Below are 56,706 nucleotides of genomic sequence, written 5' to 3' on the forward strand. Positions count from 1 at the left end.
ACGACGAGGCGTCCGCCCGGCGCCAGCACGCGCTCGGCGGCGAGCAGTGCGGCGGCGAGCTCGCCGAGCTCGTCGTTGATCATCATGCGCAACGCCTGGAACGTGCGGGTCGCCGGATGGATGTCGCCGGGCCGGCTGCGCACCACGCGGGCGACGATGTCGGCGAGCGCGCGGGTGCTGGTGATCGGCGCCGCACTGCGCGCCTTGACGATGGCGCGGGCGACGGCGCGCGAGTGGCGCTCCTCGCCGAGCTGGAAGATCACATTGGCGAGGTCGCGCTCGCAGGCGTTCGCGACCAGATCGGCGGCCGACGGCCCGTCCTGGCCCATGCGCATGTCGAGCGGCCCGTCGAGTCGGAACGAGAAGCCGCGCCCGGGATCGTCGATCTGCATGGAGGAGACGCCGATGTCGAGCACGACGCCGGCGACCGTGCCGGGGGCGGCGACCTCGGCCAGGTCCGAGAAACGGGATTCGACGAGCGTCAGCCGGCCGCCGGCCGCCTCGACCAGTCCCCAGCCGGCCGTGACGGCGGTGCGGTCGCGGTCGAGCGCGATCACGCGCGCCTCCGGCGCGGCATCCAGGATGGCACGGGTGTATCCACCCGCGCCAAACGTGCCGTCGATGTAGAGACCGCCGTCGCGAACCGCCAGGAAATCGAGGGCGGGGCGGGCGAGCACGGGAATGTGGCGGGCCGGTCCGCCAGCGACACCCTCCGCGGCCTCGCGGCCCAGGGCATCGCGGCCCGCCGTCATTCCCGTGCTCCGGCGCCAGGCGCCCCGCGCTCGGAACCCAATCGCTTCGTCATCTCGCGCACGGTCGCAGTGGCCTTTGCTAGATGCGCGCGGAAGCCGTTTGGTTCCCAGATCTGAAATTTTTGCCCGAGCCCGACGAAGCCGACCGTGTCGCCGATCCCGGCATGCGCCTTGATCATCTCGGTCAGCACCACCCGACCCTCGCCGTCCAGCCGCAAGGTCTCGCTCGTGCCGTAGAGCGCGACCAGGAATTCCTCCCGCTCGTCCGAATAGGGCGGAAACCGCGCGATCAATTGCTCGATCTCGCCGAGCAGGGCATGTCCCCCCGCATCGACCGCCGGCCGGTCCAGACTCGGATAGCAGTACAGCCCCTCGAAGCCATCCCGGGCGAGCACCGCGCGGAAGGGGGCCGGTATCGACACCCGTCCCTTGGAATCGAGCCGCGCCGTGAACTGTCCCACGAAGCGGTCCATTCGACTGCGGGCTCCACGCCGGCCTGACGCTGGCCTCGTACGCGGTCCGCCGGGCGCCGGACGTGCCGGCCGGGGCGGACGAAAACATTAACGCTGGGTAATGCTGGGATACCATGGGATAGTATGGGCGTCAATGGATTCCGGGCTCGTCCACGGGCGGCGCATGGGTACGCGACACGTCGATTAGCAGCGGTTAAACTTAAGGAAACGTTGCCGGCAGCGGGGGGCGGCACTCGACCATGCGGACAGCCCTGATCAGTGACATTCACGCCAATCGCGAGGCGCTCGAGGCCTGCCTCGATCACGCCGAGCGCTCCGGCGTCGACGCCTATGTTTTCCTCGGCGATTACGTGGGTTACGGGGCCGATCCGGCCTGGGTGCTCGACACCGTGATGGGTTATGTCGGGCGCGGCGCCGCGGCGGTGCTGGGCAACCATGACGCGGCGGCGATCGGCGAGCGTGCCGACATGAACGACGACGCGGCCGCCGCGATCGCCTGGACCAAGACGGTGATCGGCGACGGCCACCGCGATTTTCTGGGCCGGCTGCCGTTGGTGGTCGAGAAGGGCAGCATCCTTTATGTCCACGCCAATCCGGTGGAGCCGGCCGGCTGGGGCTACATCACGGATCTCTACTCGGCCTCGCGCGCCCTGGTCGGCTCGCGCGCCCACATCACGTTCTGCGGCCATACCCACGTGCCGAGCCTGTTCCACATGTCGGTGACGGGAAAGTTCGCCAGCTTCGATCCGGTCGACCGGGTCGACATCCCGCTCACCTCGCGGCGGCGCTGGCTCGCCGTGATCGGTGCCGTCGGGCAGCCGCGCGACCGCAATCCGGCCGCCTGCTACGCCGTGCTCGACGACGCCACCGACGTCCTCACCTATGTGCGGGTGCCCTACGACATCGACGGCGCCGCGCGAAAGATCATCGAGGCGGGTCTGCCGGTCGGCCTCGCCTATCGGCTCTACCAGGGATACTGAGGTGGCGGTGCTTTTCCCATCGTCCGGATCACGTCGTCGCGCCTTGGCACAGCGGAGCGGCGCACTCCTCTTCACCTCTCCCCGGCGGGGGACCTTCGATGATCCGTCATTCCGGGGCGCGGACCACCGGTCCGCGAGCCTGGAATCCATACGCCCTGTATCGGTGGCTCACGAAAGACAGGGGTTATGGGTCCCGGGCTCGGCACTGCGTGCCGCCCCGGGACGACTGGAGAATCGATTCGAAGCGCTCGTTCGTCGGGACGACAGGACGCTGTTGCGCGCGACCGCTCGAAAAAAAGGCCACGCATCGTGATCAATGTGCGGTCCCTGGCGGCGGGGCAGGTGATCGACGGCTTCAAGCTCGAGCGCCAGCTCGAGCCGGGCGGCATGGCGGATTTCTGGCAGGTGTCGCGCGAGGGCGAGAGCCTGCCGCTGATCATGAAGATCCCGCTGCTGCGCCATGGCGAGGATCCGCTCACCATCGTCGGCTTCGAGCAGGAGCAGATGATCCTGGCGCGGCTGTCCGGGCCGCATGTGCCGCGCTTCGTCGCCGCCGGCGATTTCGAGCGGCCCTACATCGTCATGGAATACGTCGCCGGGCGCCCGCTCAAGGTGCTGCTCCAGGACACGCCGCTGCCGGCCGCCGAGGTGGCGCGGATCGGCGCCGCCATCGCCGAGGCGCTGCACAGCATCCACCGCCAGCACGTCACCCATCTCGACCTCAAGCCGAGCAACATCATCCTGCGCGACGACGGCACCGCCGTGCTGATCGATTTCGGCCTGTCGCGCCACGACCAGCTTCCCGACCTGATCGCCGAGGAGTTCGACGAGCCGGTCGGCACCGGCGGCTACGTGGCGCCCGAGCAGGTGCGGCGCTACCGCGGCGATCCGCGCAGCGACATCTTCTCGCTCGGCGTCACGCTGTATTTCCTGGCGACCGGGGAACGGCCCTATGGCGAGCCGGAGCGCGAGGCGGAATGGCGCCGAAGGCTGTGGCGCGACCCGTACCCGCCGTCGCGCTGGAATCCGCTGGTGCCGCCGTGGCTGCAGGAGATCATCCTGCGCTGCCTGGAGATCGACGCGGACGCCCGCTACTCCTCGGCCGCGCAACTGCGCTTCGACCTGCAGCATCCGGACGGCGTCGGCCTCACCGAGCGGGCGGCGCGGCGCGACCGCGACGGGCCCCTCGCGGTGCTGTCGCGCTGGCTCAAGCAACGCAACGCGCCACCGCTGCGCAAGCGCAGCATCGCCGGCGTGCTCGACCGCTCGCCCATCGTGATGGCGGCGATCGACCTGTCCGCCGCCGACGATCTCGGCGACACCATCGCGGCGGCGCTGAAGCGTGTGCTCGCCACCGTGCCGGACGCGCGGCTCGCCTGCGTCAATGTGCTCAAAATTTCCCGCATCGCGCTCGATCCGATGGAGGACGCACATGGGCGGAATCCGCATCTGCAGAGACTGGTGGAATTGAAGCACTGGGCGCGGCCGCTGCCGGTCGACCCCGATCGCGTCACCTATCACGTCTTCGAGTCGCCCGATCCGGCCTCGGCCATCGTCGAATACGCCCGCAACAACAATGTCGATCACATCGTCATGGGGGCGCGCGGCTCGTCGCCGCTGCGGCGGTATCTCGGCAGCGTCTCGGCCCAGGTGGTCGCCCAGGCGCCCTGCACCGTGACGGTGGTGCGGCGCTCTGTTGCGACCGGAGACGTGCCCCCCGCCGGCGCGTGAGTCGACGCCGCCGCGATCTGCGGAACGGGTGTCGAGGGCGGAGGTTGTCTCCACACAGGGCGAACGCACGGCCCTGATTCGTTCATCGATGGAGGCATTCCGAATGTTCCGCAACCTCGTAGCCGTCGCGGCCGTGACCGGGCTGATGATGACCACCGCTGTCGCTCAGTCCCCGGTGCCGTCTCAGATGGGCTCCGGCAGCACCACATCCAGCGCGGCAGCCGGCAGCGTCATCACGCAGCAGGGCCCGAACCAGTGGCTCGCGTCGAAGTTCATGGGCACCGACGTGCTCGGCACCGACGACGCCAAGATCGGCGACGTCAGAGACGTGCTGTTCGACAAGCAGGGCAAGGTCGATGCGCTGATCGTCGGCGTCGGCGGCTTCCTCGGCATCGGCGAGAAGGACGTGGCGCTGCCAGTCTCGACGTTCCACGTGATCGCCGCCAAAACCGGCAAGAACACCACGAGCTCCGACATGCTCCGGCTGTCGATGACCAAGGACCAGCTCCAGCAGATGGCAGAGTTCAAGTCGATGAGCTCGACCGCCACCACCACGGGCTCCGGCGCATCGAGCACCGGCGCCAGCACGACGCCGCGGACCAATATGGGCAGCGGCTCGGGCGCCGCGACCGGTACGCCGAACCGCTGATCCCGGTATTTCTTCTGACGGCGAACGGCCCGGAGCTTCTCCGGGCCGTTTTCGTGATCGACGTTTGTCGCGACGGCATCGCGCGGCATCGCTCCGGGCGGTTGCGCCCGGGTCGGTGAACGCGGCACAAAGGCGCGATGACGCTCCTCCGCCCCGATTCGTCCCTGGTCCGCGAGGTCCGGCCGTCGCCGAACCACGAAGCGCGGGTCGGTGCCGGCCGGCCCGATATTCTGCTTCTCCACTACACCGGCATGTCCAGCACGGCGGAGGCGCTCGACCGGCTGTGCGATCCTGCCGCCAAGGTGTCGTGCCATTATGTCGTGCGCGAGGATGGCACCGTCGTGCAGATGGTGGCCGAGGCGCGGCGCGCCTGGCACGCCGGCGCCTCGTGCTGGGGCGGCGACACCGACGTGAACTCCCGCTCGATCGGCATCGAGATCGCCAATCCGGGCCATGATTTCGGCGCGCCGCCGTTTCCGGACGTCCAGATTGCGGCCGTGATCGCGCTGGGTCGGGACATCGTGGTGCGACACGGGTTGCGGGCCGACCGCGTGCTCGCCCATTCGGACGTCGCGCCCGAGCGCAAGCGCGATCCCGGCGAGGTCTTTCCGTGGGACCGGCTGGCGCGCGCCGGGGTCGGCCTGTGGGTGCCGCCGGCGCCGCTCGATACGGCAGGGCCGGGGCTCGCCGCCGGCGACGGCGGACCGGCGGTCGCGGCCCTGCAGGCGGCGCTCGCCGACTACGGCTACGCGGCGCCGCGCGGCGGTGCGTACGATCCGGCGACCGCCGTCGTGGTCGCGGCCTTCCAGCGCCATTTCCGTCCGGCACGGGTCGATGGCCAAGCGGATGCCTCGACCCTGACGACGATCGGCGCCGTCATTGATAGGCGTGATTCACTTCTTGAGCCCCGTGTCGGTTGATCCGATTGCGCCGGCCGCATGGCCGATTACGTCCGTTCATTCAAATGTCGGTTGTTGCGCTGCGGTATTGTCCGCAGAGTGTTTTCTCTGTAGATTTACGTATCTGCTTCGATGGTTTGTCGATGAAGGAGTGAATCGATGTCTGAGAAAACCCCGCGTGCCGACGTCCTCAAGGCTGGCGAGACGGCCGGTCGGATCCAGAAGGGCAATGTGGTCTCCCGCGCCGTTCGGGCCGTGCTGGATTCGTCCTACAACACCTACTTCATGCCGCGCATGTGATCGTGCCGGTCGCTGTCGGTCGGGGGCGCACCAACGGTGCGACCCCGGAATCCAGCGACCGGTCCCGGACTTTGTCGGCTTGGCTGGAGTTCGGGGTCCGGCGCGTTGCGCCGGCCCGGAATGACCACCCCGACGCCACCGGTCGGTCAGGCCGACAATTCCGCCGTCCGTCCGTCCGGCCGCTTCGCCCGGGTGCTCCATGGCGCATCGGCGAACCGCTCCACCAGAAAATCGATGAACACCCGCACCTTGAGCATGCGGTGGCGGCCCTGCGGGTAGACGGCCGACACCGGCACGGGCTCGACCATATGGTGCTCGGTCAAGAGCGGCACCAGCTCGCCGCGGCGCACCGCATTGCCGACCAGGAGATCGCTGAGGTGCACGAGCCCGGCGCCCCCGATGGCGAGCCGCAGCGCCGCCTCGGCGTCGTCGACCACGAGCCGGCCGCGCGCCTCGAAGGTCTTGATCTCGTTGCCGTCCCGAAACGGCCAGTGATTGATCGAGGGCACCGAGCTGAGCACGATGCAGTCGAGGCCGTCGAGCTCGGCGGGACTTTGCGGCACGCCGCAGCGCTCGAGATAGCGCGGCGCCGCGAAGATGCCGCGCTCCGTGTAGGCGAAGCGGCGGGCGACCAGCGAGCGGTCGGCGATCGGCCCGATGCAGATCGCCACGTCGGCATTCTCGACCAGATTGTCGACCCGGTCCGTCACCGTGATGTCGATCTCGATCTCCGGATGGCGGGCCAGGAAGTCGGGCAGGGCGGAGGCGAGCTCGTGCAGCATGAAGGCGCTGCCGGTGTTGAGCCGCAGCTTTCCGCGTGGCGTCGTGCTGGCGCGGGCCACCTCGGTCTCGGCGTCGTCGATGGCGCCGAGGATGTCGCGGGCCCGCACCAGATAGGTCTCGCCCTCCGGCGTCAGCGCCAGCCGGCGCGTGGTGCGGTGCAGCAAACGAACGCCCAGCCGGTCCTCCAGACGCGACACCAGCTTGGAGACAGCCGACGGGGTGAGGCTGAGATCCTCGGCCGCCGCCGAGAAGCTGCCGCGCTGGACCACCTGCACGAAGGCCCGCATGTCGCTGATCTGGTCCATCACTCGGTCCTGGAATTCCAAGATCGTTTTCTCACGACCCTGATTATGTTTTCTGAATATTCCAATAGAGTGCGGGAGACAACAACGCTAGAGGGTGACCCCCATGTCGACCACTGAACGTCGTGCCAGCGCCTCCGCCTCGGAGAACCGCAGCCGGCCTGCCGCCGCCGAGCGCGGCCTGATTCATCGCCTGCTCGGCCTCTTCGCAGGTGCTCACTACGACACCGTCGCGGCGCGGAAGAACCCGCGTCCGATCCAGACCTGGACTCCCAACGGCTGGTGCTGAGGACGCGCTGCGCCATCGGTGCGGCCAGGCCGGACGACTGCCCCGCTCCGGTCGACAGGCCGGCCGATCGAAAAGCCCGGTGGTTCCCCCCACCGGGCTTTTTCGTATTGGGGGGCTGCGATTCGGCCCGGCATGCCGGCGCCCCGGGCGAAAAGTTCGAATCAGGATTCGCTGGTGAGTTGATGCTGCGATGCAACATTGCGGGATTAGCCCGTTGCACAGTTTTTCGTTTCGATAAAAGGCAATCGAACGAAATTCGATCCCTAGAATCCAAGATCGATTTCCATCCAAGCCGATTATCAACTCAGCGCGCGTGAATATCATACAAATCGTGGTCATTCGAGAAGGAGAACCACCATGCACCCCCGGTATCCTCTCTCTCACGCGGCGGCGCAGGGCCTGACTCAGGGCGCCCGGTTCGATCGACCGATCGGGCTCGCGAGCCTGGCGAAGGCCGGCTACTGCGCGGCCGGCGAGTTCTTCCGCGACTCCTATCGGGCCGCGCAGTTCACGCCGTCGCCCTTGCGGGTCCGCCAGAAGCTGGCGCCGCCCCGCATCCTCGGGCGGGCGCTCTAAGAACCCCCGGCGTGCCGGTTTGGGGAGGCGGGCCTTGACGTCGCGATCCCGCCTCCCCATTCCTGGTGCGTCAGTCGGCTGGACGGCCGTCCCGACCAAGGCCGAAAGGCGGTCGGGGAGGAAAGTCCGGGCTCCATGGACATGCGGTGCCGGATAAGGTCCGGCGGGGGCGACCCCAGGGATAGTGCCACAGAGAACAGACCGCCGTCGGCAGCGTTGCGTATCGCCGTCGGCAAGGGTGAAACGGTGCGGCAAGAGCGCACCGCGTTTCCGGCAACGGAAGCGGCACGGTAAACCCCACCGGGAGCAAAACCGAATAGGGACGGCGTGGGAGCGCAAGCTCCCGGATCGATGTCCGGATCCAGCCGTCCGGGTAGGTCGCTAGAGGCGCCGGGCGACCGGCGTCCCAGAGGAATGGCCGTCGCGCGGAGGGTTTCGCCCTCCGCCCTACAGAACCCGGCTTACAGGCCGGCTGATCGTTTGGGGCCCGGGCGGGAAACCGTTCCGGGCCCCGCCCGTTTCGGAGAGCACCTGATCGACTGCTGGCGACAGCGCTACGGGGTGCACAGATTTCGTCTTGTCGAGACGATCCGGTCGTACGGCGAAGAGCGCATCTGACCCACCGTGGTCATCGCCGGGCTTGACCCGGCGATCCATCATTCTGCGAACAAAGCGTTTTTGCGAAACCTGATGGATGCGCGGGTCGAGCCCGCGCATGACGCTCTCATGCATCGCGAGCGATGTGGCATCCCGTAGCGCCCGGTGTCGGACAGGCGGCTGCCGCAGCTTCGGCATCTCGGGCCGCGGATCGACGCCTCAATGCTCCGCCACGGCCGGAATGCGGGCGAGCCGCGCCGGCAGCTCGGCCATGATGCGGCGGCGCTCGTCGTCCGTGAGTTCGGCCCACCCCGCGATCTCGCCGAGCGTGCGCCCGCAGCCGACGCAGACATTGCAGGCGCGGTCGACGGTGCACACCTTGCTGCACGGCGTCTCGATCGCCATCGCCCCACCCTCCGGTTCCGAAAACCATAGACGATCGCGCGAGCCCTGTCCGCTCCCACACGCGGGAACGTCCGGCCGATCCCCACGTTCACTCCACGGCGGTAGCGGCCAAGGAGGCATCATGATGCGCAATCGGATTCTGGCGGCGGGACTGGCCTTGGCGGCGTTCGGTCCGACGTTCGCATCGGCCCAGAACGATCCGGCCGGCGGCGCCGCCGACATGGTGCCGGACCGGCCGCCGGCGGAAGTCCGGACCTATGTGATGCACGAGCGGGTGCCGTCGGTGGCCGTCGCGGAGCTCGTGGCGATCGGCGAGCCGCTGCCGCCGCGCGTCCCGATCCAATCGGTGCCTCAGCACGACGGCTATTCCTTTGCGGTCGTCAACGAGCGCCGGGTGATCGTCGAGCCGCGCAGCCGCCGGGTGATCGAGATCTACGACTGACGCACGCCCGAGCGAATATCGCTCCCGTCGTCATGGCCGGGACAAGCGCGGGCATGACGATGCGGAGATCGGTATCAGAGATGAAACGCCCGCCGAGACAGCTCTCGGCGGGCGTTTTTCTGTGCTTCAAACCCAGCGCCGTAGGCCGCAATGAGCGCAGCGAATTGCGGCGAAGAAAGACTCCCGTCGATTAGGCGCGTCGGCGCCCGCACCTTTGCGGTGCAATTCGCTTGCGCTCATCGCACCCTACGAACCGACGCGGGGCGCCGCCTCACATCTTCCGATAAGCGTCGATGACGGCCTGGCCCTCGGGGCCGGCCTTCTTGAGCCAGTCGGCGGTGAGCTGGTCGCCGACCTTGTTCAGCCCCGCCTTCAGGGCGTCGCTCGGCGGCAGCACCTTCATCTTGTTGGCGGTGAGCTGCTCCAGGTACCAGGTCGCCTTCTCCTCGGCGAGCTTCCAGCCGCGCTCCTCGGCGACCGCGGCGGCCTTCAGCACCGCCTCCTGGGTCGGCTTGTCGAGCGCTTCGAAGGCGGCCTGGTTGACGAAGGTGATGTTCTTCGGGATCCAGGCCTGCGTGTTGTAGTAGTACGTCATCGTCTCCCAGGCCTTGCTGTCGTAGCCGGTCGAGCCCGAGGTCATGAAGGCGTTGACCACGCCGGTCGCCAGCGCCTGCGGCAGCTCGGCCGCCTGGATGGTGACGGCCTGGGCGCCGACCAGATCGGCGATGCGCGCCGTGCCGACATTATAGGCGCGCCACTTCAGGCCCTTCATGTCCTCGACCGTGTTGATCTCCTTCTTGGCGTAGATGCCCTGCGGACCCCACGGCACCGCGAACAGGAGCTTCAGCCCCTGGGCGGCGAGGCGCTTCTCCACGGCCGGGCGGCTGGCCTTCCACAGCTTCAGCGACTGCGGATAGCTGGTTGCGAGGAACGGGACCACGTCGATGCCGAACATCGGGTCGTCGTTCTCGTGCAGCGAGACGATGACCTCCCCGGCCTGGGCCTGGCCGGTCTGCACGGCGCGCTTGATCTCCGGCGCCTTGAACAGCGAGGCGTTGGCGTGGACCGTGATCTGCAGCTTGCCGCCGGTCGCCTCGCCGACATCCTTGGCGAAGGCGAACAGGTTGACGCTGTGCGGATTGTCGGTCGGGTAGGCGGCCGGCAGGCTCCACTTGGTCTGGGCTGCGGCCGGGCCCTGCATCGCCAGGGCGGCGACGCCGGCGGCGAACGCGAGTGTCGCGAACGTACGGATCATCGAGGTCCTCCGTTGAAAAAAGATCAGTCCGGGAAAGCGAGGCGCGGCAGCACCATCACGATGTCGGGAAACACCGTGATGAGCGCGACCGCGACGACCAGCAGGAAGAAGAACGGCAGCGAGGCGCGGGCGACCGTGTAGGAGTCCTTGCCGCTCATGGTCTGCAGCACGAACAGATTGAAGCCGACCGGCGGCGACACCTCCGCCATCTCCACCACCAGCACGACGAAGATGCCGAACCAGACCAGGTCGAAGCCGGCCTGCTTGATCATCGGAATCACCACGGCCGTGGTGAGCACGATCATCGAGATGCCGTCCAGCGCGGTGCCGAGCACGATGTACATCACGGTGAGCGCCGCGATCAGGGCGAAGGGGGAGAGGTTCAGGCTGCCGACCCATTCGGCGAGCGCCATCGGGATGCCCGTATAGGCCATCGCGGTGGAGAGATAGGAGGCGCCCGCGAGGATCAGCATGATCATGCAGGTGACGCGGGTCGCCCCCATCACGCTGGTCCAGAACGATTCCCAGGTCAGCGCGTCGTGCCACCAGGCGATGGCGAGCGAGCCGAGCACGCCCCAGGCGGCGCATTCGGTGGCGGTCGCCCAGCCGAGCATCAGCGACAGGAAGACCAGCAGGATGAGCAGCGCCAGCGGGATCAGCTTGGCCGACTCCTCGAGCTTCTGCGCGAGCGGCATCGGCGGATCGGCCGGCGGCGTCTTCTCCGGGTTCATCAGCGACCATACGATCAGGTAGCCGCTGTACAGCGCCATCACCACGAAGCCGGGCAGGAAGCCGGCCAGGAACACCTGGATGATCGAGACGTTCGCCGCCACGGCGTAGACCACCATGGTGATCGAGGGCGGGATCAGGATGCCGAGCGTGCCGGCGCCGGCGAGCGAGCCGAGGCTGACCATCTCGTCGTAGCCGCGCCGCTTGAGCTCGGGCAGCGCGATCTTGGCGACGGTCGCACAGGTCGCGGCCGAAGAGCCGGACACCGAGCCGAAGATGCCGCAGGCCAGCACGTTCACGTGCATCAGCCGGCCCGGCAGCCAGTTCAGCCATGGGGCGAGCCCGCGGAACATCTCGTCCGACAGCTTTGTGCGGTACAGGATCTCGCCCATCCAGATGAACAGCGGCAGCGCGGCGAGCGACCACGACGCCGAGTTGCCCCAGATGGTGGTGGCGAGCACGCTGCCGGCCGGGATGTTGCCGCCGACGAACTGCATGCCGACCCAGCCGGAGGCCATCAAGGCGACGGCGATCCACACGCCGCCGGCGAGCAACGCGGCCAGCAGGAGCAGCAGCAGGGCTGCGATCTCGAGAAGTTCCATGGTTCAGACGCCGCTCTGGATCGCCTGCTCGACGACCTCTTCGGCGGTCTGCGGCTTCGGCTTCTCGTAGCGCGGCTCGCGGCCGCTCGCGACATAGACGAGCTCGTCGACGAAGGCGATGGCGAGGATGACGAGTCCCGACGTGAAGCCGAGCTGCGGGATCCACAGCGGGATCGCCAGCACGCCCTGCGTCATGTCGCCGAAGCGCCACGAGTACCAGGTCATCGTCACGGCATTCCAGGCGAAAAAGCCGACGAAGCCGCAGCCGACCACCAGCGAGCCTACCTCGAAGGCATGCTTGGTCTTGCCCGACAGCGTGTCGATCAACAGGCCGACCCGGATCATCTCGCCGGTGCGGAACGTGTGGGCGAGGCCGAGAAACGCCATCGCCGCCATGCACCACGACACGATGTCGTCGCCGCCCGCGATGTTGATGCCGAGGGGGCGCCCGGCGGACAGCACCATCATCAGCACGAAGATGAGCACGAGAAAGCCGCCGGCGAGCCAGCCGGCGACGAGATAGAGGGTATCGAGCGCGGTGCGGATCATGGCGTCCCGTTGAGGATCACGACGAGGTTGTGGCGAGCGGGACCTCATCCTAATCCGTGCCGGCCGGTGCCTCCAAGGCCCGGTCGTCGCGTCGTCGTACGAGATCTCGGCGGCGGCCCTCTGCCGGGCCGCTGGTACCCGGCTGGGCCAGCAAGATTCGCGCCATGGGGAGGCCGGAGCCGTCGATCATGGCGGCCGATCGTATATAGCAAAGCCGTCATTCCGGGACGCGCGCGTCAGCGCGCGGGCCCGGAATCCATACGCCCGGTGACGATTCATCTCGAAACAGGGGGTATGGGTTCCGGGCTCGCTGCTGCGCAGCGCCCCGGAACGACGAAGGTCACGGTCGCGCCGCTCACCGCGCCGCGGCCTTGCCCCGCTGCGGTGCGAGCAGGCCGAGATCGATGGCGTAGCCCATCGCGTGATAGCCGGTGCGGTTGGGATGCAGGCGATCGCCGCGTCCGCCCGTCGTGCTTTCGGGCACCATCTCCTCCTTGAGGCCGCCGCTCGCCGGATCGAGGGTCGCGGCGTCGAAGTCGACCACGGCGTCGAACAGGCCGGGCGTGCGCATGTAGTCGTTCAGCGCCTTGCGCTTGTCGTCCTGCTCGATGAAGCCGTGCGCCGGGCTGTTGCTGCCGAGCGCCGACGTCACGGTGGCGGCGATCAGCTTGATGTCGGGGCGCTCCTTGCGCAGGCGGGCCACCATCTCGCCCATCACGGTCTTGACGGTTTCGGCGCTCGCATTGCCGTTGCGGCTGAAGTCGTTGGTGCCCTCGAGCCAGATCAGCGTCGAGACGCCGGACAGCGCCAGCACGTCACGGTCGAGGCGCGACTTGGCGCTCGGGCCGCCCGGGAACGGCTTTTGCGGGCCGTACTCGGCAGGTCCCGCGATCTGGTTGCCGCCGATGCCGGCATTCACCACCGCGATGCGGTTGCCGTAGACGGCCTTCAGCCGGCGCGACAGCACGTCCGGCCAGCGGTCGTCGCCGTTCATGGTCGAGGCGGTGCCGTCGGTGATCGAGTCGCCGAAGGCGACCACCGCGACGCTGTCGGCGGGGGCGCGCATCTCGACGGCGTCGAGGAAGAACCACGAGGCGGTGGCGTAGGGGAATGCCGCTTCGGCCTCCTCGCCGCCGTGGGCGCCGCTGCCGGGCGGGCTCACATAGGAGGTCTGCAGCGCCTTGGCGTGCCAGGTCATCGGCCCGCTCGCCCCGACGACGTGGAAACTGACTGCGAGCTTGCGGCCGGCCAGCAGCGGATCGGCCGGATCGCGCACGAAGGCGAGCTTGACCGGATCGCTCCACACCGAGGCGCCGGGCGCCACCGTGACGCTCGGCTTGCCGCCGAACGTGACCGGGCGGTTGCTGCCCTTCACCAGCGCCGGCCCGCCGAGCTGCAGCCCGGCAAAGACGCCGTCGAACGTCACCGGCTTGGTCCCGAAGGCGTTGGAGAGGCGCAGCCGCGCCTCGCGGCCCCAGATGTCGGGCCGCACGACCATCCGCAGGGTCTGGTCGCGGGCGCCGGCCTCCTCGGACGGGAAGGCGAAGCGCTGGTCCGGCTGGGCCGACGGGTTGCCGACCGGGTAGGGGCCCTGCACGGAGCCGACCCAGCTCACCACCCATTTGGCGCCTCCGCCGCGCTGGGCGGCGGCGGGCTGCGACACCACGACGAACAGCGACATGACGACGAGCGACGACAGGATCAGGCCGGCGAGCCTGCGCATTGGCTTATCCCCGCAACGGTTTTTGATGACGGCGTGCCGGGCGGCACGGCGCCTTTCCAGGGTTGGGCCCCGGCACGAGGGCGGGCGCGTCGTTGTCCGGCCGGTCGGGGCAGGCCGGAACTATAAGGGATCGCCGCCGGGCCCGATATCGCCGCCCTCGCCCGGCAATTCGAAATTTTTCCTTAACGGTCCACAAACCATAGTCAGCCCGGAGAATCCCCGGGCTGGAGCACCGCCATGGTTTCGCGCGCCGAACGCACCTGGTTCGCCGACTGGTGGTGGACCGTCGACCGCCTGCTGCTCGCCGCGCTGGCCGCCCTGATGCTGGCCGGCATCATCTTCTCGCTCGCCGCGAGCCCCCCGGTCGCCAATCGGCTCGGCCTCGACGCCTTCTACTTCGTCAACCGCCACATCATGTATCTGGCGCCGGCGATCGCCGTGCTGCTCGGCATGTCGTTCCTGTCGCCGCGGGCGATCCGCCGGATCGCCCTCGTGGTGTTCTTCGTCAGCCTCGGCCTGACGGCGGCGACGCTCTTCTTCGGCGCCGAGGTGAAGGGGGCGCGGCGCTGGATCGTGATCCTCGGCGTCAACATCCAGCCGTCCGAGTTCGTCAAGCCCGCCTTCGTGATCCTGGTGTCCTGGCTGTTCGCCGAGTCGTCGCGCAAGACCGACGTGCCGGCCAACACGCTCGCCGTCGCCCTGCTCCTCTCGGTCGTCTCGGTGCTGGTGCTGCAGCCGGATTTCGGCCAGACCCTGCTGGTCACGCTGGTGTTCGGCGCACTGTTCTTCATGGCCGGGATGCGCTTCGTCTGGGTGATCGCGCTCCTCGGCGCCGGCGCGGTCGGCGGCATGACGGCCTATGCGACCATTCCGCATGTGGCGCGGCGCATCAAACGCTTCCTCGACCCGGCCTCCGGCGATACGTTCCAGGTCGACGCGGCCGTCGAGTCGTTCGTCAAGGGTGGCTGGTTCGGCCAGGGGCCGGGCGAGGGGACCGTGAAGCGCATTCTTCCGGACAGTCATGCCGACTTCGTCTTCGCGGTCGCCGCGGAGGAGTTCGGCATCGTCGTCTGCCTCGCCGTGGTGGCGCTGTTCGCCTTCATCGTGCTGCGCTCGCTGCGCCGTGCGCAACGCAGCGAGGATCCGTTCGCCCGCTTCGCCGTCACCGGCCTGGCGCTCTTGTTCGGCACCCAGGCGGCCATCAACATGTCGGTCAATCTCGCCCTCATCCCGGCCAAGGGGATGACGCTGCCCTTCATCTCCTATGGCGGCTCGTCGATGATCTCGCTCGCCTACGGCATCGGCATGCTTTTGGCGCTGTCGCGCGAGCAGCCGCGGGCCGAGATGCTCGCCGTGCCGGCCAATCTCGTGCTGGCGGAGCGGCCGGCATGACCGAGCCTACTGGCGCGACTGCCCCCGGCGCCGCTGGGATCGCCACCGTCGGGGCCGCGGTCACCCGGGTCGAGGGCTCGCCCCTGATCGTGGTCGCGGCCGGCGGTACCGGCGGGCACCTGTTTCCGGCCGAGGCGCTGGCCATCGCGCTGGCGGCGCGCGGCGCCGTGGTCGACCTCGCCACCGACGAGCGCGCCTTCCGCTATGGCGGCAACTTTCCGGCTCGCGCCACCCATTTGATCCCGAGCGCCACATTGCGGGGCCGCGACCCCAAGGCGCTGATCAAGACGGCCCTGGTGCTCGGGCGCGGCATCCTGCGGGCCTACCGGCTGTTCGGCTCGCTCGCGCCCAAGGCGGTGGTCGGCTTCGGCGGCTATCCGACGCTGCCGCCCGTGCTGGCGGCGACGCTGCGTCGGATCCCGACCATCATCCACGAGCAGAACGGCATCGCCGGCCGCGCCAACCGGCTGCTGGCGCCGCGCGTCACCGCGATCGCCACCGGATTCCCCAACATCTTCGGCCACGACCCGCGGCTCGCCGCCAAGGCGACCCACACGGGCAACCCGATCCGCCCGGCCGTGATCGAGGCGGCGGCAAGACCCTATCCGGGGCCCGACCAGCCGTTCCGGCTCTTGGTGTTCGGCGGCAGCCAGGGCGCCCGCATCATGGCCGACATCGTGCCGCCCGCCATGGATCTGCTGCCCGTGGTGGTGCGCTCCCGCCTGCAGATCGTCCAGCAGGCCCGCGAGGAGGACCTGTTTTCGGTCCAGGAGGCCTATGCCCGGATGAACATCCCGGCCGAGGTGAAGCCGTTCTTCCGCGACCTGCCGGCCCGCATCGCGTCGAGCCACCTGGTGATCAGCCGGGCCGGCGCCTCGACGGTCGCCGAGCTCGCCGCCATCGGCCGGCCGTCCATCCTGGTGCCGCTGCCGCATGCGCTCGACCAGGACCAGATGGCGAACGCCGGCATGCTGGAGAAGGCCGGCGGGGCGCTGCGAATCAAGCAGGCGGCATTCTCGCCCGAGCGACTCGCCGCCGAGATCGCCCGGCTCTGCGCCGAGCCCGAGACCCTTCCCGGAATGGCCGAGGCGGCCCGCGACATCGGCGTTCTCGACGCCGCCGACCGGCTCGCCGACCTGGTGCTCAAGGTCGCCGGCCTCGCGACGCCGTAGTTTTGCCCCGCCGAATTCGCTAAACCCACCCCGCGGCCGGCCCGGGCGCCTTCACCCTCCCCTGGAGGGGGAGGGTCGGGCGCGTGCAAGGCACGCGCACGGGGTGGGGTGAAGCCACAGATGCCGGCTTCGCCGATCACCCCCTCCCGGTCCGCTGCGCGGACCGACCTCCCCCCTCCAGGGGGAGGTGGGAAGCCGCCGTCCTGTTGCGATCGAGGATTGGGAACACCATGAAGCTGCCGCACGACATTGGACCGGTGCATTTCGTCGGAATCGGCGGCATCGGCATGAGCGGCATCGCCGAGGTGCTGGCTAATCTCGGCTACACGGTGCAGGGCTCGGACGTCGCCGAGAATGCCAACGTCAAGCGCCTGCGGGCCAAGGGCATCAAGGTGGCGGTCGGCCACGCCGCCGGGAATGTCGACGGCGCCGACGTGCTGGTGGTGTCCTCGGCGATCCGCCGCGACAATCCCGAACTGGTCGCAGCGCGCGCGAAACGGCTACCCGTGGTGCGTCGCGCGGAAATGCTGGCCGAGCTGATGCGGCTGAAGAGCTGCGTCGCCATCGGCGGCACCCACGGCAAGACGACGACCACCTCGCTGGTGGCGGCGCTGCTCGATGCCGCCGGCCTCGATCCGACCGTCATCAACGGCGGCATCATCAACGCCTACGGCACCAATGCCCGGCTCGGCGCCGGCGACTGGATGGTGGTGGAGGCCGACGAGTCCGACGGCACCTTCCTCAAGCTGCCGACCGATGTCGCCATCGTCACCAATATCGACCCCGAGCATCTCGACCACTTCAAGACCTACGAGGCCGTGCAGGAGGCGTTCCAGGCGTTTGCCGAGAACGTGCCGTTCTACGGCTTCGCGGTGATGTGCATCGACCATCCGGTGGTGCAGACCATGGTCGGCCGCATCGAGGACCGCCGCGTCATCACCTATGGCGAGAACCCGCAGGCCGACGTGCGCCTCGTCTATCAGGACCACCGCGATGGTCTGTCGCGCTTCTCGGTTCTGTTCCACGACCGGGCGAGCGGCACCGCCCACGAGATCGCCAACCTGACGCTGCCGATGCCGGGCCGCCACAATGCGCTCAACGCCACGGCCGCCATCGCGGTGGCGCGCGAGCTCGGCGTCTCGGACGACCTGGTGCGCAAGGCGCTGGCCGGCTTCTCCGGGGTCGGGCGTCGCTTCACCCGCACGGGCGTCTGGAACGGCGTCACCGTGATCGACGACTACGGCCACCATCCGGTCGAGATCGCCGCGGTGCTGAAGGCGGCGCGCGAGACCGCGTCCGGCCGCGTCATCGCCGTGATGCAGCCGCATCGCTATTCGCGGCTCGAATCGCTGTTCGAGCAGTTCTGCACCTGCTTCAACGACGCCGACACCGTGGTGGTCGCACCCGTCTACCCGGCCGGCGAGGCGCCGATTCCCGGGGTCGATCGCGACGCCCTGGTCGCCGGCATTTTGGCACGCGGCCATCGTCGGGCCGTGCCGCTGGAGGGCCCGCAGGCGCTCGCCGGCGTGGTGCGCACGCTGGCGCTGCCGGGCGACTATGTCGTCTGTCTCGGGGCCGGCAACATCACCCAGTGGGCGCATGCGCTGCCGGCCGAGCTCGCCGCCCTCGGCGCGGCGGCTTGAGGTTTTCGACATGCCCACCTGCGTCGCCGTTCGTCACGTCGCCTTCGAGGATCTCGGGCTGCTCGGGCCGCTGCTGGCCGCACGCGGATTCGACCTGCGCTATGTCGATGCGCCGATCGAGCCGTTGGACGGCTCGTCGCTGATGGCGGCCGATCTGGTCGTCGTGCTGGGCGGGCCGATCGGCGCCTACGAGGAGGACGCCTATCCCTTCCTGGTCGGCGAGCTTGCCGCCATCGAGGAACGGCTCGCGGCGAGGAAGCCGACACTCGGCATCTGCCTCGGCGCGCAACTGATGGCCAAGGCGCTCGGCGCCGATGTCGCGCCCGGCCCGCAGAAGGAGATTGGTTACGCGCCGCTCGCCGTGACCGAGGAGGGCAGGGCCGCCGGCCTCGGCGCCTTTTCTGCGACGCCGGTGTTGCATTGGCATGGCGACAATTTTGCACTCCCGGCCGGCGCGACCCGCCTCGCGTCGACGGCCGCGTGCCTGAACCAGGCATTCGCGGTCGGGCCGACTCTGCTCGGCCTGCAGTTCCACATCGAGGTCGATCCCGAAAGAATCGAGACCTGGCTGGTCGGCCACACGGTCGAGCTGGGCAAGGCCGGCCTCGACCCGCGAAATATCCGCCGCGAGGCCGCGACCGTCGGCAAGGCGACGGCCGAACAGGGCCGGGCGTTTTTGGCGCGGTGGCTGGATGGGGCAATGCCGCTGTGATGTCTGGATCATCTCGCCTTGAATTTATGAGCCTGTCATGGCCGGGCTTGTCCCGGCCATCTACGTTCTTCTTCCCGGCTTCGGCTGTTGTCGCGGATGGCCGGGATAAGCCCGGCCATGACGGCGTTTGATGGATTTGGCAGAGACAATGTTCCCCGACCTCCTTCCTGCTCTTCGTGAAAAGATGCCGACGCTGCGCGGGCGGCTGACCGCGAACGAACCGCTGGCGCCGATCACCTGGTTCCGGGTCGGCGGCCCGGCGCAGGTGATGTTCGTGCCGGCCGACGAGGACGACCTCGCCTATCTGCTGGCGCGGCTGCCGGCGGACCTGCCCGTCACCATGCTGGGGCTCGGCTCCAACCTGATCGTGCGCGACGGCGGCGTGCCGGGCGTGGTGATGCGGCTCGGCCGTGGCTTCTCGGAGATCACGGTTGAGCCCGGCCATCGCATCCGGGCCGGCACCGCGGTGCCGGACGTCAAGATGGCCCGCGCCGCCCAGGAAGCCGGCATCGCCGGCCTCGCCTTCTTCCGCGGCATTCCCGGCTCGGTCGGCGGCGCGCTGCGGATGAACGGCGGCGCCTATGGTGGCGAGACCAAGGATGTTCTGGTCGAGGCGCGCGGCGTCGATCGGCAAGGCCATGTTCGCGTCTTCGCGAACCCGGACATGAACTACAGCTACCGCCACTGCGGCGTCGCCGAGGACGTGATCTTCACCAGCGCGCTGTTCCAGGGCACGCCCGGCGATCCGGCCGAGATCGCCGCCGCCATGGACAAGATCACCGAGTCGCGCGAGGCGACGCAGCCGATCAAGAGCCGCACCGGCGGCTCGACCTTCAAGAACCCGCCGGGCCAGAAGGCGTGGCAGCTCATCGACGCCGCCGGCTGCCGCGGCCTCGTCGTCGGCGACGCCCAGGTGTCGGAGCTGCACTGCAATTTTCTGATCAACCGCGGCAACGCCACCGCGGCCGACATCGAGACGCTGGGCGAGACGGTCCGGCGTCGCGTCAAGGAGACCTCGGGCGTCGAGCTCGACTGGGAGATCAAGCGGATCGGCGTCGATCCGTGATCTGCCTCACGGTCCCATCGGCCGCCGCGGCGATGATGGAGACGCAGCAACGGTCAGGCCATGCGATCCCTGTGTCTCATCCTCCTTCTCGCTTTGCCGCAGGCCGCCGGGGCCGCCGACCTCAAGGTGACGGGCCGGGCCGGCTACCTGTCGGAGTGGGAGGTGAGCGCGACGGCGCGGGCCGCACCCGACGGCCGCGAGTTCGCCGGGCCGCTGGTGATGCGCCACACCGGCCTGTGCACGGTCGACGGGCCTGTCGAGAAGGCGGGCGACATCCGGTTTCGCCGCACCGGCTGGCCGTTGGCCGGCCTCACCGCGACCATCGTGATCGAGGGCGTGTCGTGCTCGTTCTCGGCGCGCGGCAGCGCGTCCTACGATGGCTTCATGAAATGCCCGGGCACCCCCAGCGTCCCGCTCAGCCTGTCGGTCGAGTAGGCGGCGACGATCGACCGTCGGGAGCTCGAGCCAGGTATTGATCACGGAAAGCTCCTCGACCGGATGCGAGACGCTGGACCCGAATAGGCCACGGCGCCATACCGTCGGGTTGACGCCGGACGAGAGTCGGGGGACCGATGGTCGCAAGGGGAGCCGCATGAGCAAGCACATCGCCGTCCTGATGGGGGGCTGGTCGTCGGAGCGCGAGGTGAGCCTGCGCTCGGGCGCGGCCTGCGCCGCCGCCCTGGAGACGCGCGGCTATCGGGTCTCCCGCATCGATGTTGGGCGCGACATCGCCGCCGTGCTGGCGCAGGTGAAGCCCGACGCCGCCCTCAACGTCCTGCACGGAAGGCCGGGCGAGGACGGCACCATCCAGGGCATCCTGGAGGTGATGCAGGTGCCCTACACGCATTCGGGCGTGCTCGCCTCGGCGCTGGCCATGCAGAAGGACACGGCCAAGGTGGTGCTGGCCGCCGGCGGTGTCCCGGTGCCGGAGGGCGTGACGGTGTCGCGCGCCGAGGCGGCCAAGGGCCACGTCCTGCCCAGGCCCTATGTGATCAAGCCGATCTGCGAAGGGTCGAGCGTCGGGGTCTTCATCGTCACCGAGCAGCATGAGCACCCGCCCCAGGAGCTCACCCGGACGGACTGGTCCTATGGTGAACAAGTGTTGTGCGAACGCTACATCGTTGGAAAAGAGTTAACGTGTGCCGTGATGGGCGATCGCGCCCTCGATGTCATTGAAATCGTTCCGAATGTCGCCTTTTACGACTACGAGGCGAAGTACGCCCCGGGGGGCTCCACACACGTCCTTCCGGCAGGAATTAAACCGAATGTTTACCAACAGGTCCGAACACTGGCTCTCCGAGCGCATCAGGCGCTCGGCTGCCGGGGCGTGAGCCGAGCCGACTTCCGGTTCGACGATCGTCTGGAGGGGACATCCGGGCTGTTCTGCCTGGAGGTCAACACCCAGCCCGGCATGACCGAGACGTCACTGGTGCCGGAAATGGCCGCTCACGCGGGCATCTCGTTCGAAGAGTTGGTTGCATGGATGGTGGAGGACGCGTCTTTGAACCGCTGACCGGGCCATCGGAGCCCGGCGGTTCACCGCGTCCGCGCGCGGGGGCTGGCCCTCGTGTCGCGCGAAAACGCCGTCGTCCGGCGATGGGCCGGCGACCCGGCCGCTTCGCCACATTCGGTCCGCTCGCCACCGCCCGGCGCTATGTCGAGCGCATCGTCTGGGCGGCCGAACGCGTCCAGTGGCCGCGCCATGGCGGCATCACGGCCACGGCCCTGATCCTCCTCTCCAGCATCGGCTTCGGCATCGTCCGCGGCGACCACACGCCGGTCGTGCTCGACGCGCTCGCCGACGTCCGCGACATGGCGGCGAACGCCGTCGGCTTCCGCATCGCCGGGGTGGCGATGACGGGCCACAAGCATCTGTCGCGCGACGAGGTGCTGGCGATCGCCGGCGTCAGCGGCCGCAGCTCGCTCCTGTTCCTCGACGCCGCCGCGGCGCGTGCCCGCCTCAAGGCCAACCCCTGGGTCGGCGATGCCACCGTGCAGAAGCTCTATCCGGACCGGCTCGCCATCGACATCACCGAGCGGGTTGCCTTCGCGTTGTGGCAGAAGGACGGCCAGGTCAATGTCATCGCGGCCGACGGCACCGTGCTCGAGGCCTTCGTGTCGAAGAGCGTGCTGACGCTGCCCTTCGTCGTCGGCTCGGGCGCCGAGAAGCGCGCCCGCGAGTTCCTGGCGCAGTTCGACCGCCATCCGGAGCTGCGCGACCAGGTCCGCGCCTCGGTGCTGGTCGCCGAGCGGCGCTGGACCCTCAAGCTCAAGAACGGCATCGATGTCCGCCTGCCGGAGACCGACGTGCCGCGCGCGCTAGACCAGCTCGCGACGCTGGAGCGCGACAAGAAGCTGCTGTCACGCGACATCGTGGCGATCGACCTGCGGCTGCCCGACCGGGTGACGGTGCGGCTCTCCGACGGCGCCGCCCAGGCCCGCGAGGACGTCCTCAAGGCCAAGCGCCCGAAGTCGAAGGGAGGCGCCGCATGACCGCGCTGCAATTCGGCCTCGCCCCCAAGATGAAGCCGCTGGCGCCGCGCCGCAGCGCCGTGGTCGCCGCGCTCGATGTCGGCACCAGCAAGATCGCCTGCCTGATCGCGCGGCTGACGCCGCAGCCGGCCCAGGAGGTGTTGCGGCGGCGGTCCCATGCGATCGATGTGATCGGCTTCAGCCACACCGAGTCGCGCGGCCTCAAGGCCGGCAGCGTCGTCGATCTCGCCGAGGCCGAGGTGGCGATCCGCCACGCCGTCGATCTCGCCGAGCGGGCCGGGCGCTGCCAGATCGAGGCCGTGATCGTGTCCCTGTCGTGCGGCCGGCCGTCGAGCGAGCTGTTCGCGGCCTCGGTCGACGTGACCGGCACGGTGCGCGAGGGCGACATCGCCCGCGTGCTCGCCGCCGGCAGCCGCACCTCGGTGCGGCCGGGCCGGGTGGTGCTGCATTCGATCCCGATCGGCTACGCCATCGACCACGAGCGCGGCATTCGCGATCCGCGCGGCATGCTGGGCGAGCGCTTCGGCGTCGACATGCATGTGCTGACCGCCGAGGCGGCGGCGGCGCGCAATCTGATGCTGGCGATCGAGCGGTGTCACCTCTCGGTCGAGGCCATGGTGGCGAGTCCTTATGTCGCAGCCCTCGCCGCGCTCGCCGACGACGAGGCCGAGCTCGGCGCCGCCGTGGTCGACATGGGGGCGGGCACGACGACGCTCGCGGTCTTCACCGGCGGGCGCTTCGTCCATGCCGACGGCTTCGCGCTCGGCGGCCAGCACGTGACGATGGATCTCGCCCGCGGGCTCTCGGCCACCGTGCCGGACGCCGAGCGAATCAAGACGCTCTATGGCAATGTGCTCGGTGGCGCGATGGACGACCGCGACATGATCGCCGTCCCGGCGGTTCCGGGCGACGACCGCGAGCCGCCCCAGTTCGTGTCCCGGGCGACCCTGACGCGGATCATCAAGCCGCGCGTCGAGGAGATCCTGGAGATGGTTCGCGACCGGCTGGCGGCGTCGCCGTTTGCCGCCGAGCCGCGTGGTCGCGTGATCGTCACCGGCGGGGCGAGCGAGCTGATCGGCTTCACCGAACTCGCCGCGCGCATCCTCGGGCGTCCTGTCCGGGCAGGCCGGCCGCTCGGAGTCGCGGGCCTGCCGGACGGCGCCAAGGGGGCGGCCTTTGCGGTCGCCGCCGGCCTCCTGGCCTATCCCCAGGTGGCGCATCTGGAGCATTTCGATCCGCGTCGGGCCCATCGAACCCGGTCGGGTGCCAGCGGATATTTCACACGGGTCGGACGATGGCTACGCGAGAGCTTCTGATGACCCAGACCGGATTCCCGAAACACGCCGGTGGCGGACCGGCGAGACCCGGCGGCGTCGTTGACGCCCCCGCATCGAAGAGGCAGCCATGAGCATCAATCTGAAGATCCCCGACATCCGGGAATTGAAGCCGCGGATCACCGTGTTCGGGGTCGGCGGTGCCGGCGGCAATGCCGTGAACAACATGATCCGGGCGGGGCTCCAGGGCGTCGACTTCGTCGTCGCCAACACCGATGCTCAGGCGCTGACCATGTCGGAGGCCGAGCGCATCATCCAGATGGGCGTGCAGGCGACCGAAGGCCTCGGCGCCGGCTCGCAGCCGGATGTCGGGCGCTCCGCCGCCGAGGAGGTGATCGACGAGATTCGCGATCATCTCACCGGGGCACACATGGTGTTCGTCACCGCCGGCATGGGCGGCGGCACCGGCACGGGCGCCTCTCCGGTGGTGGCCCGCGCGGCCCGCGAGCTCGGCATCCTGACGGTCGGCGTCGTCACCAAGCCGTTCCACTTCGAAGGCCAGCGCCGGATGCGGCTCGCCGAGAACGGCATCTCCGAGCTGCAGAAGGTGGTCGACACCCTCATCATCATCCCGAACCAGAACCTGTTCCGGATCGCCAACGAGAAGACGACCTTCGCGGACGCCTTCGCGATGGCCGACCAGGTGCTCTATTCGGGCGTCGGCTGCATCACCGACCTGATGGTCAAGGAAGGCCTGATCAACCTGGACTTCGCCGACGTCCGCGCCGTCATGCGCGAGATGGGCAAGGCGATGATGGGCACCGGCGAGGCGACCGGCGAGAAGCGGGCGCTGCGTGCCGCCGAGGCGGCGATCGCCAACCCGCTGATCGACGACGTCTCGATGAAGGGCGCCCGCGGGCTCCTGATCTCGATCACGGGCGGCAAGGACCTCACCCTCTACGAGGTCGACGAGGCCGCGACCCGGATCCGCGAGGAGGTCGACGCCGACGCCAACATCATCGTCGGCGCCACCTTCGACGAGGGGCTCGAGGGCATCATCCGCGTGTCGGTGGTGGCCACCGGGGTCGACCCGGCGATGATCGGCGCCCAGCCGCTGACGCCGCTGCCGGCCGTCGAGGCCTTCACGTCGCGCGCGCCCGATACCCAGGCGGCCGCCGCTCACGAATCGCGCATCGCCGAACTCGCCAGCCGGCTGCGCGCCGAGAACAAGCGCATCGCCGACCGCATCGACCAGGCGGCGCCGACCCCGGCCGAGCGGGCCGCCGTCCAGCCGCTGATCCCGGCCGAGCCGGTTGAGCCGCAGCCGAGCATCGACGCAGTCGCCACCGCGGCGGTGGCCGATGCGCTGATCCCGCGCGAGATCGAGGACGTCACCATCCGGCCGATCCAGCCGGTGAAGCCGACCTTCTTCCCGGACGCGCTGGCGCCCGACCTGCAGGACGAGGCGCAGGCCGCGCCCCCGTCCGTGTTCATCCCGCCGCAGCCCGAGCGGCCGGCCGGCCGTCCGCCCCGCATGCCGCGGATCGACGAGCTGCCGCTGCCGGCCCAGAACGAGCTGCGCGCCCAGCGCGGCGAGCCGGCCGGAGAGGAGCATCCGGAGAAGCGCCGCATGACCCTGCTGCAGCGTCTCGCCGCCGTCGGTCTCGGCCGCCGCGAGGACGAGGCCAAGCCGGAGCTCAAGCAGCCGATGCGGCCGGCGGCGCCGGCCGAGCGCCCCGCCGCCCCGCGCATGCCGCCGCTCCGCCAGGAGCTGCGCGGTGCCGATCCGGTGTCCGACTATGCGCGCCGGCCTGGTCCGCAGGCGCCGCAGGGTCTCGACATGCACGGCCGCCCGGCGCCCCAGCCCGGCCAGCCGGACGAGGACCAGCTCGACATTCCGGCGTTCCTGCGCCGGCAGGCGAACCAGTAGAGGGGGCGGGCGAGCGCCGCCGCCCGGCGCTCCGCCCCGACACGAGCCGCACGCGGACTGGCCGACCTGCCTCCGGTCGGTCCGCACTGAATGGCCGGGCCTCGCGCCCGGCCATTTTGTTTGGGTGCGCAGGTTGTTTGATGCAGGGCGGCAGGGCGCGCGTTCGCCGGCCGGGGCATGGACGCAGGCGGCGCGAGACAAAAGTCTCTCGCCGTCCCGACTGTCACGGGCCTCCGATCCGTCACCAGGCGTAGCGGACCGTCCCCGTGCCGGAATAGGTCTGGCCGCGGCCGGCGAGCTCGCCGTCGAAGCGGCCGGCGAGCGACCAGCCGCCGGCGAGCCGCAGCTCGGCCCCGGCCGAGACGAGCGCGAGGTCCGGCACCGCGGTCGCTCCGGCGACGACGAAGCTCGCACCCGGCAGCGCCTGGAAGGTCGGCGTCAGGGTCGGATCGCTGACCCAGTCGTGCGCCCAGGCGGCGCGCGCCTGCAGGGAGACGAGCGCCGTGTCGGAGACCGCCACCAGCCGCTCGAACCGCGCCCCCAGCTCGCTGCGGGTCGCGTTCGCATTGCGGCTGGCGTAGGCGAGGCCGAAGCTGCCGCCGTTGAGATCGCTTTCGGCGAAGCCGGGCGCATGGAAGCTCTGTGCCTGCAGGGCCGCATAGGGCGTGACGCCGCCGAGCGGGGTCGCGACCCGCCAGCCGGTCTCGATCCGGCCGCCATAGCTCTGCGCGTCGAAGCGGCCCTCCAGGCGATTGCCGGCAAACGCCGTGCGCTCGGTCTTCATCCAGTGTTGCGAGAAGCTCAGCGCCCCGGCCAGATACCACGGGCCCGGCCGCGTCACCGCATACAGGCCGGCCTGGAACGCATCGCCGCTGCCGCCGCCGATCCCGCCGGCCAAGTCCCAGTTGGTGAAGCCGCCGGCGAGCGCGAAACCCATCACGGTGCCGGGCGCGACCTTGTAGTCGAGGCCCGCCGCAAAGCCGCCGGTCTTCGCCGTGAGGTCGTGCGAGCCGGCGACGGCGTCGCCCTGGGTCTTGCTGGTCCCCCCGAAGGCGCCGCCCCAGGCGCTCCATTGCGGTGCGACCGTAGCCGGCATCGGCGTGGCCGGGGCCTTCATCACCTTGGCATAGGCCAGCGCGATCTCGGGCGGCAGCGCCTCCTCGCTGGCGAGCGCCAGCGCCCCGCCGGTCCCGGCATTGCCGCCCGCAAACACGCCGCCGCGGCCATAGGCGTAGGGGTCGAGCATCAGGGTCAGGAACTGGTTGGTCAGCTTGATGCCGGCCTGCTGCGCCCCGGTGGTCGCCTCGCCCGAGAGCTGCGACAGCGCATTGGACAGCGAGGCGCCGCTCAGCCCGAACAGCGGCAGGAAGCCCGGCGGCAGCGCGCCGCCGCCGTTGAAGTAGCTGTTGATGGCGCCGGCGACGTTTTGGGAGTTGCCTGCGAGACCGGTGCCCACCCCGAGGACTGCGGTCAGGTTCAGGAAGACGTCGTTCGCCCCGTAGCCGAGGGTCGCCGACAGGCCGGTGGGCATGGCGGCAGTGGTGAGGCCAGCGAAGCTGGTGCCGCCGAGGCCGCCGTTGGCATGCAGGATCGTGTAATGCCGGGCCAGGTAGCTGCCCGGGGCGAACACCGCCTGGACGCTGCCACCGGTCAGCGTCGCGGTACCGGTGACATTGGCGAGGGAGGAGGTCGATGGATTGACCTGCACCAGATAAAGCGCGCCCGACTGGAACGCGAGGTTGCCCTGCACCGTCATCGTGCCGAGCGGATTTCCTGGCGCGAACGTGCCGCCTCCGGCCACGATCACGCTGCCCACGGTGCCGGTGCCGGCGAGCGTGCCGCCGCCGTTAACGGCCATGATCGCATTGGCCATCGTGGCGTTCACGGCCAGCGTGCCGGCATTCACCGCCCAGGGCATGGCCGCGCTGTTGCTGCCGGTCACGGTCCAGACGCTGCTGCCAGCCTTCTTGAAGATGCCGAAGCCGAGATATTGCGTCCCGATCTGGGAGACGTCGAAGCTGGCGCTGGCGTTGCCGCCGAGCCGCAGCGTGTCGGCGCTACTGAAGGCAACGACGTTCCCGGTGATGATGGAGCCGGCCTGCAGTTCGAGGATGTTGGTCCCGCCCGCGAACGTGATGGCGTTGGCACGCGTCAAACCATCGCCGGAGAGCCCACCACGGATCGTGCCTGCATTGATGATCGTGACCCCAGTGCTTCCGGCAGCGACATAGATGCCATCCCCACCAGCGCCAGCATTGGCGCCGGTGCCACCGTTGCCACCAGCAATGACCGAGTTTACGGTAAAGAAGGCCGCCCCAACCCCGTTGTAATACAGGCCTCTTCCACCCGTTCCACCGTCCCCCCAGAGAAAGGTACCAAGTCCGCCATTTCCGCCGTTCCCGCCGGTCACGTTAAAATTCAGCGTCCCGCCACCCCCGCCGACGACCGCACCGTATCCACCGGCACCGCCACCACCGCCGTCGCCCTGACTCCCGACACCGGTTCCACCGTGGCCGCCATTTCCACCTGTCGAGGCTCCAACCGGTAAGGCGGCGCCAACGTAGCCGTGCGCACCACCACCTCCTCCTCCGCCGCCTGCATTCCCTGGCAAGGTGCCATTGGTGCCATTGCCACCAGCGGCTCCGGGTGTGGCACCTCCCGCGCCACCAGAACCCGAAGAACCACCGCCACTGGCGATACCAGCCCCTCCTGCGCCACCACTCAGGCCAGCGCCGCCGCCGCCGCCGCCGCCGCCGTCGACTGGGGGGCTATAGACCGGCGCGGGGCCACCGTTGCCTCCCGTTCCCGAAGCACTGTCGGCGCCCCCCGCACCGCCATAAAGAGGATAGCCACCACTCCCGCCCCCGCCATCGGCGAAAGCTGGCGTCGCCGTCACGGCAAGAAGAACTGCCGTCGCCGGCAGCGCCGCCGCCAGTCCGATGGACAGGCCCACCAGGGCGGTGGTGGCGAGTAGCGCCCATCGGAGGCTGTGCCGGGGAGCTGTGGCGAGCGTGTCACGACCCAGTCCGGCCGGACCCGGCCTGCGCGCGTCAGCGTCGCCCGGCACCGTCGATCGCGTCCCGCCCTGCCGTCCCATCACAGCCCCCTCTTTCGCGAAGCCCCGACCCGAACCGCGAACGCTGCTGATCCGCCGGTCGGACAGACGCGGCACATTCGGCCCTGCCGGTCGCACCGACGGTGTTGCCGCCGACGAGCTGCGCATCCGCCGAAGTGACGCGTGCGCCGACGAGAGCACGCACCACTCCAAAGCGGCCGGCGCCATCAGCCGACCGCGCGGTCCTGACGACGTCGGTTCCGATCAGAACGGCTCGCAATGGGTGCGCTCCGGGTCTGATTCGCTCATGCCTTGTTGAAACGGTACGGAGTCGCCGAAATCGTTCCTATAAGTAATCGGCCGGGTTTTATCGTGCGTTTTACTTCCGCCGGGAGCTGTGTCTGATCAGACACATAGTATTAATTACATTGTATATGCGAACTAGAGTTTTCCGGCTGATCAGGTCTTGTATCTGCGGGTCCGCCGACCGCGGCAGTGGCGAGCAGCGTCAGGAGCCGAAAGAATCGCCATGGGTGTGTCGTGTTCCCGTGATCGCCACCATCGATCGCAGCCGCGTGTCGGGCGGGCACCGAAAGGGCGCACGCCGGGATTGTTGCGAATCACTGATTCGCTGCAGTTCGAACGAATTGGCGCACGGTGGTGATGTAGAGGGCTGCGCGACGCTCCGGCAACGCCATGTGGCCAGTCGGGCACGGGCAAGCAGATCCGCACTCCGGCAAGGCGCTTTCCCCCGATTTCATGGCCGAAACCGGGTCGAAAGCCGCCGCTTTTCAGGTAACAATCAGTAAGAAAGCGTGAATTGGCCCAGCCGGACCATACGGTTAATGTTCGAGCCGGCACGGGGACGAAGTTGGGCCTCAACGGGGCAACCTGAGCGCGCGTGACAGCGACGGGGTTGGTTGGGGTCGGGAAGACGTCCCGTGGGGGAAACTTGAACCGACAGCCGCGGTCTCGTGCGGCGCGCTAGAGTTTTGGGATGGGACGTTTGGCATGAAATCCGGCCGACAGACGACGGTGCGATCCGACGTGACCGTATCCGGGATCGGCGTGCACTCCGGCGTTCCCGCCACGCTGACTCTTCATCCTGCCGAGCCGGGCACCGGCGTCCGCTTCGTGCGCACCGGCCTCGAGGGTCGGCCCGACCAGGTGGTCCGCGCCGAAGTCCGCTCGGTGGTCGCCACCGATTTCGCCACCGTGATCGGCGACGCCTCGGGCCCGCTCTGCTCGACCGCCGAGCACGTGCTGGCGGCGCTCGCCGGCCTCGGCATCGACAATGCGGTGGTCGAGGTGGACGGCCCCGAGGTTCCGATCATGGACGGCAGCGCCGACGAGTTCGTCGCGGCGATCGACCGGGTCGGGATCGAGACGTGCGCGGCGCCGCGCCGCTTCATCAAGGTTCTCAAGCCCGTCCGGGTGGCCAATGGCCGCTCCTACGGCGAGCTGCGGCCCTATGACCGGGGCATGCGGTTCGAGATCGAGATCGCCTTCGACCACGCCCTGATCGGGCGGCAAACGATGGCCTTCGACCTCGACCCGATCCATTTCCGCCGCGAGATCGCCCGCGCCCGGACCTTCGGCTTCATGAGCGACGTCGCGAAGCTGTGGAGCGCCGGCTATGCGCTGGGCGCCAGCTTCGAAAACACCCTTGTGGTCGCGGAGAACCGCATCCTCAACCCCGATGGCCTGCGCTATGCCGACGAGTTCGTGCGCCACAAGGCGCTCGACGCGATCGGTGACCTGGCGCTCGCCGGTGCCCCTCTGCTCGGGGTCTATCGGTCGGTTTGCGGCGGCCACAAGCTCAATCACGCGGTGCTGTCTGCCCTGATGGCGGACCGCTCCGCCTGGACCATGGTCGACGCCACGGCGCTGGCCCGCAAGACCGTGCGGGGCCGCGCCGAGCTGACCACCGGGGTAGCCGCGCCGGCTTACGGCCCCGACGTCTCCTGAGACGCGACTCCCGAGGCTTCGGCCTGCCGGCCTGTCGCCGCCCGCGGAATCACTGCGACAGCCGCTCTATCGCGTCCGCAAAAATCCATTATCGACCGTGTCTTGGCCGCGCGTCCTGCGACGGCGCCCGGGCTGCCGCGGACCTCGCGTGAGACATCACGTCAGGTCGCTGCGAGACGCCGGACGTCACCTTGTGGAGGGGCGCTCCGGTCGCGCCGCGGAGCGGATCGGGCCGCCGCCGCGCCGGTCCGGCAGCATGGCCGGCGACAACACGCCTGCGTTTGCGTGCGAACGGGCTCTGACGGCCAAAATGGCGTGCCCCGAGGGACGCACCGGACGGCCGTATGGCCCTGGCCCCGCCGACCGCCACATTCCCGGCCGAATGTCGGGGTTGAGTGCGTCCCGAACGGGGAATCTCGAGCGTCGGTGAATCGCGGCCCGGACGGGGCGGCCGGGCGACGCAGTTACGAGGGGGCGAAGGCGTGATTTTCAGGTCGTCGAGGCGCACGGCTCCGCGCCCGGGATTGTCCGGGATCGGACGCATTTGCGCGCTCCTGCCCGTGCTCGTCGTGCTGGCGGGATGCTCGAGCCTCACCAGCCTGTTCGGCGGCAACGAGGACGATCTCGGTCCCGACCTGCCGGCCGACAAGCTTTACAACGAAGGCGTCTATCTCCTGAACGAGAAGAGCTCGCCCAAGGACGCGGTGAAGAAGTTCGAGGAGGTCGACCGCCAGCATCCGTATTCCGAGTGGGCCCGCAAGTCGCTGCTGATGACGGCCTACTCGTATTACGAGACGCAGCAATACGAGGACGCGATCGGCGCGGCCAAGCGCTATGTGTCGATGCATCCGGGCAGCCCGGACGTGGCCTATGCCCAGTATCTGATCGGCGCCTCCTACTACGACCAGATCCCCGACGTGACGCGCGACCAGACCCGCACCGAGCGGGCGATTGCCTCGCTCGAGGAGGTGATCCGCAAGTATCCGAACTCGGAATACGCCGCGCAGGCGCGCAAGAAGATCGAGGTCGGCCGTGACCACCTCGCCGCCAAGGAGATGGCGGTGGCGCGCTACTACATGGAGAAGAAGAACTTCATCGGCGCCATCAACCGCTTCAAGGTGGTCGTCACCCAGTACCAGACCACCCGGCTCGTCGAGGAGGCGCTGATGCGCCTGACCGAGTGCTACATGATGCTGGGCATCGTCGCCGAGGCGCAGACCGCGGCCGCCGTGCTGGGCCACAACTTCCCCGACAGTCCCTGGTACAAGGATGCCTACAAGCTGGTGAAGGGCGGCGGGCTCGAGCCGACCGAGAACAAGGGCTCGTGGATCAGCCGGGCGTTCAAGATCAGCTGAGCCGCGGGGGCGCGCCCCCGTGCGGGACATTCGCTGCGATTTGTTCGATGGCCGGGCTTGTCCCGGCCATTTGCGTTATTAAGACTGCGGGTTATTCCACGACGCGGCGCCCCGGAACGACCGAGTCGCGCTGATCGGCAGCGACATCACCAACGACCGAGCCGACTCATGCTGGCCCGCCTCTCGATCCGCGACATCGTCCTCATCGACCGGCTCGACCTCGACTTCGCGGGAGGCCTCGCCGTGCTCACCGGCGAGACCGGCGCCGGCAAGTCGATCCTGCTCGATGCCTTCGCGCTGGCCCTTGGCGCACGGGGCGATGCGGCCCTGGTGCGCAGCGGCGCCGAGCAGGGCCAAGTGACGGCCGTGTTCGAGCCGGCGGCCTCGCACCCGGTGCATGCGCTGCTGCGCGATAATGACATCGCCGCCGAGGACCAGCTTCTGCTTCGCCGCGTGCAGCTCGCCGACGGCCGCACCCGCGCCTTCGTCAACGACCAGCCGGTCTCGGTGCAGGTGCTGAAAAGCCTGGGCGAGATGCTGGTCGAGATCCACGGCCAGCACGACGCCCGCGCCCTGGTCGATCCGGCCAGCCACCGCAGCCTCCTGGACGCCTATGGCGGGCTGGAGCGCGAGGCCGAAGCGGTCGGCCGGCTGTGGACGGCGCGGCGCGACGCGCTCGCCGCGGTCGCCAGCCACCGCGCCGCGGTCGAGCGGGCGCAGCGCGAGGCCGACTGGCTGCGCCACGCCGTCGCGGAGCTGAGCGAGCTCGCCCCCGAGCCCGGCGAGGAGACGGCGCTGGCCGATCGGCGCACCGGCATGATGCAGGCCGAGAAGGTCGCCGACGATCTGCGCGACGCGCTCGCCGCCATCGCCGGCAACCAGTCGCCGGCACCGGCGCTCGCCGCCGTGGTGCGGCGGCTGGAGCGGCGCCAGGGCAACGCCGGCTACGTCGCGCCGGCCATCACGGCGATCGACGCGGCGCTCAATGCCCTCGACGAGGCGCGCGGTCATCTCGAGGCGGCGCTCACGGCGTCGGCGCATGACCCGCTTATGCTGGAGCGCATCGAGGAGCGGCTGTTCGCGCTGCGCGCCGCCGCCCGCAAGTACAATGTCGCGGTCGATTCGCTGGCGGCGCTGGCCGAGCGTTATGCCGCCGATGTCGCCCGCATGGATGCGGGCGCCGAAAAGCTCGCCGCCCTGGAGAAGGAGGCCGCCGCCCTGGTGGCGCGCTTCGACGAGGCGGCCGCGGTCCTCTCGGCCAAGCGCCGGCGCGCCGCCGAGGCGCTCGACAAGGCCGTCAACGGCGAGCTGAAGCCGCTGAAGCTCGACCGCGCCCGCTTCACGGCCGTGGTCGCCAGCGAGCCGGAGCGCGCCGGTCCGCACGGCATCGACCGGGTCGAGTTCCACGTGCAGACCAATCCGGGCACGGCGCCCGGCCCGCTGATGAAGGTCGCCTCGGGCGGCGAGCTGTCGCGCTTCCTGCTCGCCCTCAAGGTGGTGATCGCCGACCGCGGCTCGGCGCCGACGCTGGTGTTCGACGAGATCGACACGGCAGTCGGCGGCGCGGTGGCCGATGCCATCGGGGTGCGGCTCGCCCGGCTCGGCGGCAAGGTCCAGGTGATCGCCGTGACGCACGCCCCGCAGGTGGCGGCGCGCGCCGACAAGCACCTGTTGATCACCAAGGGCGCGCTCGATCGCGGCAAGCGGGTGGCGACCCGCGTCGCCGTGCTGGACGAGGCCACGCGGCGCGAGGAGATCGCCCGCATGCTGGCCGGCGCCGAGATCACGGCCGAAGCCCGCGCCGCCGCCGACCGGCTGATCAGGGCGGCAGGGGGGTAGGTGTCGACCGTTGTGTTTTCTCGGTCGTCCCGGGGCGGCGCGCAGCGCCGAGCCCGGGACCCATAGCCCCTGTCCGTCGTGAGCCACCGGCACCGGGGCTATGGATTCCGGGCTCGCGGACTTCGCCCGCGCCCCGGAATGACGGTCATTTGCATATCCCCTCGTACAGGTCGACCCACCCCGGATTGCCGGCTTCGATCAGATTGATCTTCCAATCCCGCCGCCACTTCTTGATGTCCTTCTCGCGGGTGATTGCGCTGACCGGATCGTCGTAACACTCGAACCAGACGAGGCGGTCGACATCGTATTCCGCCGTGAACCCGCGGGCCGCCTTGGCCTTGTGCTCATGAACCCGGCGGACGAGGTCCCGCGTGACACCGACATAGAGCGTCCCATGCTTGCTGCTTGCCAGCATGTAAACGTAGTAGGACAAACGCCGCTCCAGTGGATATGGATTCCGGGCTCGCCGTGTCGCGGCGCTCCGGAATGACGGCTCATGGCAGGACGACATCATACCACCACCCCCGTCGCCGCCCTCACGCCCGAGGAGGCGGCCGACGAGCTGGCGCGGCTCGCGCACGAGATCGCGGCGCATGACGCGCGGTACTATCAGGAGGACGCGCCGACCGTCTCGGACGCGGACTACGACGCGCTGCGCGTGCGCAACACCGCGATCGAGGCGCGCTTTCCGGAGCTGATCCGCGAGGACTCGCCGTCGCGAAAAGTCGGCGCGGCGCCGACGGGAAAATTCGCAAAGGTCCGGCACGCCGTACCGATGCTGTCGCTGCAGAACGCCTTCGCGGACGAGGAGGTGTTGGAGTTCGTCGAGCGCATCCGGCGGTTCCTGCGCATTCCCGAAGGCGAGTCGCTGGTGATCACGGCGGAGCCGAAGATCGACGGCCTGTCCTGCTCGCTGCGCTACGAGGGTGGCGCGCTGGCGGTGGCGGCGACGCGCGGCGATGGGTTCGAAGGCGAGGACGTCACGGCGAATGTCCGCACGATCGAGGATGTGCCGAAGCGGCTGAAGGGCAGGGGCCTGCCCGACGTCGTCGAGGTGCGCGGCGAGGTCTATCTGGCGCATGCCGATTTCGCGGCCATCAACGCGCGCCAGCAGGCCGCCGGCAAGCCGGTGTTCGCCAACCCGCGCAACGCCGCGGCGGGCTCGCTGCGCCAGCTCGACCCCGGCATCACGGCGTCGCGGCCGCTGAAATTCTTCGCCTATGCGTGGGGCGACATCACGGGCGGGCCGCCGGAGGACAGCCAGTCCGCCATGGTGCGCTGGCTGAAAGGCTGCGGCTTCGTCACCAATCCGCTGATGAAGGCCTGCGATTCCGCCGAAGCGCTGCTCGCGGTCTATCGCGACATCGAGAGCCGGCGCGCGACATTGGGTTACGACATCGACGGCGTCGTCTACAAGGTGGATCGCATCGACTGGCAGGAGCGGCTCGGCTTCGTGTCGCGCTCGCCGCGCTGGGCGATCGCCCACAAGTTCCCGGCCGAGAAGGCGACCACGGTTCTCAGGGACATCGAGATCCAGGTCGGCCGCACCGGCGCGCACACGCCGGTCGCCAAGCTCGAGCCCATCACGGTCGGCGGCGTTGTGGTGCAGAACGCGACGCTGCACAACGCCGACGAGATCGCCCGGCTCGACGTCCGCATCGGCGACACCGTGGAAATCCAGCGGGCCGGCGACGTGATCCCGCAGGTGGTCCGGGTCGTGATTGAGAAACGGCCCGCAGACACCAGACCGTACGAGTTCCCGATCCTCTGCAAGTGCGACCTGAAGACTGCGCTCGTGCGCGAAACGACGGCGAGCGGCGAGGAGGGCGTGGTGGCGCGCTGCTCCGGCGAGTTCGCCTGCCCGTACCAGACAATCGAGCATCTGCGGCATTTCGTGTCGCGGCGCGCTTTCGACGTCGAAGGGCTGGGCGAGAAGCAGATCGCCTTCTTCTTCGAAGACGAGGATCTGCCGGTCGGTGCGCCGGCCGACATTTTTACCCTCGCGAAGCGGGACGAGACGAATTTCAAGAAGCTGAAGGACAAGGAAGGCTTCGGCAGCCTTTCTGTGAAGAATCTGTTCGAGGCGATCGACGCCCGCCGCACCATCGCACTCGATCGCTTCATCTATGCGCTCGGCATCCGCCATGTCGGCGAGACCACGGCGCGCCAGCTCGCCCGCGCCTATGGCACCTGGGATGCTTTCTTTGCCACCGCGCAGCGCATCGCCAAGGGCGACGCGGAGGCGCGCGCCGAGATGGACGCCATCGACCAGATCGGCGACGCCGTGGTCGACGCGGTAGCGAAATATTTCGGCGAGTCCCACAACGAGCGCGTGGTGGAGAAGCTGGTCGCCGAGCTCGACCGCATCGTCGACGCCGAGAAGCCGCAGAGCGCGACGCCGGTCGCCGGCAAGACCGTGGTGTTCACAGGTGCGCTGGAGAAGATGACGCGCGACGAGGCGAAGGCGATGGCCGAGCGGCTCGGCGCCAAGGTCGCCGGCTCGGTATCGAAGAAGACCGATTTTCTGGTCGCCGGGCCGGGTGCGGGCTCGAAGCTGACGAAGGCGCGCGACGCCGGCGTCACGGTGCTGACCGAGGACGAGTGGTTCGCGCTGGTCGGGGAAACCGGCACCTGAAGGGAGGCTGGCGCGGCTCGCGACGGAGCCGGATCGTCAGCCGGGCAGGGGCGTCACGGCTTTCGCGACGCCAGTCCGCCGTGCCCGGCCGGCTGCTCCGGCTGCTGCGGCGGCATCGGACAAGCCGTCATTTCGCTGATGTCGACGGAATCTGCCCACCGGTCCCATGTCGAGACGTTGTGCAGCTTCTCGTATTGCCTCTCGGCTCGCACGATGGCGGTTTTGGCGCTTCTCGCGTTGGTGATTTCGAGGCTGTCCTGCAAGCAGCGGAACGCATGACCGTCCGAGCTGAGCAGGGTCTTGAAGAAGCGGACTTCGTACGTTTTCATCTCGGTGCCTCCTATTCGTGTCGCACCTCCTGTCGGGTCTGGACTCATTTCCTCCGAACAGCAAATCTAATCGGCGAATTCGGCCGTAATGTTGCCCGCGCAATCCGGTGACATCACAGGACGGTGATCGCAGGTATTCGAGAACCGCCGCAGGCCGGGGGAACTCGCCCGTTCCCGCTTCCTCCGCCTCATGCCGGATCCGGTATCACTCGCCCGTCGTCGTCTGCTCCGCTTCGCCTTCGGTCAGCTCGTTGGCCTTGCGCAGCCGCTCGCGGCTGTTGGCGAGATGCATGCGCATGCCGGCGCGGGCCGACTCGCCGTCGCGGCGGCGGATCGCGTCGAGGATCTGCTCGTGCTCGCGGTTGGTGCGGTGCAGGTAGGACGACGCCGGCTCGGCCGAGAGGCGTGTGGTGTCGAGCCGGGTGCGCGGGATGGTGGCGGTGCCGAGCTGGCGGAAGATGCCCTCGAAGTAGCGGTTGCCGGTGGCGAGCGCGACCTGCATGTGGAAGCGGAAGTCGGCGTCGACGCCGCTCCGGCCGGCCGCGATGTCGGCCTCGAACGCCGCGACGGCGCGCTCCATCTCGGCGAGGTGGTGATCGCCGCGCCGGCGCGCCGCGAGCGCCGCCGCCTCGGTCTCCAGGCTGATGCGCAGCTCCAGCATGGCGAGCACGTCGCGGATCGTGACCACGGTTCCGATCTGCACCGGCACGCTCGGCGCCTCGCACACGAAGGTGCCGATCCCGTGCCGGGTGGCGACCAGCCCGTTCGCCTGCAGCCGCGACAGCGCCTCGCGCACCACGGTGCGGCTGACCCCCATCTCGGCCATCACGACCGGCTCGGTCGGCAGCTTGTCGCCGGGCCGGTACACGCCGTTGCGGATGCGCTCCGACAGCGTGCGGACGACCGTCTCGGCGAGGTTCGGCCGGCGCACGCGGTCCGGCCCCGGTGCGGCGAGGCTTTCGGCGTGCGGCTCGCCCGCGACGGTGTCGTGCTGCATCGGTTTCTCCACAACGACGGCCGCGCCGCGACCGGCTTCGGTGGCCAGCCTGGCAGGTTGGCACCAATCATCGTACGTCATATGATGTGCGCTTGGGAAGATGCCTCTTCCCTGGCGGGCTGCAATTCAGTAGTATTTCGGATTGAGGCCGGCGGCGCGCTCCGGCACTCATAGGTCACGTCTGGCAATACCTCGTTGAAGTCATACGACGACTGATGAGTTCCGTAGGTCCGACACACGGTCGGGCCGCTCCGACCCGCAACGGCCCGTGGGCTTTCGTCGGCCCACCCGCGCCACAGCGAATGCAGGCAGTCCCATGGCTATGTCACTCACGGCCGAGGCCGGCGCGGTCCGGCGCACCAATGTGCGCTGGAGCATCCTGGTGGTGCTGTTCGTGGTCACCACCATCAACTTCGCCGACCGCGCTACCGTCTCGATCGCCGGCCCCGAGATCAGCAAGGCGCTCGCGCTCTCGCCCGTGCAGATGGGCTACATCTTCTCGGCCTTCGCCTGGTCCTATGTGCTGGCGCAGCTTCCCGGCGGCTGGCTGCTCGACCGCTTCGGCTCCAAGACCACCTACTGCGCGGCGCTGACGATGTGGTCGCTGTTCACGATGGTGCAGGGCACGGTCGGCTTCCTCACCGGCGGCGCCGCCGTCGCGGCGCTGTTCCTGCTGCGGCTCGCGGTCGGTGCCGCCGAGGCGCCGTCCTTCCCGGGCAACGGCCGCATCACCTCGGCCTGGTTTCCGGCCAGCGAGCGCGGCTTCGCCTCGGCAATCTTCAACTCGGCCCAGTATTTCGCCACCGCGCTGTTCGCGCCGATCATGGGCTGGATCGTCCACACCTTCGGCTGGCAGGCGGTGTTCTACTTCATGGGCGGGCTCGGCCTGCTGATGGCGATGGTCTGGACCAAGGTGATCTACGGGCCGAAGTCGCATCCGCGCGCCAACCAGGCCGAGATCGACTACATCCAGGCCGGCGGCGCCCTGGTCGATCTCGATGCCGACCCCGCCGCGAGCAAGGTCGAGGTCGATCCGGCCGCGCAGGTCGACACGCTGGCCTGCCTGAAGGAGCTGCTGTCCACCCGGATGCTGGTCGGCGTCTACGTGTTCCAGTTCTGCATCAACGTGATGACCTACTTCTTCCTGACCTGGTTCCCGGTCTATCTGGTCACCGAGCGGCACATGACCATCCTGAAAGCCGGCTTCGTCGCCTCGCTGCCGGCGATCTGCGGCTTCGTCGGCGGCGTCCTGGGCGGCTGGGTCTCCGACCGCCTGCTGAAGGCCGGCTGGTCGCTGTCTGCCGCGCGAAAAACGCCGATCGTCGCCGGCATGCTGATGGCGATGGCGATGATCGCCTGCAACTATGTCGAGTCCGACATGCTGGTGGTGTTCTTCATGTCGCTCGCCTTCTTCGGCAAGGGCGTCGGCGCGCTCGGCTGGGCCGTGGTGTCGGACACGTCACCCAAGGAGGCCGGCGGGCTCTCGGGCGCGCTGTTCAACACCTTCGGCAATCTCGCCGGCATCGTGACGCCGATCGTCATCGGCTACATCCTCCAGGCGACCGGCAATTTCGCCGGCGCGCTGGTGTTCGTCGGAGCGAGTGCCGCCGTGGCGCTGCTCAGCATGCTGTTCGTGGTCGGCACCATCGATCGGGTGACCCTCTCCCGCTCGGTCGCGAAGACGCCGGCCTGACCCCCGGCCCGGGGCGCCCGCGGGGCGTCCCGGGTGTCCCTTTCGACACGCGAAGGCGCAGACGGAGTCGAGATCATGCTCACGCAAGCCGCAGCCCGGACGACACCGCTCCGCATAAAACTGCACGCGGACGACAACGTCGCCATCGTGGCGAACTCCGGCGGGCTGCCGGCCGGCACGGTGTTCGACGATGGATTGACGCTGGTCGACCACGTGCCGCAGGGCCACAAGGTGGCGCTCGAGGACATCCCCGAAGGTGGCATCGTGCGCCGCTACGGCGAGGTGATCGGCATCGCCGACCGGGCGCTGCGCAAGGGCGCGTGGATCGACGAGTTTGCTGTCCGCCTGCCCGCGCCGCCGGAGTTGGAAAAACTGCCGCTCGCCACAAAAGTGCCGGCGCCGCTGCCGCCGCTCGACGGCTACACGTTCGACGGCTACCGCAACCCGGACGGCTCGGTCGGCACCCGCAACATCCTCGGCATCTCGACCAGCGTGCATTGCGTCGCCGGCACGGTCGACTACGTGGTGCGGCTCATCAAGGAGCGCCTGCTGCCGCGTTATCCGAATGTCGACGACGTGGTCGGGCTCAATCATCTCTACGGCTGCGGCGTCGCCATCAACGCGCCGGCCGCCGTGGTGCCGATCCGGGCGCTGCAGAACATCGCGCTCAACCCCAATTTCGGCGGCGAGATCATGGTGATCTCGCTCGGCTGCGAGAAGCTGCAGCCGGAGCGGCTGGTGCCCGAGGCCTATGAGGGCGCGCCGGACGACACCATCCTGCGCATGCAGGACGAGCGGTTCGACGGCTTTCAGGCCATGGTCGACGCCATCCTGGCGATGGCCGAGAGGCATCTGGACAAGCTGAACCGGCGCAAGCGCGAGCCGGTGCCGGCCTCCGAGCTGGTGGTCGGCATGCAGTGCGGCGGCTCCGACGCCTTCTCGGGCGTCACCGCCAATCCGGCGGTCGGCTTCTGCTCGGATCTCCTGGTGCGGGCCGGCGCCACCGTGATGTTCTCCGAGGTGACCGAGGTGCGCGACGCCGTGCATCTGCTCACCCCGCGCTGTGCGACGCCGGAGATCGGCCGCGCGCTCATCCGCGAGATGGACTGGTACGACCGCTATCTCGCCGCCGGCGAGACCGACCGCTCAGCCAATCCGACGCCCGGCAACAAGAAGGGCGGGCTCGCCAACATCGTCGAGAAGGCGCTCGGCTCGATCGCCAAGTCCGGCACCAGCGCCATCTCGGCCGTGTTGGCGCCGGGCGAGAGGGCGACGACCAGGGGCCTGATCTTCGCCGCGACGCCGGCCTCCGACTTCGTCTGCGGCACCATGCAGCTCGCCTCCGGCATCACGCTGCAGGTGTTCACCACGGGCCGCGGCACGCCCTACGGGCTCGCCGCCGTGCCGGTGATCAAGATGGCGACCCGAAAAGATCTCTCGGCGCGCTGGCACGACCTGATCGACATCGACGCCGGCCGCATCGCCACGGGCGAGAAGACGATCGAGGAGATCGGCTGGGAGCTGTTCCACCTGCTGCTCGAGGTCGCCTCGGGGCGCAAGAAGCCGTGGTCCGACCACTGGGGCCTGCACAACGCGCTCGCTGTGTTCAATCCGGCCCCGGTGACCTGAGGCCAGGGGCGTCGCCCCCGACGCCGCGCAGGAGGCGATTTGCTTTCGTCACGACGAACTGAACGGAGACAGCCCATGAAGCAAGACGACATCGGCCGACACCGTCAACCCGAAGCGTCCCGCCGGACGCTGCTCGCCGGCATGGGGGCGGTCGCGCTCGCCGCCTCGGCCGGCGCCGCCCAGGGCGGCTGGGAGCCGTCGACCCGCATCCCGGATCCGGCCGTGAAGATTCTCGACCCGGCCTTCCGCAAATACTGGGTGTCGTCGGCGACCGTCGAGCGGCTCGCCACCGGCCTGCGCTGGGCCGAGGGGCCGGTGTGGATGGGCGACTGGCGCTGCCTCTTGTTCAGCGACGTCACCGGCGACGCCATCATGCGCTGGGACGAGATCACCGGGCGGCTCACGGCCTATCGGAAGCCGGCCAACTTCTCCAACGGCAACACCCGCGACCGTAGCGGCCGCCTGGTCACCTGCGAGCACCTGACCCGCCGCGTCGTGCGCACCGAGCTCGACGGCACCATCACCGTGGTGGCGGACAAGTTCGACGGCAAGCCGTTCAACTCGCCGAACGACATCGTGTCGCGTTCCGACGGCTCGATCTGGTTCACGGATCCGGCCTTCGGCCCCAATCCGAGCGAGCGCATGGCGCGGCCCGAGCTGCCCCACACGGTCTATCGCGTCGCGCCGGACGGCCGCGTCAGCGCGATGACGACCGAGATCGTCGGCCCCAACGGCCTGTGCTTCTCACCCGACGAGTCGAAGCTCTACGTCGTCGAGGCCCGCACCAGCCCGCGAAAAATGCGGGTGTTCGACGTCGTCGACAACGGCACCAAGCTCGCCAACGCCCGGGTGCTGTTCGAGGCCGGCGACGGCACGCCGGACGGCATGCGCTGCGACGCCGACGGCAATCTGTGGTGCGGCTGGGGGCAGGGCTCCGACGAGCTCGACGGCGTGCGGGTGTTCACGCCCGAGGGCAAGGCGATCGCCCACATCTCGCTGCCCGAGCGCTGCGCCAATGTCTGCTTCGGCGGCATCAATCACGACCGCCTGTTCATGACCTCGAGCCATTCGGTCTATTCGCTGATGACCAACGCCCGCGGCGCCACGCTCTGGTGAGAGCGGCCGCCACGACATTGCCCGGCGCCACAGGCGGCGCCGGGTCACGAGAACGAAGACCCTCCAAGACGACGCGACTTCACGAGAACCCCCGGAGGAACGCAGTATGGATTTCAGGATCAGCAGGCGCGAGACGGCATTGCTCGCCGGCGCCGCCGCGGCGGCCTTTCTGCTTTCCGGTCGGTCCGCGATGGCCGCCGGTTGGCCGGACCACCCCGTCACCCTCGTCGTGCCGTTCCCGGCCGGCGGCTCGACCGACATGGTGGCCCGCACGGTCGGGCAGAAGCTCAACGAAAGGCTCGGCCAGGCCTTCGTGGTCGAGAACCGCTCCGGCGCCACCGGCGCCATCGGGGCGACCTCGGTGATGCGCGCGGCGCCGGACGGCTACACCGTCATGGTCGCCTCGATCGGCGTCTATGCGACCAACCCGTTCCTGCAGCCCAAGCTGCAATACGATCCGCTCAAGGACTTCGACCTGCTGACCGTCGCGGTGCGGGCCCCGAACGTGCTGGTCGCCTATCCGAAGTTCCCGGCCAACACGGTGGCCGAGCTGGTCGAGGCGCTGAAGAAGAGCCCCGGCAAGATCTCGTTCGCCAGCTCGGGCGCCGGCTCGTCGGACCATCTGACGGCGGCGCTGTTCTGGCAGAAGACCGGCACCTCGGGTCTGCACGTGCCCTATCGCGGCGGCGCCCCGGCGATCAGCGATCTCGTCGCCGGCCATGTCGACGTGTCGTTCCAGAACATCAATGCGGTGATCACCCAGATCAAGGGCGGAAATCTCAAGGTGCTGGCCGTGACGGGCGACACGCGCTCGCCGCTCTTGCCCAACGTACCGACCCTGAGCGAGGCCGGGGTGTCCGGCGCCGACGTGTTCTCGTGGCAGGCCATCGCGGCGCCCAAGGGGCTCCCGGCCGACATCAAGACCAAGCTGCATGCCGAGATCGTCGCGGCCCTCAACGCGCCCGACGTGCGGCCCCGCATGGAGGAGCTCGGCTTCGAGATCGTCGCCAACACGCCGGAGCAGTTCCGCGCGTTCCTGGTGAAGGAGCTCGCCCGCTGGAAGGAGGTCATCGAGGTCGGCAAGATCTCGATCGACTGAGCCACCCTTGAGATGCGCAGCGGCCGCCGCCTTCGCGAGAAGCGCGGCGCCGCGAACCGGACGATCCGAGATGACAGACAAGACCACCGCCTCCACCGGCACGCCGGTCGTCACCGCCGTCAAGGTGATCCCGGTCGCCGGGCGCGACAGCATGCTGCTCAACCTCAGCGGCGCGCATGGGCCGTTCTTCACCCGCAATCTGGTGATCATCACCGACTCGTCCGGCCACACCGGCGTCGGCGAGGTGCCGGGCGGCGAGAAGATCCGCAAGACGCTGGAGGACGCGGCAGCCCTCGTCACCGGCCGGTCGATCGGCAACCACAATGCCATCCTGAACAGCGTGCGGAAAACCTTCGCGGCACGCGACTCCGGTGGCCGCGGCGTGCAGACCTTCGACCTGCGCGTCACCATCCACGCCGTCACGGCGCTGGAGGCGGCGCTGCTCGATCTGCTCGGCCAGCATCTCGGCGTACCGGTGGCGGCGCTGCTCGGCGAGGGCCAGCAGCGCGACGCCGTCGACGTGCTCGGCTATCTGTTCTACGTCGGCGACCGCACCAAGACGCCGCTGCCCTATGTGGCGCCGTCCGTGAAGGGCGACGACTGGCTGAGGCTTCGCCACGAGGCGGCGCTGACGCCGCAGGCGGTGGTGCGGCTCGCCGAGGCCACCGAGGCGCGCTACGGCTTTCGCGATTTCAAGCTCAAGGGCGGGGTGTTCTCGGGCGACGAGGAGGTCGAGGCCGTGACGGCGCTCAAGCGCCGCTACCCGGAGGCTCGCATCACCCTCGACCCGAACGGCGCCTGGCCGCTCGCCGAGGCGATCCGGCTGTGCCGCGGCCTCGGCAATGTGCTCGCCTATGCCGAGGACCCGTGCGGCTCGGAGGAGGGCTTCTCGGGCCGCGAGGTGATGGCCGAGTTCCGCCGCGCCACCGGCCTGCCGACGGCGACCAACATGATCGCCACCGACTGGCGCGAGATGGCGCACTCGCTCGTCCTGCAGTCCGTGGACATTCCGCTCGCCGACCCGCATTTCTGGACGATGCAGGGCTCGGTGCGCGTCGCCCAGACGTGCCGCGAGTTCGGCCTCACCTGGGGTTCCCACTCCAACAACCATTTCGACGTGTCGCTGGCGATGTTCACGCATGTGGCGGCGGCGGCGCCGGGTCGCGTCACCGCCATCGACACCCACTGGATCTGGCAGGACGGCCAGTATCTCACCCGCGAGCCGCTGAAAATCCGCGGCGGCCAGATCGCGGTGCCGGACATGCCCGGCCTCGGCGTCACGCTCGACATGGACGCCGTCGAGGCGGCGCACCGGCTCTATCGCGAGCACGGGCTCGGCGCCCGGGATGACGCCGCCGCCATGCAGTATCTGATCCCGGGCTGGAGCTTCGACCGCAAGAAGCCCTGCCTGGTGCGCTGATCCCCGAAGCATGCTCTTCACAAGAAGAACGGACGTTCCATGACCGCTCCCTACTGCCCCTTCCCAAATCAGTTCCGCGCCGACATCCGGTCCGGCAAGACCGTGATCGGCTGCTGGGCCTCGCTCGCCAGCCCGATCACCACCGAGGTCCTCGGGCTCGCCGGCTTCGAGTGGATTCTCCTCGACGCCGAGCATTCGCCCAACGACGTGCTGAGCCTCGTGCCGCAGCTCATGGCGCTGAAGGACAGCGTCTCGGCGCCGGTGGTGCGGCCGCCCTGGAACGAGCCGGTGATTCTCAAGCGGCTCTTGGACATCGGCTTCCACAACTTCCTCATCCCGTACATCGAGTCGGTCGAGGAGGCCGAGCGCGCCGTCGCCTCGACGCGCTATCCGCCGGCCGGATTTCGCGGGGTCTCGGTTTCCCAGCGCAGCAACAATTACGGCACCCTGAACGCCCAGGGCTACTTCCCGGCCATCAACGACAACATCACGGTGCTGCTGCAGATCGAGACCCGCAAGGGCGTCGATGCGGTCGACGCGATCGCCGCCGTGGACGGCGTCGACGGCCTGTTCGTCGGCCCCAACGATCTCGCCGCCGCCTACGGCCACCTCGCCGACCCGAACCATCCCGAGGTGCAGAAGGTGATCAAGCACATCTTCGATCGCACCCGCGCGGCCGGCAAGGCGGCCGGCATCCTCACCGGCGTCGAGGCGGAGGCGCGCCGCTATCTCGACTGGGGCGCCACCTTCGTCGCGGTCGGCAGCGACCTCGGTCTGTTCCGCGGTGCCACGCAAGGGCTCCGCGACAAGTTCAAGGCGGGCTGAGGCCCGCGTTCCGCTCCGGCACGTCTGCACGGCACGGCCGCCGCGCGCCTGCCGCAACCTCGTTTTGCAATTTCGACATCCTGAAGGAGAGATCCACATGAGCAAGATCGGCTTCGTCGGCCTCGGCATCATGGGCACGCCGATGGCGGCCCACCTGATCGCGGCCGGCCATCAGTTGTTCCTCTACGACCTGCGGCCGCCGAAGGCGGAGCTGACCGACAAGGGCGCCGTCGCCTGCGCGTCGGCCAAGGAGGTCGCCCAGAAGTCCGACATCGTCATCATCATGGTGCCGGACACGCCGGACGTCGGCGCCGCGCTGTTTTCCGAGAACGGCATCGCGGCCGGGCTGTCCAAGGGCAAGATCGTGGTCGACATGAGCTCGATCTCGCCGATCGAGACCAAGGAATACGCCGCCAAGGTCGAGGCGCTGGGCTGCGACTATCTCGACGCGCCGGTGTCGGGCGGCGAGGTCGGCGCCAAGCAGGCGTCGCTGACCATCATGGTGGGCGGCAAGCAGGCGGTGTTCGACACGGTGAAGCCGCTGTTCGAGCTGATGGGCAAGAACATCACGCTGGTCGGCGGCGTCAGCGACGGACAGACCTGCAAGGTGGCGAACCAGATCATCGTCGCGCTGACCATCGAGGCGGTGGGCGAGGCGCTGCTGTTCGCCGCCAAGGCCGGGGCCGATCCGGCCAAGGTGCGGCAGGCGCTGATGGGCGGCTTCGCCAACTCGCGCATCCTCGAGGTGCATGGCGACCGGATGGTGAAGCGCACCTTCGATCCGGGCTTCCGCATCGAGCTTCACCAGAAGGATCTGAACCTGGCGCTGTCGGCGGCGCGCAAGATGGGCGTGAGCCTGCCCAACACGGCGACGGCGCAGGAGCTGTTCAATTCCTGCGCGGCGCATGGCGGCTCGAAGTGGGACCACTCCGGCATGGTGAAGGCGCTGGAGAGCATGGCCAATTTCGAGATCGGCCAGGCGCCGAAGAAGGCGTAACGCGTCCGGCTCGCGGATCGCCGCCCGGCCGGCGGACCGCCGCAGCACGCTGCGGCGGCCGGGCGGCGGCCCGCGCCGAAGCAAGACGAACAGACTGCGTGATGGCCGGGCTCGTCCCGGCCATTTTCGTTCGGTCATTCCGGGGCGCCACGCAGTGGCAAACCCGGAATCCATACGGCCGGTGCGGATTGTCTTTCGAAAGACAGGGGCTATGGGTCCCGGGCTCGGCCCTGCGGGCCGCCCCGGGACGACTGACGAAAGAGCGAACGAGCTTCGCCGCTCACCACGCCAGCGGCTTGCCGTCGTGGTTGAAGAAGCCGCCGGTCTTGTCGATGGTGAGGCTGTCGATCACGGCGATCAGACCTCGGTGTCGCCCTTCACGGCCGAGAAGGCGCGGAACATCGAGCTGACGATCACCAGCGTTGCGATGACCAGCAGGGTGGCGGAGAGTGGCCGCGTCACCAGGATCGAGATGTCGCCCTGCGACATTTCCAGGGACTGGCGCAGCCCGCGCTCCATCAGCGGTCCGAGCACGAAGGTGAGAATCATCGGCGCCAGCGGGATGTCCATCTTGCGGAAGGCGTAGCCGATGATGCCGAAGCCCAGCATGATGCCGATGTCGAACACGCTGCTGTTCAGGCTGTAGACGCCGATCACCGAGAATCCGAACACGATCGCCATCAGGATTCCATACGGGATCTTCAGGAACTTCACCCAAAGCGGGATCAGCGGCAGGTTGAGGATCACCAGGATGATGTTGCCGATATAGAGGCTGGCGATGACGGCCCAGGCGAACTCGCCGTGCTCCTTGAACAGCATCGGGCCGGGGACCAGCCCGTTCATCATGAAGGCGCCCATCAGGATCGCGGTGGTCGGCGAGCCGGGAATGCCCAGCGTGAAGAGCGGGATCAGGGCCGCATTGGCATAGGCGTTGTTGGCCGTCTCCGGCCCGGCGACACCCTCGATCATGCCGGTGCCGAAGCGTTCCGGCGTCTTGGAGAGCCGCTTCTCCATTGCATAGGACACGAAGGTCGGCACGATGGCGCCGACGCCCGGAATGAGACCCATCAGGAAGCCGACCACCGTGCCGCGCACGATCGGCCATTTCGACGCATCGAGGTCGGCGCGGCTCGGCATCAGCCGCGAGATTTGGGGGCTGAACACCGCCATGGCGCCGGCTTCGACGTTGAACAGGATCTCGCCGATGCCGAACACGCCCATCACCACGGGAACGATGCCGAAGCCGTCCATCAGCTCGACATGGCCGAAGGTGAAGCGCGGGGCACCCATCACGGGGTCGATCCCGACCTGCGCGATCATCAGGCCGAGGATCGCCGACAGCAGGGCGCGGACCAGCGAGCGGCCGGCGAGGCCGGTCACCAGCGACAGGCCGACGATCATCAGGGCGAAGAACTCGGGCGGCCCGAAGCGCAGCGCAAAGCGGGTGAGCGGCAGTGCGACCAGCACCAGCCCGCCGACCGCGACGGTGCCGCCCACGAAGGACCCGATCGCCGCGACCGCGAGGGCGGCGCCGGCGCGGCCCTGCTTCGCCATCGCGTAGCCGTCCAGGCAGGTGACGGCGGACGCCGCCTCGCCCGGTGTGTTGATCAGCACCGACGTGATGGTGCCGCCGTACATGGCGCCGTAGTAGATCGCCGCCAGCATGATGATGGCGGACGTCGGCGAGATCGCCATTGCGATCGGGATCAGGATGGCCGTGCCGGCGGCGGGTCCGATGCCCGGCAGCACGCCGATCAGCGTGCCGAGCGTGCAGCCGATCAGCGCGAACAGCAGATTTCCGGGCTGCAGGGCGGTCGCGAAACCGCCCATCAGGAGCTCCAGGCTTTCCATGGGTCGTCCTCGCGAGGCTCAGAGTCCGAACACCCCGGTCGGAAGGGCGACCCGCAACCATCCGTCGAACACCTGGAAGGCGCCGAAGCTGCCCGCGGCGGCGATCAGGACGGTGACGAACCAGACCTGCCGTCCGAGCGCGGCCAAAAGGAAGAGCAGGGCGGCGAACATGGTCAGGCGGAACCCGAGCGGCTCGAGCAGCGCGGCCGTCGCGGCCAGCGTGACCACGACGGTCGCCATGCGAAGCACGCCGCCGCGCGTGGGGCGGAAGTCGGCCGGCATCGGCTCGGATGGACCGAAGGTCGACTGCGCGATCATCACGATCGAGACCACGCCGAGCGCCACCGCCAGCCAGAACGGGAAGAAGCCGGGCCCCGGTCCCAGATGGGTGTAGAACTTCATGGTGAGGGATTGCCACCCGACGAGCACGGCCATCAGGAGGAAGAGGGACCCGGCGATCTGGTAGGGGCGTCGCATGGTCATGGCCGCGGCCCTAGTTCTGCTTGCCCATCTCCACCCACGACTTGGCGCCGGCCTCGAAATCGTTCCAGAACGCGTTGTAGCCGGCGGAGTCCATGTAGAGCGCGTCGTAGGAGATGTTCTCCATTCTCTTGACGAACTCGTCTCCGGTGATGACCTTCTTCAGCGCATTGGTCAGCACGTCACGGGCCTCCTTCGGCATGCCGACCGGCGCGGCGACGCCGCGATAGACGCCCGACACGATCCGGTAGCCCTGCTCCTCGGCCGTCTTGACGTCGGGGTAGAACCGGTTGCGCTTGCCGTCGAGCACGGCGAGGATGCGCAGCTCGCCGCCCGCGACCTGCGAGCGGATCTCGCTGGCATTGCCGTAATAGCCGTCGACATGGCCGCCCAGAATGGCGGTTCGCGACGGGCCGCCACCGTCGAAATGGACGATCGCGAGCTTCACGCCTGCGGCGCGCTCGGTCATCATCGCGGCGATGTGGTCGTCGCTCATGATCCCCGACGTGCAGACCTTGATCTTCGCCGGCGTTGCCTTGGCGGCGTCGATGAAGTCCTGGAAGGTCTTGTAGGGGCTCGAGGTCTGGACGGCCAGCACGCCGGGGTCGCTGTCCTGCATGGCGAGCAGGTCGAAGCTCTTGCGCGAGAACGTGGCCTGGCGATCCGGATCGAAATAGATGGTCGGCACGGTCGGCAGGATCAGGTAGCCGATGGTGTAGCCGTCCGGCTTGGCGCGGGCGATCTCGCCGAAGCCGATCTGGCCGCCGGCGCCGCCCTTGTTGACGATCTGCACCGGCACGCCGAGCTCCTTCTCCAGGAGCGGGACCATCACGCGGGCCGTGGTGTCGGTCCCGCCGCCCGGCGGAAAGGCCACGACGAAGTTGATGGCGCGGGACTTGATCGGATATTCGGCGCCCGCGGCCGTGGCGGCCAATGCGGCGGCCGCGATCAATATCAGGCGAATGAACCCACGCATGTCGTTCCCCCTTTGGCCGCCGGCGGAGCGGGCCGGTGGCGTTCTGTCGCGAGCGGGGCCGACGAGGCCGTCACGATTCCACGGCGATCACCCGCAGTGGAAACGCGTCGAGTCCCGCAATGGCGACCGGTAAGGCGTAGACCATGAAGCGCGACGTCGAGAGCCGGTCGAGATTGGTCAGGTTCTCGATCAGCGGAATGCCTTTTTCGAACAGGGCGTGGTGGTTGACGTGCTGCTCGCTGCGCGGGACCTCGACGCCCGAGGCGTCGACGCCCATCAGCTTCATGCCCTGCGCGACCAGCCATTGGATGGCGGCCGGCGAGAAATACGGGGTCAGCGCGTAGTCTTCGGTGCCGAAGAACGGCGCGCCGCCGAGATTGCAGAAGACGATGTCGCCGGGACGGATCCCGCCCGCCCGTGCGGCGGCCTCGCGCACGTGATCCTCGGTGATGGCGGTCTTGCGCGGGCAGGCGCGCAGATCCAGGAGCACCGCCTCGCCGACGAGCTGATCGAGGCGCAAGGCGGAGAGGTCGGCTCCGGACTGGATGATGTGGTAGGGCGCCTCGATATGCGTGGCGATGTGGTTCACCATGCTGACATTGTGCATGATGTACCACTGGCCATCGAGCCTGACGACCTTCTGGTTGACGGTGTCGGCGCCGACCATCTCGACCGCGAATTTTCGGCCGGCTTTGCCCGGGTGGATGACGTGGGAGAGGTCGATCATCTGACTGGCCATGTGGACCCTCGTGGCCGGGACGCTTTCGCTCAAAGCCCCAGCTTCTTGCGCATTCCCCGGATGTTCTCGCGGATCGCATCGGCGGCGGCGACCTCGTCGCGCTCGCGGATGCATCTCAGGATGGCGCGATGCTGGGCGATGGAGAGTGCCTTCTCGGCGGGACCGAGATCGGGCCGCTCCTTGGACCGCGCCAGCCGCATGAAGTCCTCGATCTCGGAGATGAAACGGATCAGCTTCCGGTTCCGGGAGCATTCGGCGATGCTCTTGTGGAAATGCGTGTCGAGCGCGCTCGCCGTCTTGAGATCGCCCGCCGTGAGGGCGGTCTCGTAGTCGTCCAGGATGGCGGCGAGCCGATCGATCTCGGCCTCGGTGATCCGCTCGACGCAGCACTGCACCGCGATCGTCTCCAGCGCCTCGCGGATCCGGAGGAAGTCCAGGAACTCCTCGCGGCTCACGCTGGCGCAGAACAGTCCCTTGCGGGGCACGTTGACGACCAGTCCCTCGGTGGCGAGCTGGTTGATGGCCTCGCGCACCGGCGTCCGGCTCATCGAGATTTCGTCGGCGATCGAATCCTCGCGCAGCCGTTCGCCCGGCTTGAACTGCAGCTCGAGGATGCGCTGCTTGATCAGCGCATAAGCCTTGTCGCGCAGAATGGGATGATCCATCGGCCGGGAACCTTTTGCGGGGCGGAGTAGGCCATGAATAAATTATAATTTATATACGAAGATCTCCGCATGCCGGTGGGAGGAAGCGGCGTTACGACGCGACGGGTGGTGCGCTGCGACCCGGCCGGACTGTCGCAGGTGTGTCCGCGCGTGGTCGCCGGGTGGCGCGTTCCGTTCGGGGTGTCCGCTTGTTTCCGCGCCTGCCGATCTGCGCCCCCAGGTCATCAGGGACCCGCGTCCGCAGCCGATGGATAGCGTTTTCAGGAGACTTTCGCGGGCCCGGCCGTCGACGTGCCGCGGGCGCGACCTGTTTGTGCCGCTCCGGCCGGGCGATCTGCCGGGTGCGCAAGCTCGGTCTTGTCCACATGGTGGTTTTCACGGACTTGCCGATCGATCGGTCGAAGCATCAAATATGATATCATATATGAAGTCGATCCTGGAACGCCATGTCCGTCGCCCCTGCCGAGTCCGTCGTCCGCCAGACCACCGCCGATCAACTGTTCGCGGTGCTTCGCGAGCGCATCCTCGGCCACGTCTTGCCGGCCGGCGTCCATCTCATCGAGGCCGAGATCGCCCGCGAGTTCCGCGTCTCGACGACGCCGGTCCGCGAGGCGCTGCAGCGCCTCGTCCAGGTCGGCCTCGCCGACCGACAGGCCGCCCGCGGCATCACGGTGCATCGCCCGACCGCGGCGGAGCTGCGCGATCTTTTCGAGCTGCGCATGCTGCTCGAACCGGCCGGGCTGAAGGACTCGGCCCGCAGCATGGACGAGGCCGGCTGGACCGCGCTGGAGGAGATCCTCGCCGCCGCCAAGGCGGCCATCGATGCCGGTCAGGCCGGCGTCTCGGCCGAGCTCAATTCGCGGTTCCACCGCGGCCTCGTCGGCCGTGCCCGCAACCGCATCTTGCGCGACACGCTCAACGGCCTCGCCGACCGCCATCGCCTCGGCTCGCTCTACGGCTGGTCCGTGGTCAATCACAGCGTCCGCGAATGGGGCGAGCATTGCGAGATCCTCGGCTTTGCCCGCCGCGGCGAGATCGACCGCGCCGCCGAGCTTTTGCGCGATCACATCAGCCGCTACATGGACTCGACCGTCGCCACTCTGGAGCGCGTCGAGCACGACCGCGGCGAGCTGCCGGCGCTGCACGAGCCGGCCGCCTTCGCTCCGCGGGAGGTCTCCGCCTGACGCGCCGTCCCGTCATCCCAGGCGCCGACCGGCGCCGTCTCTCGTCAAAAGAGCTGCCCTCATGACCGATCCGCGCCTCGCCCGGGTTTACGACAACGGCTTCAAGAAACGGCTCGTCGCCGACGAGCTGCAGATCGGCTTGTGGCTCAACTCGGCCTCGCCGCTGGTCGCCGAGCTCGTCTCCTACACGGGCTTCGCCTGGGTGGTCATCGACGCCGAGCATGCGCCGAACGACCTCGCCGAGACCATCGCCCAGCTCCACGCATTCGCCGGCAGCCCGACCTCCGTGATGGTGCGGCCGCCGTGGAACGACATGGTGCTGATCAAGCGCCTGCTCGACGCCGGCGTGCAGAACTTCCTGGTGCCCTTCGTGCAGACCGCCGAGGAGGCGAAGGCCGCCGTCGCCGCCGTGCGCTACCCGCCCAAGGGCGTGCGCGGGGTCTCGGTCGGCAGCCGCTCCTCCGCCTTCGGCTTCGTCACCGACTACTGGACGAGGATCGACGACCACATCGGCGTCACCGTGCAGATCGAGCATATGACCGGCTTCGGCAATCTCGCCGAGATCTGCGCGGTCGACGGGGTCGACGGCATCTTCGTCGGGCCCAACGACCTCGCCGCCAGCACCGGCCACATCGTCGACATTCCGCACCCCGAGGTGCAGGCGCTGATCGCCGCGCTGCCCGCCGTGTGCCGCCGCTTCGGCAAAGCCGCCGGCATCCTGGCGTCGAACCCCGAGGAGGGCCAACGCTATGTCGACATGGGCTACTCCTTCGTCGGGGTCGGCTCCGACCTCGGCCTGCTCAAGGGCGCGGCCCTGAAGGCTGCGCGCGCCATCACGGGCCGCTCGGCGAGCCGCTGACCGGACCGCAACACACGGGAGGGCGCTTTGCGGTTGCACGTAGCGGGACCGAAGGACGTCTGGGCCGGCCTGATCTACATCGCTTTCGGCGGGCTGATGTTCTGGGGGGCGCTCGGCTATCGGCTCGGCACCGCCGGGCGGATGGGGCCGGGCTACTTCCCACGCGTGCTGGCCGTCATCCTGGTCGCCATCGGTGTCGTGGCGCTGGTGCGCGGCCTGATCGTGCGCGGCGAGCGGATCGACGGCATCGCCTGGAAGCCCCTGGCGCTTATCCTGGCGTCGTCGGTGCTGTTCGGCCTGCTGCTCGAGCGGGCCGGGCTGGTCGTCGCGCTGGTCGCACTGGTGCTGGTGTCGGCCTCGGCCAGCAAGGAGTTCCGCTTCGACCCGAAGGCGGTCGCCGGGCTCGTCGCGCTGATCGGCTTCTGCGTCGCCGCCTTCGTCAAGGGCCTCGGCGTGCCGATGCCGATCCTCGGGACCTGGCTCGAGCCGCTCGCCGTGCTCGCGCCGTAGACGGGACAGGAGGACGGCGCGATGGACATCCTGACCAATCTCGCCATCGGCTTCTCGACGGCGCTGTCGCTGACCAATCTGGCCTATTGTTTCGTCGGCGTGTTCCTCGGCACGGCCGTCGGCGTCCTGCCCGGGCTCGGCGTGCCGGCCACGGTCGCGATGCTGCTGCCGGCCACCTTCGCGCTGCCGCCGGTCTCGGCGCTGATCATGCTGGCCGGCATCTTCTACGGCGCCCAGTACGGCGGCTCGACGACCTCCATCCTGGTCAACCTGCCGGGCGAGACCTCGTCGGTGATCACGGCGCTCGACGGTCACCAGATGGCGCGCCAGGGCAAGGCCGGCCGCGCGCTCGCGACGGCGGCGATCGCCTCCTTCTTCGCCGGCACCGTGTGCACGCTGCTGATGGCGATGTTCGCGCCGCCGCTCGGCGCCATGGCGCTGGAGTTCGGGCCTGCCGAGTACTTCTCGCTGATGGTGCTCGGCCTCGTCGCCTCCATCGTGCTGGCGTCCGGCTCGATCCTGCACGCGCTCGGCATGGTGGTGATCGGGCTCCTGCTCGGCCTCGTCGGCACCGACGTGAATTCCGGCGCGCAGCGCTACAGCCTGGGCATCGCCGAGCTGACCGACGGCATCAATTTCGTCGTCATCGCCATGGGCATGTTCGGGCTCGGCGAGATCGTCGCCAATCTCGAGACGGCCGACACGCGCGAGCTGATGATCAAGAAGGTGAGCGGCCTGTGGCCGACTCGCGAGGACTGGCGGCGCATCCGCGCCCCGATCCTGCGCGGAACCCTGCTCGGCTCGGTGCTCGGTCTCCTGCCCGGCGGCGGCGCGGCGCTGGCGTCGTTCGGTGCCTACGCGCTGGAGAAGAAGGTGTCGCGCAACCGCGCCGAGTTCGGCCACGGTGCCATCGAGGGCGTGGCGGCGCCGGAGGCCGCCAACAATGCCGGCGCGCAGATGTCCTTCGTGCCGATGCTGACGCTCGGCATTCCGTCCAATCCGGTGATGGCGCTGATGATCGGGGCGATGGTCATCCAGGGCATTCAGCCGGGCCCCGGCGTGATGACCGAGCAGCCGACGCTGTTCTGGGGCGTCGTGGTGTCGATGTGGATCGGCAACCTCATGCTGCTCGTGCTCAACCTGCCGCTGATCGGCTTGTGGGTGAAGATGATCAGCGTGCCCTATCACCTGCTTTATCCGACGATCCTGGTGTTCTGCGCCATCGGCGTGTTCTCGCTGTCGAACACGACCTTCGACGTGCAGCTCATGGTGCTGTTCGGCCTCGTCGGCTACGTGCTGAAGAAGCTCGGCTGCGAGCCGGCGCCGATGCTGCTCGGCTTCATCCTCGGCCCGATGATGGAAGAGTATCTGCGCCGCGCTCTGCTGTTGTCGATGGGCGACCCGACGACCCTGATCACCAGCCCGATCAGCGCCGTCATGCTGGCCCTGGCCGCCATCCTGCTCGTCCTCGTCCTGCTGCCCAGCTTCGGCAGCACGCGTCGGGAGGCGTTCCAGGACGAGTGATCGTCGCACCGTCCCGCCGGGCGGATATCACGCGATCGGTGCCACGCGCAGGCGACCGCGACATCTCGGAGGAGGCTTCACCATGTGCCTGTCGACCCTAGCGAAGATCGCCGCCGTCGCGGCCTGCATGGCGCTCGCGCCAGTCGCCGCAGCGGCCCAGACCTATCCGAGCAAGCCGATCAAGCTCATCGTGCCGGCACCGCCGGGCGGCGCCATCGACATCCTCGCCCGCCTGGTCGGGGAGAGGCTCGCCGTCTCGATGGGACAGCCGGTGATCGTCGAGAACAAGCCCGGCGCCTCCAACAATCTCGGCACCGACCTGATCGCCAAGAGTGCGCCGGACGGTTACACGATCGGCATCGTCGGCGGCAGCCACAACATCGCCAAGTTCCTCTTCAAGGACCTGCCGTGGGATCCGGAGAAGAGCTTCGAGCCGATCGTCTACACCCACGTCGTGCCGCTGGTCTTCGGCGTTTATCCCGGCATCCCGGCCAAGACGCTGCCCGAGCTCGTCGCCTGGCTGAAGGCCAATCCCGACAAGGCCAAGGTCGCGACCTCCGGCCGCGGCAGCGCCCAGGAGATGGCCGCCGAGATGTTCCAGATGACGAGCGGCGCCAAGCTCGTGATGGTGCCCTACAAGGGCAGCTCGCAGGCTCATCCCGACCTGCTGGCGGGACGGACCGCCCTCTACATCGACACGATCAGCGCGATCAAGGGCCATGTGAAGTCGGGCGCCGTGCGCGCCGTCGCGGTGTCGACGGCCAAGCGCTCGGCGGCGTTGCCCGATGTGCCGACGGCCGCCGAGCAGGGCCTCACGGGCTACGACGCCAACACCAATGGCGGCATTCTCGCCCCGGCGGGCACGCCCAAGCCGATCATCGCCAGGCTCAACGCCGAGATCAACGCGATCCTGAAGATGCCCGACATCGCCGCCAAGCTGGAAGGCGCCGGCATCGAGGTGCAGGGCGGCTCGCCCGAGGACTATGCCGCGTTGATCAAGTCCGACCTGGTGAAATGGGGCAAGGTGGTCAAGGAAGCCGGGATCGAGCCGGAATGATCTCGCGGCGGGGCCGGCGCCGCGCGGGGCGGGCCGGCTCTTCCGTCCGCGCGGAATGCAGGTCGGCGCCGCCGGCGATGCGATCCGCGGGTTTCCCCGACCAAACACTGTGATGCTGCCGTCGAGCCATGGACCCGTGGTCAGCAGGAAGAACCCGGATGCGGCCGTCTCCGCCAGGCGGGAGCC

Annotated in this window: 51 protein-coding genes and 1 other RNA gene (1 of these 52 running past the window's edge); 35 read left to right on the plus strand and 17 right to left on the minus strand. The window is 68.9% G+C overall.

Annotation, left to right across the window (positions count from 1 at the left end; translation table 11 throughout):
• On the minus strand, positions 1–752 hold the 5' portion of the coding sequence (gene rsmH, locus HXX10_RS00945; protein ID WP_296519464.1) for a 16S rRNA (cytosine(1402)-N(4))-methyltransferase RsmH. Its footprint begins 289 nt before the window's first position; the window shows 752 of its 1,041 coding nt (coding positions 1–752); the start codon lies at positions 750–752; its stop codon lies beyond the left edge, outside the window.
• Complete coding sequence (locus HXX10_RS00950; protein ID WP_296519465.1) at positions 749–1,225, minus strand: division/cell wall cluster transcriptional repressor MraZ; 477 nt, start codon at positions 1,223–1,225, stop codon at positions 749–751. Before HXX10_RS00950 ends, rsmH begins: the two co-directional genes overlap by 4 nt.
• A 239-nt stretch (positions 1,226–1,464) precedes the next feature.
• On the opposite strand from HXX10_RS00950, the gene HXX10_RS00955 reads away from it, so the two are divergent.
• From HXX10_RS00955 to HXX10_RS00975, 5 genes are all read left to right on the plus strand, one after another.
• Positions 1,465–2,205, plus strand: coding sequence for a metallophosphoesterase (locus tag HXX10_RS00955; RefSeq protein WP_296519466.1), 741 nt, complete (start codon positions 1,465–1,467; stop codon positions 2,203–2,205).
• 309 nt (positions 2,206–2,514) lie between these two features.
• The gene (locus HXX10_RS00960) at positions 2,515–3,936 is read left to right on the plus strand and encodes a protein kinase (protein ID WP_367141916.1); all 1,422 of its coding nucleotides are present in this window, start codon (positions 2,515–2,517) and stop codon (positions 3,934–3,936) included.
• Between the two features lie 103 nt (positions 3,937–4,039).
• Positions 4,040–4,585: a PRC-barrel domain-containing protein gene (locus HXX10_RS00965; protein WP_296519467.1), complete on the plus strand. Its 546-nt coding sequence runs from the start codon at positions 4,040–4,042 to the stop codon at positions 4,583–4,585.
• A 137-nt stretch (positions 4,586–4,722) separates the two neighbouring features.
• The gene (locus HXX10_RS00970; RefSeq protein WP_296519468.1) at positions 4,723–5,505 is read left to right on the plus strand and encodes an N-acetylmuramoyl-L-alanine amidase; all 783 of its coding nucleotides are present in this window, start codon (positions 4,723–4,725) and stop codon (positions 5,503–5,505) included.
• A 138-nt stretch (positions 5,506–5,643) separates the two neighbouring features.
• Positions 5,644–5,784: a hypothetical protein gene (locus HXX10_RS00975; RefSeq protein WP_296519469.1), complete on the plus strand. Its 141-nt coding sequence runs from the start codon at positions 5,644–5,646 to the stop codon at positions 5,782–5,784.
• A gap of 146 nt (positions 5,785–5,930) precedes the next feature.
• Here HXX10_RS00975 and HXX10_RS00980 read toward each other — a convergent pair whose 3' ends face one another.
• Positions 5,931–6,872, minus strand: coding sequence for a LysR family transcriptional regulator (locus HXX10_RS00980; protein WP_296519470.1), 942 nt, complete (start codon positions 6,870–6,872; stop codon positions 5,931–5,933).
• Between the two features lie 103 nt (positions 6,873–6,975).
• On the opposite strand from HXX10_RS00980, the gene HXX10_RS00985 reads away from it, so the two are divergent.
• The 3 genes from HXX10_RS00985 (at position 6,976) to rnpB (ending at position 8,214) form a co-directional block, all read left to right on the plus strand.
• Positions 6,976–7,158, plus strand: coding sequence for a hypothetical protein (locus HXX10_RS00985; RefSeq protein ID WP_296519471.1), 183 nt, complete (start codon positions 6,976–6,978; stop codon positions 7,156–7,158).
• Between the two features lie 357 nt (positions 7,159–7,515).
• Entirely contained in the window at positions 7,516–7,734 is a 219-nt protein-coding gene (locus HXX10_RS00990) for a hypothetical protein (protein WP_296519472.1), read from the plus strand.
• Positions 7,735–7,804: 70 nt separating this feature from the next.
• Positions 7,805–8,214, plus strand: an RNA gene (gene rnpB, locus HXX10_RS00995) — RNase P RNA component class A.
• Positions 8,215–8,550: 336 nt separating this feature from the next.
• Here the strand turns inward: rnpB and HXX10_RS01000 are convergent.
• Positions 8,551–8,730, minus strand: coding sequence for a DUF1289 domain-containing protein (locus HXX10_RS01000; RefSeq protein ID WP_296519687.1), 180 nt, complete (start codon positions 8,728–8,730; stop codon positions 8,551–8,553).
• Positions 8,731–8,857: 127 nt separating this feature from the next.
• Here HXX10_RS01000 and HXX10_RS01005 point away from each other — a divergent pair, with 127 nt between their 5' ends.
• Complete coding sequence (locus HXX10_RS01005) at positions 8,858–9,178, plus strand: DUF1236 domain-containing protein (RefSeq protein ID WP_296519473.1); 321 nt, start codon at positions 8,858–8,860, stop codon at positions 9,176–9,178.
• 271 nt (positions 9,179–9,449) lie between these two features.
• Here HXX10_RS01005 and HXX10_RS01010 read toward each other — a convergent pair whose 3' ends face one another.
• The 4 genes from HXX10_RS01010 to HXX10_RS01025 all read right to left on the minus strand — a co-directional run bounded on the left by HXX10_RS01010 (position 9,450) and on the right by HXX10_RS01025 (position 14,036).
• A complete protein-coding gene (locus HXX10_RS01010; protein WP_296519689.1) occupies positions 9,450–10,379 on the minus strand; it encodes a TRAP transporter substrate-binding protein in 930 nt (309 codons plus the stop codon).
• Positions 10,380–10,456: 77 nt separating this feature from the next.
• Entirely contained in the window at positions 10,457–11,764 is a 1,308-nt protein-coding gene (locus tag HXX10_RS01015; RefSeq protein ID WP_296519474.1) for a TRAP transporter large permease subunit, read from the minus strand.
• Positions 11,765–11,767: 3 nt separating this feature from the next.
• Complete coding sequence (locus HXX10_RS01020; RefSeq protein WP_296519475.1) at positions 11,768–12,313, minus strand: TRAP transporter small permease; 546 nt, start codon at positions 12,311–12,313, stop codon at positions 11,768–11,770.
• Positions 12,314–12,668: 355 nt separating this feature from the next.
• The gene (locus HXX10_RS01025) at positions 12,669–14,036 is read right to left on the minus strand and encodes a GDSL-type esterase/lipase family protein (protein ID WP_296519476.1); all 1,368 of its coding nucleotides are present in this window, start codon (positions 14,034–14,036) and stop codon (positions 12,669–12,671) included.
• Between the two features lie 237 nt (positions 14,037–14,273).
• On the opposite strand from HXX10_RS01025, the gene ftsW reads away from it, so the two are divergent.
• The 10 genes from ftsW to ftsZ all read left to right on the plus strand — a co-directional run bounded on the left by ftsW (position 14,274) and on the right by ftsZ (position 25,718).
• Entirely contained in the window at positions 14,274–15,428 is a 1,155-nt protein-coding gene (gene ftsW, locus HXX10_RS01030; RefSeq protein WP_296519477.1) for a putative lipid II flippase FtsW, read from the plus strand.
• Complete coding sequence (gene murG, locus HXX10_RS01035) at positions 15,425–16,600, plus strand: undecaprenyldiphospho-muramoylpentapeptide beta-N-acetylglucosaminyltransferase (RefSeq protein WP_296519478.1); 1,176 nt, start codon at positions 15,425–15,427, stop codon at positions 16,598–16,600. Before ftsW ends, murG begins: the two co-directional genes overlap by 4 nt.
• Positions 16,601–16,830: 230 nt before the next feature.
• On the plus strand, positions 16,831–18,243 hold the full coding sequence (murC, locus tag HXX10_RS01040; RefSeq protein WP_296519479.1) for a UDP-N-acetylmuramate--L-alanine ligase: 1,413 nt from the start codon (positions 16,831–16,833) through the stop codon (positions 18,241–18,243).
• 10 nt (positions 18,244–18,253) lie between these two features.
• Positions 18,254–18,955: a glutamine amidotransferase gene (locus HXX10_RS01045; RefSeq protein ID WP_296519480.1), complete on the plus strand. Its 702-nt coding sequence runs from the start codon at positions 18,254–18,256 to the stop codon at positions 18,953–18,955.
• A gap of 148 nt (positions 18,956–19,103) precedes the next feature.
• Entirely contained in the window at positions 19,104–20,021 is a 918-nt protein-coding gene (gene murB, locus HXX10_RS01050) for a UDP-N-acetylmuramate dehydrogenase (RefSeq protein WP_296519481.1), read from the plus strand.
• Positions 20,022–20,081: 60 nt separating this feature from the next.
• Complete coding sequence (locus HXX10_RS01055; protein ID WP_296519482.1) at positions 20,082–20,456, plus strand: hypothetical protein; 375 nt, start codon at positions 20,082–20,084, stop codon at positions 20,454–20,456.
• 157 nt (positions 20,457–20,613) lie between these two features.
• Entirely contained in the window at positions 20,614–21,534 is a 921-nt protein-coding gene (locus HXX10_RS01060; protein WP_296519483.1) for a D-alanine--D-alanine ligase, read from the plus strand.
• An 83-nt stretch (positions 21,535–21,617) separates the two neighbouring features.
• Complete coding sequence (locus tag HXX10_RS01065) at positions 21,618–22,514, plus strand: cell division protein FtsQ/DivIB (RefSeq protein WP_296519484.1); 897 nt, start codon at positions 21,618–21,620, stop codon at positions 22,512–22,514.
• Positions 22,511–23,830, plus strand: coding sequence for a cell division protein FtsA (ftsA, locus tag HXX10_RS01070; protein ID WP_296519485.1), 1,320 nt, complete (start codon positions 22,511–22,513; stop codon positions 23,828–23,830). The genes HXX10_RS01065 and ftsA overlap by 4 nt, the downstream gene beginning before the upstream one ends.
• A gap of 88 nt (positions 23,831–23,918) precedes the next feature.
• Positions 23,919–25,718: a cell division protein FtsZ gene (gene ftsZ / locus HXX10_RS01075; protein ID WP_296519486.1), complete on the plus strand. Its 1,800-nt coding sequence runs from the start codon at positions 23,919–23,921 to the stop codon at positions 25,716–25,718.
• A 241-nt stretch (positions 25,719–25,959) separates the two neighbouring features.
• Here ftsZ and HXX10_RS01080 read toward each other — a convergent pair whose 3' ends face one another.
• Positions 25,960–27,873 carry an autotransporter domain-containing protein gene (locus HXX10_RS01080; RefSeq protein WP_296519487.1) on the minus strand — a complete coding sequence of 638 codons (1,914 nt, stop codon included), beginning with the start codon at positions 27,871–27,873 and terminating at the stop codon, positions 25,960–25,962.
• 1,911 nt (positions 27,874–29,784) lie between these two features.
• On the opposite strand from HXX10_RS01080, the gene lpxC reads away from it, so the two are divergent.
• From lpxC to recN, 3 genes are all read left to right on the plus strand, one after another.
• On the plus strand, positions 29,785–30,741 hold the full coding sequence (gene lpxC / locus HXX10_RS01085; RefSeq protein WP_296519488.1) for a UDP-3-O-acyl-N-acetylglucosamine deacetylase: 957 nt from the start codon (positions 29,785–29,787) through the stop codon (positions 30,739–30,741).
• 485 nt (positions 30,742–31,226) lie between these two features.
• Positions 31,227–32,096 (plus strand): outer membrane protein assembly factor BamD, encoded by an 870-nt coding sequence (locus HXX10_RS01090; protein WP_296519691.1) that lies wholly within the window; start codon positions 31,227–31,229, stop codon positions 32,094–32,096.
• A 168-nt stretch (positions 32,097–32,264) separates the two neighbouring features.
• On the plus strand, positions 32,265–33,935 hold the full coding sequence (recN, locus tag HXX10_RS01095; protein ID WP_296519489.1) for a DNA repair protein RecN: 1,671 nt from the start codon (positions 32,265–32,267) through the stop codon (positions 33,933–33,935).
• 145 nt (positions 33,936–34,080) lie between these two features.
• On the opposite strand, the gene HXX10_RS01100 is transcribed toward recN, so the two are convergent.
• A complete protein-coding gene (locus HXX10_RS01100; RefSeq protein WP_296519490.1) occupies positions 34,081–34,368 on the minus strand; it encodes a GIY-YIG nuclease family protein in 288 nt (95 codons plus the stop codon).
• 63 nt (positions 34,369–34,431) lie between these two features.
• Here HXX10_RS01100 and ligA point away from each other — a divergent pair, with 63 nt between their 5' ends.
• Complete coding sequence (gene ligA, locus HXX10_RS01105; protein ID WP_296519491.1) at positions 34,432–36,570, plus strand: NAD-dependent DNA ligase LigA; 2,139 nt, start codon at positions 34,432–34,434, stop codon at positions 36,568–36,570.
• Positions 36,571–36,623: 53 nt separating this feature from the next.
• Here the strand turns inward: ligA and HXX10_RS01110 are convergent, their stop codons facing one another.
• Positions 36,624–36,899, minus strand: a complete 276-nt coding sequence (locus HXX10_RS01110) for a hypothetical protein (RefSeq protein ID WP_296519492.1) — start codon at positions 36,897–36,899, stop codon at positions 36,624–36,626.
• Between the two features lie 205 nt (positions 36,900–37,104).
• A complete protein-coding gene (locus HXX10_RS01115) occupies positions 37,105–37,896 on the minus strand; it encodes a FadR/GntR family transcriptional regulator (protein WP_296519493.1) in 792 nt (263 codons plus the stop codon).
• Positions 37,897–38,218: 322 nt separating this feature from the next.
• Between HXX10_RS01115 and HXX10_RS01120 the strand changes: the two genes are divergently transcribed.
• The 7 genes from HXX10_RS01120 to glxR all read left to right on the plus strand — a co-directional run bounded on the left by HXX10_RS01120 (position 38,219) and on the right by glxR (position 46,675).
• Positions 38,219–39,589 carry an MFS transporter gene (locus HXX10_RS01120; protein ID WP_296519693.1) on the plus strand — a complete coding sequence of 457 codons (1,371 nt, stop codon included), beginning with the start codon at positions 38,219–38,221 and terminating at the stop codon, positions 39,587–39,589.
• Between the two features lie 75 nt (positions 39,590–39,664).
• A complete protein-coding gene (garD, locus tag HXX10_RS01125; protein ID WP_296519494.1) occupies positions 39,665–41,218 on the plus strand; it encodes a galactarate dehydratase in 1,554 nt (517 codons plus the stop codon).
• 141 nt (positions 41,219–41,359) lie between these two features.
• Positions 41,360–42,334 carry an SMP-30/gluconolactonase/LRE family protein gene (locus tag HXX10_RS01130; RefSeq protein WP_296519695.1) on the plus strand — a complete coding sequence of 325 codons (975 nt, stop codon included), beginning with the start codon at positions 41,360–41,362 and terminating at the stop codon, positions 42,332–42,334.
• Positions 42,335–42,440: 106 nt separating this feature from the next.
• The gene (locus HXX10_RS01135; protein WP_296519495.1) at positions 42,441–43,433 is read left to right on the plus strand and encodes a tripartite tricarboxylate transporter substrate binding protein; all 993 of its coding nucleotides are present in this window, start codon (positions 42,441–42,443) and stop codon (positions 43,431–43,433) included.
• 70 nt (positions 43,434–43,503) lie between these two features.
• Positions 43,504–44,853 carry a glucarate dehydratase gene (gene gudD, locus HXX10_RS01140; protein ID WP_296519496.1) on the plus strand — a complete coding sequence of 450 codons (1,350 nt, stop codon included), beginning with the start codon at positions 43,504–43,506 and terminating at the stop codon, positions 44,851–44,853.
• A gap of 39 nt (positions 44,854–44,892) precedes the next feature.
• A complete protein-coding gene (gene garL / locus HXX10_RS01145) occupies positions 44,893–45,678 on the plus strand; it encodes a 2-dehydro-3-deoxyglucarate aldolase (protein ID WP_296519497.1) in 786 nt (261 codons plus the stop codon).
• Positions 45,679–45,742: 64 nt separating this feature from the next.
• The gene (gene glxR / locus HXX10_RS01150; protein ID WP_296519498.1) at positions 45,743–46,675 is read left to right on the plus strand and encodes a 2-hydroxy-3-oxopropionate reductase; all 933 of its coding nucleotides are present in this window, start codon (positions 45,743–45,745) and stop codon (positions 46,673–46,675) included.
• 357 nt (positions 46,676–47,032) lie between these two features.
• Here glxR and HXX10_RS01155 read toward each other — a convergent pair whose 3' ends face one another.
• The 5 genes from HXX10_RS01155 to HXX10_RS01175 all read right to left on the minus strand — a co-directional run bounded on the left by HXX10_RS01155 (position 47,033) and on the right by HXX10_RS01175 (position 51,386).
• The gene (locus HXX10_RS01155; RefSeq protein ID WP_296519499.1) at positions 47,033–48,526 is read right to left on the minus strand and encodes a tripartite tricarboxylate transporter permease; all 1,494 of its coding nucleotides are present in this window, start codon (positions 48,524–48,526) and stop codon (positions 47,033–47,035) included.
• Positions 48,527–48,544: 18 nt separating this feature from the next.
• Complete coding sequence (locus HXX10_RS01160) at positions 48,545–49,009, minus strand: tripartite tricarboxylate transporter TctB family protein (protein WP_296519500.1); 465 nt, start codon at positions 49,007–49,009, stop codon at positions 48,545–48,547.
• Positions 49,010–49,019: 10 nt separating this feature from the next.
• The gene (locus HXX10_RS01165) at positions 49,020–49,982 is read right to left on the minus strand and encodes a tripartite tricarboxylate transporter substrate binding protein (RefSeq protein ID WP_296519501.1); all 963 of its coding nucleotides are present in this window, start codon (positions 49,980–49,982) and stop codon (positions 49,020–49,022) included.
• A 70-nt stretch (positions 49,983–50,052) separates the two neighbouring features.
• A complete protein-coding gene (locus HXX10_RS01170; protein ID WP_296519502.1) occupies positions 50,053–50,721 on the minus strand; it encodes a cyclase family protein in 669 nt (222 codons plus the stop codon).
• 29 nt (positions 50,722–50,750) lie between these two features.
• Entirely contained in the window at positions 50,751–51,386 is a 636-nt protein-coding gene (locus HXX10_RS01175) for a GntR family transcriptional regulator (protein WP_296519503.1), read from the minus strand.
• 446 nt (positions 51,387–51,832) lie between these two features.
• Between HXX10_RS01175 and HXX10_RS01180 the strand changes: the two genes are divergently transcribed.
• The 5 genes from HXX10_RS01180 to HXX10_RS01200 all read left to right on the plus strand — a co-directional run bounded on the left by HXX10_RS01180 (position 51,833) and on the right by HXX10_RS01200 (position 56,520).
• The gene (locus HXX10_RS01180) at positions 51,833–52,570 is read left to right on the plus strand and encodes a GntR family transcriptional regulator (protein WP_296519504.1); all 738 of its coding nucleotides are present in this window, start codon (positions 51,833–51,835) and stop codon (positions 52,568–52,570) included.
• 61 nt (positions 52,571–52,631) lie between these two features.
• On the plus strand, positions 52,632–53,429 hold the full coding sequence (locus HXX10_RS01185; RefSeq protein ID WP_296519505.1) for an aldolase/citrate lyase family protein: 798 nt from the start codon (positions 52,632–52,634) through the stop codon (positions 53,427–53,429).
• A 27-nt stretch (positions 53,430–53,456) separates the two neighbouring features.
• A complete protein-coding gene (locus HXX10_RS01190; RefSeq protein ID WP_296519506.1) occupies positions 53,457–53,939 on the plus strand; it encodes a tripartite tricarboxylate transporter TctB family protein in 483 nt (160 codons plus the stop codon).
• 21 nt (positions 53,940–53,960) lie between these two features.
• On the plus strand, positions 53,961–55,463 hold the full coding sequence (locus tag HXX10_RS01195; RefSeq protein ID WP_296519507.1) for a tripartite tricarboxylate transporter permease: 1,503 nt from the start codon (positions 53,961–53,963) through the stop codon (positions 55,461–55,463).
• 82 nt (positions 55,464–55,545) lie between these two features.
• Positions 55,546–56,520 (plus strand): tripartite tricarboxylate transporter substrate binding protein, encoded by a 975-nt coding sequence (locus HXX10_RS01200; RefSeq protein WP_296519508.1) that lies wholly within the window; start codon positions 55,546–55,548, stop codon positions 56,518–56,520.
• Positions 56,521–56,706: the final 186 nt, after the last annotated feature.

The sequence above is a fragment of the Rhodoplanes sp. genome, assembly GCF_013377085.1.
In the GTDB taxonomy this organism is placed as follows: domain Bacteria; phylum Pseudomonadota; class Alphaproteobacteria; order Rhizobiales; family Xanthobacteraceae; genus Rhodoplanes.

Bases quoted from the DNA above. Each gene is read 5' to 3' on its own strand.
- HXX10_RS00950 (WP_296519465.1), bottom strand. From the start codon at position 1,225: ATGGACCGCTTCGTGGGACAGTTCACGGCGCGGCTCGATTCCAAGGGA.
- HXX10_RS00955 (WP_296519466.1), top strand. From the start codon at position 1,465: ATGCGGACAGCCCTGATCAGTGACATTCACGCCAATCGCGAGGCGCTC.
- HXX10_RS00965 (WP_296519467.1), top strand. From the start codon at position 4,040: ATGTTCCGCAACCTCGTAGCCGTCGCGGCCGTGACCGGGCTGATGATG.
- HXX10_RS00970 (WP_296519468.1), top strand. From the start codon at position 4,723: ATGACGCTCCTCCGCCCCGATTCGTCCCTGGTCCGCGAGGTCCGGCCG.
- HXX10_RS00975 (WP_296519469.1), top strand. From the start codon at position 5,644: ATGTCTGAGAAAACCCCGCGTGCCGACGTCCTCAAGGCTGGCGAGACG.
- HXX10_RS00980 (WP_296519470.1), bottom strand. From the start codon at position 6,872: ATGGACCAGATCAGCGACATGCGGGCCTTCGTGCAGGTGGTCCAGCGC.
- HXX10_RS00985 (WP_296519471.1), top strand. From the start codon at position 6,976: ATGTCGACCACTGAACGTCGTGCCAGCGCCTCCGCCTCGGAGAACCGC.
- HXX10_RS00990 (WP_296519472.1), top strand. From the start codon at position 7,516: ATGCACCCCCGGTATCCTCTCTCTCACGCGGCGGCGCAGGGCCTGACT.
- HXX10_RS01005 (WP_296519473.1), top strand. From the start codon at position 8,858: ATGATGCGCAATCGGATTCTGGCGGCGGGACTGGCCTTGGCGGCGTTC.
- HXX10_RS01010 (WP_296519689.1), bottom strand. From the start codon at position 10,379: ATGCAGGGCCCGGCCGCAGCCCAGACCAAGTGGAGCCTGCCGGCCGCC.
- HXX10_RS01015 (WP_296519474.1), bottom strand. From the start codon at position 11,764: ATGGAACTTCTCGAGATCGCAGCCCTGCTGCTGCTCCTGCTGGCCGCG.
- HXX10_RS01020 (WP_296519475.1), bottom strand. From the start codon at position 12,313: ATGATCCGCACCGCGCTCGATACCCTCTATCTCGTCGCCGGCTGGCTC.
- HXX10_RS01025 (WP_296519476.1), bottom strand. From the start codon at position 14,036: ATGCGCAGGCTCGCCGGCCTGATCCTGTCGTCGCTCGTCGTCATGTCG.
- ftsW (WP_296519477.1), top strand. From the start codon at position 14,274: ATGGTTTCGCGCGCCGAACGCACCTGGTTCGCCGACTGGTGGTGGACC.
- murG (WP_296519478.1), top strand. From the start codon at position 15,425: ATGACCGAGCCTACTGGCGCGACTGCCCCCGGCGCCGCTGGGATCGCC.
- murC (WP_296519479.1), top strand. From the start codon at position 16,831: ATGAAGCTGCCGCACGACATTGGACCGGTGCATTTCGTCGGAATCGGC.
- HXX10_RS01045 (WP_296519480.1), top strand. From the start codon at position 18,254: ATGCCCACCTGCGTCGCCGTTCGTCACGTCGCCTTCGAGGATCTCGGG.
- murB (WP_296519481.1), top strand. From the start codon at position 19,104: ATGTTCCCCGACCTCCTTCCTGCTCTTCGTGAAAAGATGCCGACGCTG.
- HXX10_RS01055 (WP_296519482.1), top strand. From the start codon at position 20,082: ATGCGATCCCTGTGTCTCATCCTCCTTCTCGCTTTGCCGCAGGCCGCC.
- HXX10_RS01060 (WP_296519483.1), top strand. From the start codon at position 20,614: ATGAGCAAGCACATCGCCGTCCTGATGGGGGGCTGGTCGTCGGAGCGC.
- HXX10_RS01065 (WP_296519484.1), top strand. From the start codon at position 21,618: ATGGGCCGGCGACCCGGCCGCTTCGCCACATTCGGTCCGCTCGCCACC.
- ftsA (WP_296519485.1), top strand. From the start codon at position 22,511: ATGACCGCGCTGCAATTCGGCCTCGCCCCCAAGATGAAGCCGCTGGCG.
- ftsZ (WP_296519486.1), top strand. From the start codon at position 23,919: ATGAGCATCAATCTGAAGATCCCCGACATCCGGGAATTGAAGCCGCGG.
- lpxC (WP_296519488.1), top strand. From the start codon at position 29,785: ATGAAATCCGGCCGACAGACGACGGTGCGATCCGACGTGACCGTATCC.
- recN (WP_296519489.1), top strand. From the start codon at position 32,265: ATGCTGGCCCGCCTCTCGATCCGCGACATCGTCCTCATCGACCGGCTC.
- ligA (WP_296519491.1), top strand. From the start codon at position 34,432: ATGGCAGGACGACATCATACCACCACCCCCGTCGCCGCCCTCACGCCC.
- HXX10_RS01110 (WP_296519492.1), bottom strand. From the start codon at position 36,899: ATGAAAACGTACGAAGTCCGCTTCTTCAAGACCCTGCTCAGCTCGGAC.
- HXX10_RS01115 (WP_296519493.1), bottom strand. From the start codon at position 37,896: ATGCAGCACGACACCGTCGCGGGCGAGCCGCACGCCGAAAGCCTCGCC.
- HXX10_RS01120 (WP_296519693.1), top strand. From the start codon at position 38,219: ATGTCACTCACGGCCGAGGCCGGCGCGGTCCGGCGCACCAATGTGCGC.
- garD (WP_296519494.1), top strand. From the start codon at position 39,665: ATGCTCACGCAAGCCGCAGCCCGGACGACACCGCTCCGCATAAAACTG.
- HXX10_RS01130 (WP_296519695.1), top strand. From the start codon at position 41,360: ATGGGGGCGGTCGCGCTCGCCGCCTCGGCCGGCGCCGCCCAGGGCGGC.
- HXX10_RS01135 (WP_296519495.1), top strand. From the start codon at position 42,441: ATGGATTTCAGGATCAGCAGGCGCGAGACGGCATTGCTCGCCGGCGCC.
- gudD (WP_296519496.1), top strand. From the start codon at position 43,504: ATGACAGACAAGACCACCGCCTCCACCGGCACGCCGGTCGTCACCGCC.
- garL (WP_296519497.1), top strand. From the start codon at position 44,893: ATGACCGCTCCCTACTGCCCCTTCCCAAATCAGTTCCGCGCCGACATC.
- HXX10_RS01155 (WP_296519499.1), bottom strand. From the start codon at position 48,526: ATGGAAAGCCTGGAGCTCCTGATGGGCGGTTTCGCGACCGCCCTGCAG.
- HXX10_RS01160 (WP_296519500.1), bottom strand. From the start codon at position 49,009: ATGACCATGCGACGCCCCTACCAGATCGCCGGGTCCCTCTTCCTCCTG.
- HXX10_RS01165 (WP_296519501.1), bottom strand. From the start codon at position 49,982: ATGCGTGGGTTCATTCGCCTGATATTGATCGCGGCCGCCGCATTGGCC.
- HXX10_RS01170 (WP_296519502.1), bottom strand. From the start codon at position 50,721: ATGGCCAGTCAGATGATCGACCTCTCCCACGTCATCCACCCGGGCAAA.
- HXX10_RS01175 (WP_296519503.1), bottom strand. From the start codon at position 51,386: ATGGATCATCCCATTCTGCGCGACAAGGCTTATGCGCTGATCAAGCAG.
- HXX10_RS01180 (WP_296519504.1), top strand. From the start codon at position 51,833: ATGTCCGTCGCCCCTGCCGAGTCCGTCGTCCGCCAGACCACCGCCGAT.
- HXX10_RS01185 (WP_296519505.1), top strand. From the start codon at position 52,632: ATGACCGATCCGCGCCTCGCCCGGGTTTACGACAACGGCTTCAAGAAA.
- HXX10_RS01195 (WP_296519507.1), top strand. From the start codon at position 53,961: ATGGACATCCTGACCAATCTCGCCATCGGCTTCTCGACGGCGCTGTCG.
- HXX10_RS01200 (WP_296519508.1), top strand. From the start codon at position 55,546: ATGTGCCTGTCGACCCTAGCGAAGATCGCCGCCGTCGCGGCCTGCATG.